Annotated in this window: 50 protein-coding genes, 1 tRNA gene and 1 other RNA gene (2 of these 52 cut by a window edge); 31 read left to right on the forward strand and 21 right to left on the reverse strand. The window is 64.2% G+C overall.

What is annotated here, in order from left to right; all coding sequences use genetic code 11:
- On the reverse strand, positions 1-240 hold the 5' end (the start) of the coding sequence (locus N5A92_RS05055) for a c-type cytochrome (protein ID WP_260900790.1). Its footprint begins 528 nt before the window's first position; the window shows 240 of its 768 coding nt (coding positions 1-240); its start codon is at positions 238-240; the stop codon falls past the left edge of the window.
- 203 nt (positions 241-443) lie between these two features.
- Here N5A92_RS05055 and N5A92_RS05060 point away from each other — a divergent pair, with 203 nt between their 5' ends.
- Entirely contained in the window at positions 444-1,190 is a 747-nt protein-coding gene (locus tag N5A92_RS05060) for a 3-deoxy-manno-octulosonate cytidylyltransferase (protein WP_260900791.1), read from the forward strand.
- 1 nt (position 1,191) lies between these two features.
- Positions 1,192-2,064 (forward strand): prephenate dehydratase, encoded by an 873-nt coding sequence (locus N5A92_RS05065; protein ID WP_260900792.1) that lies wholly within the window; start codon positions 1,192-1,194, stop codon positions 2,062-2,064.
- 162 nt (positions 2,065-2,226) lie between these two features.
- Here N5A92_RS05065 and nudC read toward each other — a convergent pair whose 3' ends face one another.
- On the reverse strand, positions 2,227-3,174 hold the full coding sequence (gene nudC, locus N5A92_RS05070) for an NAD(+) diphosphatase (RefSeq protein ID WP_260900793.1): 948 nt from the start codon (positions 3,172-3,174) through the stop codon (positions 2,227-2,229).
- 10 nt (positions 3,175-3,184) lie between these two features.
- A complete protein-coding gene (locus N5A92_RS05075) occupies positions 3,185-3,622 on the reverse strand; it encodes an HIT family protein (protein ID WP_260900794.1) in 438 nt (145 codons plus the stop codon).
- A gap of 115 nt (positions 3,623-3,737) precedes the next feature.
- Between N5A92_RS05075 and ffs the strand changes: the two genes are divergently transcribed.
- From ffs to N5A92_RS05090, 3 genes are all read left to right on the forward strand, one after another.
- Positions 3,738-3,835, forward strand: an RNA gene (ffs, locus tag N5A92_RS05080) — signal recognition particle sRNA small type.
- A gap of 112 nt (positions 3,836-3,947) precedes the next feature.
- Complete coding sequence (locus N5A92_RS05085) at positions 3,948-5,765, forward strand: DNA polymerase III subunit gamma/tau (RefSeq protein WP_260900795.1); 1,818 nt, start codon at positions 3,948-3,950, stop codon at positions 5,763-5,765.
- A gap of 18 nt (positions 5,766-5,783) precedes the next feature.
- Positions 5,784-6,107, forward strand: coding sequence for a YbaB/EbfC family nucleoid-associated protein (locus N5A92_RS05090; RefSeq protein ID WP_260900796.1), 324 nt, complete (start codon positions 5,784-5,786; stop codon positions 6,105-6,107).
- Positions 6,108-6,109: 2 nt separating this feature from the next.
- Here N5A92_RS05090 and N5A92_RS05095 read toward each other — a convergent pair whose 3' ends face one another.
- Positions 6,110-6,613: a GNAT family N-acetyltransferase gene (locus N5A92_RS05095; RefSeq protein ID WP_260900797.1), complete on the reverse strand. Its 504-nt coding sequence runs from the start codon at positions 6,611-6,613 to the stop codon at positions 6,110-6,112.
- Between the two features lie 93 nt (positions 6,614-6,706).
- Here N5A92_RS05095 and recR point away from each other — a divergent pair, with 93 nt between their 5' ends.
- The 3 genes from recR (at position 6,707) to N5A92_RS05110 (ending at position 9,030) form a co-directional block, all read left to right on the forward strand.
- Positions 6,707-7,312, forward strand: coding sequence for a recombination mediator RecR (recR, locus tag N5A92_RS05100; protein ID WP_260900798.1), 606 nt, complete (start codon positions 6,707-6,709; stop codon positions 7,310-7,312).
- 23 nt (positions 7,313-7,335) lie between these two features.
- On the forward strand, positions 7,336-8,574 hold the full coding sequence (locus N5A92_RS05105; protein WP_260900800.1) for a lytic murein transglycosylase: 1,239 nt from the start codon (positions 7,336-7,338) through the stop codon (positions 8,572-8,574).
- Between the two features lie 72 nt (positions 8,575-8,646).
- The gene (locus N5A92_RS05110; protein WP_260900801.1) at positions 8,647-9,030 is read left to right on the forward strand and encodes a Kazal-type serine protease inhibitor domain-containing protein; all 384 of its coding nucleotides are present in this window, start codon (positions 8,647-8,649) and stop codon (positions 9,028-9,030) included.
- A gap of 20 nt (positions 9,031-9,050) precedes the next feature.
- Here the strand turns inward: N5A92_RS05110 and N5A92_RS05115 are convergent, their stop codons facing one another.
- Entirely contained in the window at positions 9,051-9,473 is a 423-nt protein-coding gene (locus N5A92_RS05115) for a hypothetical protein (protein WP_260900803.1), read from the reverse strand.
- Between the two features lie 863 nt (positions 9,474-10,336).
- Here N5A92_RS05115 and N5A92_RS05120 point away from each other — a divergent pair.
- The 5 genes from N5A92_RS05120 to N5A92_RS05140 all read left to right on the forward strand — a co-directional run bounded on the left by N5A92_RS05120 (position 10,337) and on the right by N5A92_RS05140 (position 12,461).
- Positions 10,337-10,663, forward strand: a complete 327-nt coding sequence (locus N5A92_RS05120) for a helix-turn-helix domain-containing protein (RefSeq protein ID WP_260900804.1) — start codon at positions 10,337-10,339, stop codon at positions 10,661-10,663.
- A 1-nt stretch (position 10,664) separates the two neighbouring features.
- On the forward strand, positions 10,665-10,928 hold the full coding sequence (locus tag N5A92_RS05125) for a helix-turn-helix transcriptional regulator (RefSeq protein WP_260900805.1): 264 nt from the start codon (positions 10,665-10,667) through the stop codon (positions 10,926-10,928).
- Positions 10,929-11,116: 188 nt separating this feature from the next.
- Entirely contained in the window at positions 11,117-11,344 is a 228-nt protein-coding gene (locus N5A92_RS05130) for a helix-turn-helix domain-containing protein (protein ID WP_260900807.1), read from the forward strand.
- Positions 11,337-11,525 carry a helix-turn-helix domain-containing protein gene (locus N5A92_RS05135; RefSeq protein WP_260900809.1) on the forward strand — a complete coding sequence of 63 codons (189 nt, stop codon included), beginning with the start codon at positions 11,337-11,339 and terminating at the stop codon, positions 11,523-11,525. Before N5A92_RS05130 ends, N5A92_RS05135 begins: the two co-directional genes overlap by 8 nt.
- Entirely contained in the window at positions 11,526-12,461 is a 936-nt protein-coding gene (locus N5A92_RS05140; RefSeq protein WP_260900810.1) for a hypothetical protein, read from the forward strand.
- 163 nt (positions 12,462-12,624) lie between these two features.
- Here N5A92_RS05140 and lepA read toward each other — a convergent pair whose 3' ends face one another.
- Positions 12,625-14,433: a translation elongation factor 4 gene (lepA, locus tag N5A92_RS05145; RefSeq protein ID WP_260900811.1), complete on the reverse strand. Its 1,809-nt coding sequence runs from the start codon at positions 14,431-14,433 to the stop codon at positions 12,625-12,627.
- Positions 14,434-14,621: 188 nt separating this feature from the next.
- On the opposite strand from lepA, the gene N5A92_RS05150 reads away from it, so the two are divergent.
- The gene (locus N5A92_RS05150) at positions 14,622-17,057 is read left to right on the forward strand and encodes a hybrid sensor histidine kinase/response regulator (RefSeq protein ID WP_260900812.1); all 2,436 of its coding nucleotides are present in this window, start codon (positions 14,622-14,624) and stop codon (positions 17,055-17,057) included.
- 178 nt (positions 17,058-17,235) lie between these two features.
- Complete coding sequence (locus N5A92_RS05155; RefSeq protein ID WP_260900813.1) at positions 17,236-17,865, forward strand: hypothetical protein; 630 nt, start codon at positions 17,236-17,238, stop codon at positions 17,863-17,865.
- Between the two features lie 71 nt (positions 17,866-17,936).
- Here the strand turns inward: N5A92_RS05155 and N5A92_RS05160 are convergent, their stop codons facing one another.
- From N5A92_RS05160 to N5A92_RS05175, 4 genes are all read right to left on the reverse strand, one after another.
- Positions 17,937-19,361, reverse strand: coding sequence for an alanine/glycine:cation symporter family protein (locus tag N5A92_RS05160; RefSeq protein ID WP_260900814.1), 1,425 nt, complete (start codon positions 19,359-19,361; stop codon positions 17,937-17,939).
- A gap of 230 nt (positions 19,362-19,591) precedes the next feature.
- Positions 19,592-20,407 (reverse strand): C40 family peptidase, encoded by an 816-nt coding sequence (locus N5A92_RS05165; protein WP_260900816.1) that lies wholly within the window; start codon positions 20,405-20,407, stop codon positions 19,592-19,594.
- Positions 20,408-20,712: 305 nt separating this feature from the next.
- A complete protein-coding gene (gene bfr, locus N5A92_RS05170) occupies positions 20,713-21,198 on the reverse strand; it encodes a bacterioferritin (RefSeq protein ID WP_260900817.1) in 486 nt (161 codons plus the stop codon).
- Positions 21,164-21,475, reverse strand: a complete 312-nt coding sequence (locus tag N5A92_RS05175) for a (2Fe-2S)-binding protein (protein ID WP_260900818.1) — start codon at positions 21,473-21,475, stop codon at positions 21,164-21,166. Before N5A92_RS05175 ends, bfr begins: the two co-directional genes overlap by 35 nt.
- Positions 21,476-21,931: 456 nt before the next feature.
- Here N5A92_RS05175 and N5A92_RS05180 point away from each other — a divergent pair, with 456 nt between their 5' ends.
- The 6 genes from N5A92_RS05180 to N5A92_RS05205 all read left to right on the forward strand — a co-directional run bounded on the left by N5A92_RS05180 (position 21,932) and on the right by N5A92_RS05205 (position 30,217).
- Positions 21,932-23,152, forward strand: coding sequence for an ABC transporter substrate-binding protein (locus N5A92_RS05180; protein WP_260900819.1), 1,221 nt, complete (start codon positions 21,932-21,934; stop codon positions 23,150-23,152).
- 235 nt (positions 23,153-23,387) lie between these two features.
- Positions 23,388-25,064, forward strand: coding sequence for an ABC transporter permease (locus N5A92_RS05185; RefSeq protein ID WP_260900820.1), 1,677 nt, complete (start codon positions 23,388-23,390; stop codon positions 25,062-25,064).
- A gap of 8 nt (positions 25,065-25,072) precedes the next feature.
- A complete protein-coding gene (locus tag N5A92_RS05190; protein WP_260900821.1) occupies positions 25,073-25,714 on the forward strand; it encodes an ATP-binding cassette domain-containing protein in 642 nt (213 codons plus the stop codon).
- Complete coding sequence (hrpB, locus tag N5A92_RS05195) at positions 25,711-28,167, forward strand: ATP-dependent helicase HrpB (protein WP_260900822.1); 2,457 nt, start codon at positions 25,711-25,713, stop codon at positions 28,165-28,167. The genes N5A92_RS05190 and hrpB overlap by 4 nt, the downstream gene beginning before the upstream one ends.
- A gap of 110 nt (positions 28,168-28,277) precedes the next feature.
- Positions 28,278-29,591, forward strand: coding sequence for an ActS/PrrB/RegB family redox-sensitive histidine kinase (locus N5A92_RS05200; RefSeq protein WP_260900823.1), 1,314 nt, complete (start codon positions 28,278-28,280; stop codon positions 29,589-29,591).
- Positions 29,592-29,650: 59 nt separating this feature from the next.
- A complete protein-coding gene (locus tag N5A92_RS05205) occupies positions 29,651-30,217 on the forward strand; it encodes an ActR/PrrA/RegA family redox response regulator transcription factor (RefSeq protein WP_260900824.1) in 567 nt (188 codons plus the stop codon).
- Positions 30,218-30,383: 166 nt separating this feature from the next.
- On the opposite strand, the gene N5A92_RS05210 is transcribed toward N5A92_RS05205, so the two are convergent.
- The gene (locus tag N5A92_RS05210) at positions 30,384-30,884 is read right to left on the reverse strand and encodes an MmcB family DNA repair protein (protein ID WP_260900826.1); all 501 of its coding nucleotides are present in this window, start codon (positions 30,882-30,884) and stop codon (positions 30,384-30,386) included.
- 230 nt (positions 30,885-31,114) lie between these two features.
- Between N5A92_RS05210 and N5A92_RS05215 the strand changes: the two genes are divergently transcribed.
- Positions 31,115-31,735, forward strand: a complete 621-nt coding sequence (locus tag N5A92_RS05215; RefSeq protein ID WP_260901010.1) for a L,D-transpeptidase — start codon at positions 31,115-31,117, stop codon at positions 31,733-31,735.
- Between the two features lie 79 nt (positions 31,736-31,814).
- Here N5A92_RS05215 and N5A92_RS05220 read toward each other — a convergent pair whose 3' ends face one another.
- From N5A92_RS05220 to mutS, 6 genes are all read right to left on the reverse strand, one after another.
- Positions 31,815-32,390, reverse strand: coding sequence for a NifU family protein (locus N5A92_RS05220; protein WP_260900828.1), 576 nt, complete (start codon positions 32,388-32,390; stop codon positions 31,815-31,817).
- Between the two features lie 95 nt (positions 32,391-32,485).
- Positions 32,486-32,977 (reverse strand): universal stress protein, encoded by a 492-nt coding sequence (locus N5A92_RS05225; RefSeq protein WP_260900829.1) that lies wholly within the window; start codon positions 32,975-32,977, stop codon positions 32,486-32,488.
- Between the two features lie 95 nt (positions 32,978-33,072).
- Complete coding sequence (gene trpS / locus N5A92_RS05230) at positions 33,073-34,140, reverse strand: tryptophan--tRNA ligase (RefSeq protein WP_260900830.1); 1,068 nt, start codon at positions 34,138-34,140, stop codon at positions 33,073-33,075.
- Between the two features lie 68 nt (positions 34,141-34,208).
- Positions 34,209-35,771, reverse strand: a complete 1,563-nt coding sequence (gene murJ / locus N5A92_RS05235; RefSeq protein WP_260900831.1) for a murein biosynthesis integral membrane protein MurJ — start codon at positions 35,769-35,771, stop codon at positions 34,209-34,211.
- A gap of 151 nt (positions 35,772-35,922) precedes the next feature.
- Positions 35,923-38,730 (reverse strand): [protein-PII] uridylyltransferase, encoded by a 2,808-nt coding sequence (locus N5A92_RS05240; RefSeq protein ID WP_260900832.1) that lies wholly within the window; start codon positions 38,728-38,730, stop codon positions 35,923-35,925.
- Between the two features lie 135 nt (positions 38,731-38,865).
- Positions 38,866-41,568: a DNA mismatch repair protein MutS gene (gene mutS, locus N5A92_RS05245; RefSeq protein ID WP_313958387.1), complete on the reverse strand. Its 2,703-nt coding sequence runs from the start codon at positions 41,566-41,568 to the stop codon at positions 38,866-38,868.
- 143 nt (positions 41,569-41,711) lie between these two features.
- On the opposite strand from mutS, the gene N5A92_RS05250 reads away from it, so the two are divergent.
- Positions 41,712-43,997: an NADP-dependent malic enzyme gene (locus N5A92_RS05250; protein ID WP_260900833.1), complete on the forward strand. Its 2,286-nt coding sequence runs from the start codon at positions 41,712-41,714 to the stop codon at positions 43,995-43,997.
- A gap of 3 nt (positions 43,998-44,000) precedes the next feature.
- On the opposite strand, the gene N5A92_RS05255 is transcribed toward N5A92_RS05250, so the two are convergent.
- From N5A92_RS05255 to N5A92_RS05270, 4 genes are all read right to left on the reverse strand, one after another.
- Positions 44,001-44,375 (reverse strand): MmcQ/YjbR family DNA-binding protein, encoded by a 375-nt coding sequence (locus N5A92_RS05255; RefSeq protein ID WP_260900834.1) that lies wholly within the window; start codon positions 44,373-44,375, stop codon positions 44,001-44,003.
- Complete coding sequence (locus tag N5A92_RS05260) at positions 44,372-45,172, reverse strand: FAD binding domain-containing protein (RefSeq protein ID WP_260900835.1); 801 nt, start codon at positions 45,170-45,172, stop codon at positions 44,372-44,374. The genes N5A92_RS05255 and N5A92_RS05260 overlap by 4 nt, the downstream gene beginning before the upstream one ends.
- Before the next feature lie 155 nt (positions 45,173-45,327).
- Positions 45,328-47,676, reverse strand: a complete 2,349-nt coding sequence (locus N5A92_RS05265; protein WP_260900837.1) for a xanthine dehydrogenase family protein molybdopterin-binding subunit — start codon at positions 47,674-47,676, stop codon at positions 45,328-45,330.
- Between the two features lie 170 nt (positions 47,677-47,846).
- Entirely contained in the window at positions 47,847-48,332 is a 486-nt protein-coding gene (locus N5A92_RS05270; RefSeq protein ID WP_260900838.1) for a (2Fe-2S)-binding protein, read from the reverse strand.
- 210 nt (positions 48,333-48,542) lie between these two features.
- Here N5A92_RS05270 and N5A92_RS05275 point away from each other — a divergent pair.
- The 8 genes from N5A92_RS05275 to N5A92_RS05310 form a co-directional block, all read left to right on the forward strand.
- Positions 48,543-48,618: transfer RNA gene (locus N5A92_RS05275), tRNA-Thr, on the forward strand.
- Positions 48,619-49,060: 442 nt separating this feature from the next.
- Positions 49,061-50,665 (forward strand): peptide ABC transporter substrate-binding protein, encoded by a 1,605-nt coding sequence (locus N5A92_RS05280; RefSeq protein ID WP_260900839.1) that lies wholly within the window; start codon positions 49,061-49,063, stop codon positions 50,663-50,665.
- A 58-nt stretch (positions 50,666-50,723) separates the two neighbouring features.
- Positions 50,724-51,647: an oligopeptide ABC transporter permease OppB gene (oppB, locus tag N5A92_RS05285; RefSeq protein ID WP_260900840.1), complete on the forward strand. Its 924-nt coding sequence runs from the start codon at positions 50,724-50,726 to the stop codon at positions 51,645-51,647.
- Entirely contained in the window at positions 51,640-52,779 is a 1,140-nt protein-coding gene (locus tag N5A92_RS05290; RefSeq protein WP_260900841.1) for an ABC transporter permease, read from the forward strand. The genes oppB and N5A92_RS05290 overlap by 8 nt, the downstream gene beginning before the upstream one ends.
- A 1-nt stretch (position 52,780) precedes the next feature.
- The gene (locus N5A92_RS05295) at positions 52,781-54,415 is read left to right on the forward strand and encodes an ABC transporter ATP-binding protein (RefSeq protein ID WP_260900842.1); all 1,635 of its coding nucleotides are present in this window, start codon (positions 52,781-52,783) and stop codon (positions 54,413-54,415) included.
- A gap of 439 nt (positions 54,416-54,854) precedes the next feature.
- Positions 54,855-55,880, forward strand: a complete 1,026-nt coding sequence (locus tag N5A92_RS05300; protein ID WP_260900843.1) for a TRAP transporter substrate-binding protein — start codon at positions 54,855-54,857, stop codon at positions 55,878-55,880.
- A gap of 69 nt (positions 55,881-55,949) precedes the next feature.
- Positions 55,950-56,579, forward strand: a complete 630-nt coding sequence (locus N5A92_RS05305; protein ID WP_260900844.1) for a TRAP transporter small permease — start codon at positions 55,950-55,952, stop codon at positions 56,577-56,579.
- Positions 56,580-56,588: 9 nt separating this feature from the next.
- Positions 56,589-57,518: the 5' portion of a TRAP transporter large permease gene (locus N5A92_RS05310; RefSeq protein WP_260900845.1), read on the forward strand. 354 nt of this gene lie beyond the right edge of the window; 930 of the gene's 1,284 nt are visible here — the first part of the coding sequence; the start codon lies at positions 56,589-56,591; its stop codon lies beyond the right edge, outside the window.

Consider the following 57,518-nt stretch of genomic DNA (forward strand, 5'->3'; position numbering starts at 1 on the left):
CTTGAACACGGCCTCGCCGGCAGACGGATCGGCATCCGCGAGAAGCGGCAGCACCGATTCGGGCGCCTGCTCACCGTCGCCCTCGGCCGGCCCCTCGCCCTCGGGCACTACGATGGCATAGCCGGGCGTTTCCGGTGCGGGAGAGTGAAAGAAGGTCTCGGAAAGCAGGCTAACGGAGAAGATGACGAAAACAACGCCGAGAAGCGCACCGATGATCTTGTTGAGTTCGAAAGAGTCCATACGCCCTGGGGCTCCCTTTGTCCGGACGCCCGCGGCAGGCCGGCGTCGTCTACACCGCTCCCGTGTCCCCCGCGTTCGGCCGCTGCCGGTAAAATCGCGCGGAAACTAGGTCTTTTGCTTCGGCGTTGCAACACATATAAGGCTCTCGCGAGTGAGACCTTTTGCCACTTTCCTTCAAGCCCGCGAGACCGGCCCATCCTTCCATGACAGTGATCGTTCTTATCCCCGCCCGCATGGCATCGACGCGGCTGCCCGGAAAGCCGCTGGCCGATATCGCCGGAAAGCCGATGATCGCCCAGGTGGCGGCAAGGGCGCTGGAAAGCGGCGTCGGACGCGTGGTCGTGGCGACGGATACGCCGGAGATCGTTGCTGCCCTTGAGGCCGAGGGCATGGAGGCGGTGCTGACGCACGGCGATCATCAGTCGGGCTCCGACCGCATTTTCGAAGCGCTTGGTGTCATTGATCCCGGCCATGAGGCGGAGATCGTCGTGAATCTCCAAGGCGACCTGCCAACCATCCCCCCCGCCGATATCCACGCCGTCCTGCGCCCGTTGGAGAACGGCGCCGTCGACATCGCCACTTTGGGCGTGGAGATCGTCGATGAAGAGGAAAAGACGGCTCCGAGCGTGGTGAAGATCGTCGGCACGCCGCTCGATGCCGCCGCCGCCCGGCTGCGCGCCCTTTATTTCACGCGCACAACCGCTCCGTGGGGCGAGGGCCCGCTTTACCATCACGTCGGCATCTATGCTTATCGCCGCGCAGCACTCGAGCGTTTCGTGGCGCTCGGGCCATCGACGCTGGAGATGCGCGAGCGGCTGGAGCAGCTGCGCGCGCTGGAGGCTGGCATGCGCATCGATGCCGAGATCGTGCGCTCGGTACCGCTCGGTGTGGATACGCCGGCGGACCTGGAGCGCGCCAGAAAGATTTTGACAGGCAAGACGGGTATGTGAGATGGGGCCGAACAAGACCAACAAGATCGCTTTCCAGGGGGAGCCAGGGGCCAACTCCGACACGGCGTGCCGTAACATGTTCCCCGACATGGAGCCGCTGCCCTGCGCCACCTTCGAGGATGCGTTCAACGCGGTGGAGACCGGCAAGGCCGATCTCGCCATGATCCCCATAGAGAACACCATCGCCGGCCGCGTGGCCGACATCCACCACCTCCTGCCTCAATCCAAGCTCTTCATCGTCGGCGAGTATTTCCTGCCCATCCGCTTCCAGCTCATGGTGCTGCCGGGCGTGGCGCAATCGGAGATCAAAGCCGTCTACAGCCATATCCACGCGCTCGGCCAATGCCGCAAGATCATCCGCAAGCATCGCTGGAAGCCGATGGTTGCAGGCGACACCGCGGGTGCCGCGCGTTTCGTGGCGGAGGAGAAGGTGCGGGCCAACGCCGCCATCGCCCCGCGCTTGGCAGCCGAGCTCTACGGCCTCGAAATCCTCGCCGAAAATATCGACGACACGGACAGCAACGTGACCCGCTTCGTAGTTTTGTCGAAAGAGCGACAATGGGCGAAGCGCGCGACACCGGACCAGCCGATGATCACGACCTTCATCTTCCGCGTGCGCAACGTACCGGCCGCGCTCTACAAGGCCATGGGCGGCTTCGCCACCAACGGCGTCAACATGACCAAACTGGAAAGCTACCAGCTCGGCGGCAAGTTCTTCTCCACGCTGTTCTATGCCGACATCGAAGGCCACCCGGAAGACCGAGGCGTGGCGCTGGCCCTGGAAGAGCTCGGCTTCTTCTCCCGCGAGGTGCGCATCCTCGGCGTCTACGCCGCCCACCCCTTCCGCGCCACGCAGAGCGAGGATGAGGATTAGCAGGAGAGACGAAGGTGGGTGCCTTCACCCTCGTGGTTCGACAGGTTCACCATGAGGGTGAGGGCAAGGCAGCGCCGGCGTAAGCCGCAACGTTTGGGGAAGGGCGCAACACAGCCCTCATGGTGAGCCTGTCGAACCACGAGGGAGGGATGCCTTGCGCCTTTAGCCTTCTCTACTTCCCTCTACCCAGCCGGCGATCAGGTGCCGTGCGATAGCGCCTTTCGGCGGAGTCATCAGCCCCGCCTCGTGCGTGCCGGCAAGCATGCGGCGCACTTCCTCGCGGGGGAACCAGCGGCAGTCCTCCAGCTCGCTCAGGTCCGGATCCACTGTCTCACTGACGGCTTCGGCGATGCAGCCGATCATCAGCGAATAGGGGAACGGCCAGGGCTGGCTTGCCTGGTAGGTTACGGGGCCGACACGGATACCCGATTCCTCGAACGTCTCCCGCCGCACCGCGTTCTCGATGGTCTCGCCCGGCTCGATGAAGCCGGCGAGGCAGGAATACATGCCGGGCGCGAAATGCGGGCTGCGGCCGAGCAGGCACTGGTCCCCCCTTACCGCCAGCATGATGGCGACGGGGTCGGTACGCGGGAAGTGCTCGCGCTCGCATGCCGAGCAGAAACGCCGGTAACCGCCGGCGCGCATCACCGTCTCGCCGCCGCAGCGCCCGCAAAAGCGATGGTTCTCGTGCCAGGAAAGAAGGGCCGCGCCCTGCGCCAGCGCCCCAAGGTCTTCTGAGGCGAGAATGCCCTGCATGTAGATCGAGCGGAAGTCGATGGATTTGAGATCGTCGGGCAACGCCTCCTTGTCGCGGTCGTAGGGCGCCGCCAGGATCGGGCCCCGGGCCGAGCGGCCAAGCAGCACGGCCTCGCCAAGGCGCCCTTCCAAGGCGTCCGCTTCAGCCAGTGAGAAATAGGGATCGAACCCGCCGTCCCTCACCTTCAGGCATAGACGTCCCTCCCGTACCAGCATCAGCCGTGCGACGGGATCCTTCAGGGCTGTCCCTGCAGCGTCGTCGGTGCGGTATTCGGACTGCGGGTCGATGAGGTTGCCGGTGAAGGCGATTTGCGTTTCGGCCTCGGACCGCGCCTCCGGCGGAGCGAAATTCATGCATTCCTCATTATTGTTCAGTATCTCCGCCGAGCCGGCTGCGTATTTTCTCGGCAAACTGATGCAGGTCTTCCCGGCGATAGGGCACCCTCACCCCGTGCCCCCAGACGGGGCCGGGCCAACCGGCGTCACCCTCGCTGCGGGCGATCACATGCACGTGCAGTTGGCGCACGATGTTGCCGAGCGCGGCGCAATTGATCTTCGTGCAGCCCGTCAGCTCCTTCAGCGTCTTTGACACCAGATTGGTCTCGAAGCTCAGCATCGCCTGGTCGAGCGGGGTCAGGTCGTGAATCTCCTCGACATTCGGGCGCTGCGGGATGAGCAGGAGCCATGGCCAGCGCCTGTCGTCGCGGATGCGCAACTCGCAAAGGCCCAGCCACACGACTGGCAGGCTCTCCTCCTCCAGCCGCGCATCCAGCGTGAATCCTCGCTCCTTACCCGGAAGCAATGGCTTCTCCCTTTTCCTCAAAAGAAGGCTAGAATGCGCATCGTGCTGCTGCAAGCCTTTCCTTTGTCCCCGATTGCCCTTGCATTTGCCGGCGCGATTGACGATATGGGGCGCGGGAGGTTGGTGGTGGACGCGCCACTCGCCAACCGGGTCAGGTCCGGAAGGAAGCAGCCCTAACGAGCTTCGGCACGGGTCACCGTGCCAGCCTCCCACCTTTTTCCACGTTGCACCATTGACGCGGCAACGCCTCGAAGGGGACACTCGCGGCAACTGGGCGCCGGAGATTGCTTTTTGGCAACGCCGACCACGGGAGCGCGACGAGCATATGAACGACGCCGGGCAGATGGATAAGGCCAAGGCCGGCGCCTACCGCGTCCTGGCGCGCAAATACCGCCCGCGTGACTTTTCCGCCCTCATCGGCCAGGAGCCGATGGTGCGCACGCTCACCAACGCCTTCTCCGCCGGCCGCATCGCCCAAGCCTGGATGCTGACCGGTGTGCGCGGGGTGGGCAAGACGACGACCGCGCGCATCCTTGCGCGTGCGCTGAATTACAAGACCGAGACCGTCAACGAACCTTCCATCAATCTCGAGACGCCCGGCGAGCACTGCGAGGCCATCCTTGAAGGCCGCCATGTCGACGTGATCGAGATGGACGCCGCCTCCCACACGGGCATCGACGACATTCGCGATATCATAGATCAGGTGCGCTATGCCCCGGTCTCGGCGCGTTACAAGATCTACATCATCGACGAGGTCCACATGCTCTCCAACCAGGCCTTCAACGGCCTGTTGAAGACGCTTGAGGAGCCACCGCCGCACGTGAAGTTCATCTTTGCCACCACGGAGATCCGCAAGGTCCCGATCACCATCCTGTCGCGCTGTCAGCGCTTTGATCTGCGGCGCATCGATGCGGCGGTGATCAAGGAGGACCTCGCCCGCATCGGCAAGCTGGAAGGCGTGGAGGCGGAGGACGAGGCGCTGGCGATGATCGCCCGTGCCGCGGAAGGTTCGATGCGCGACGCGCAGTCGATCTTTGATCAGGCGATCGCGCATTCCTCCGGCAAGGTGACGGCCGAGACCGTGCGCGACATGCTGGGCCTTGCCGACCGCGCCCGCGTCATCGACCTGTTCGAGCATGTGATGAAGGGCGACGTCGCCGCGGCCTTGGCCGAGTTTCGCGCCCAGTACGACACCGGCGCCGACCCGGCGACGGTGCTGACGGACCTGGCCGAGTTCAACCATCTCGTCACGCGGCTGCGCTTCGTGCCGGAGGCGGCAGGCGACGCCGCGCTCTCGGAGGCGGAGCGTGAGCGCGGGCTGGCGTTCTCCAAGACGCTCTCCGTGCGCGTTCTCTCGCGTGCCTGGCAGATGCTGCTCAAGGGCATCCAGGAAGTGCAGTCGTCCAACGCGCCGGTGGCAGCCGGCGAGATGGTGATGATACGCATCGCGCACGCCGCCGACCTGCCCACCCTCGACGAAGCGCTGAAGACGGTGGAGAGTATGTCCGCCGGGACAGCGGTCACAAGTGCGCCGTCGGGCCAGGCCGCCGCAGCCCCGGCAGCCGCACCGGCAGGCAACGGCGGTGCGCAGGCGATCGCCTCCGCGCGCATGCCGGCAAGCGGCGGCGGGCAGACCATGCGGCTGGTACGCGAGGTGCCGCGGGAAGAGCAGGCGCCTGCGCCCGCAGCGGCTCCGGAAGCCGAGCCGGAGACGGTTCCGCTAACTTCGCTGGCCGACATCGCGGAGTTGGCCGAGGCCCACCGCGACATGGCCTTCAAGGTGCAGTTCAAGCGCTGCGTCCGTCTCGTGCGCATCGAGCCGGGAAGGCTCGCCGTCAACCTGACGGAGGATGCGCCGAAAACGCTTCTGAACGACCTGACGAACCGCCTGCAGAAATGGACCGGCCGCCGCTGGATTGTCTCGCTGTCGCACGAGGCGGGCGGCAAGACGCTGGCCGAGGAGGAAAGCGGCCGCAGGGAATCCGCGCTCGCCGACGCGCGCGCCGATCCGGCCGTGGCCGCCATCCTGCAGAGCTTTCCCGGCGCGCGCATCCTCGATGTGCGCATTCCCGACGCGGTGGCGGAAGACACGGCTAGCGATGTCGTGCCGCCCGAGCCGGACACCGAAGACGACGATATCTAAGCGCGATTGGAGACGAACATGCGCGACCTGATGGGCATGATGAGCAAGGCCAAGGAAATGCAGGCCAAATTCCAGGCCATGCAGGAGGAGATCGCCACGATGGAGGCCGAGGGCCAGTCCGGCGGCGGCGTCGTCAAGGTGACGCTTTCCGGCCGATTCGAGATGAAGAAGCTTCATGTCGACCCCTCGCTCTTCAAGGAAGATGACGTGGAGATCCTCGAGGATCTGATCCTCGCCGCCCACAACGACGCCAAGGTGAAGGTCGAGGCGGAGATGCAGAAGAAGACCGAGGAGATGACGGCAGGCCTGCCGATCCCGCCCGGGATGAAGCTGCCCTTTTGATGCTACGGGACGTCCCGTTCCATCTCCACCGCAGAGAGGCGGACGCCCGGAACGAACTCGATCTCGGCGATGCCGATGCGGCGGAATCCAGCCGAGGCGTAGAATTTTTCCGCCTGAAGGGTGGAGCGGCTTTTCATCGTATGGGCGCCGGCCGCGGCCGCCTCGGAGAGGCAGCGGTCGAGAAGCTGCCGCGCAATGCCCTTGCGCAGATGAGCCGGATGGGTCGCGAAATGGCGGATATGCGCGATCCCCTCGTCGATTTCGCCCGTGCCCGGCGTCTCGAACGTCCATCCGCCGCAGCCGGCAGGTTCGCCGTTCGCCTCGGCGACGAAATAGGTGCCGCTCGCAAGCAGCTTCGGGTTCGCGCGCGACATGACGGGGAGAGCCTTAGCAAGCTTCTCCGGCTCGTAGGAGCCGTCGGCGAGCATGGCGTAGGAAGCAGCGATGAGGTCCGACAGCACATGGAGGTCGTCGGGCGTGGCGACGCGGATGGCGATATCGGCCATGGCGGGCATCTCCTCCTCGAAAGTCGCCCAGCAGCATAGCTGGCTGCGATGCTGACGCTACCCAATTCCTTCGTTCCCGGTTAAACCCTCCTCATGTCCAAGCGAATCGCCGGTCCCGAGATCGAACGCCTGATACAGCTCCTGGCCAAGGTGCCGGGGCTGGGGCCACGCTCGGCCCGGCGGGCGGCGCTGCATCTCATCAAGAAGAAGGAACAGCTCTTCGAGCCGCTTTCGGCGGCGATGAACGAGGCGCTGGAGAAGGTGCGGGTGTGCTCGGTCTGCGGCAATGTCGACACCGCCGACCCCTGCTCCATCTGCACCGACCCGCGGCGCGATGCGGGGACGCTGATCGTGGTGGAGGACGTGGCGGATCTGTGGGCGCTGGAGCGTGCGGCGGCGATGAATGTGCGCTACCACGTGCTGGGCGGCACGCTGTCGCCGCTCGATGGCGTGGGGCCGGAGGATCTCAACATCGCCGGGCTTATAAACCGCGTGGCCGAGGGCGGCGTTGGCGAGATCATTATCGCCGTCAATGCCACCGTGGAGGGGCAGACGACGGCGCATTACATTACCGACCAGATGGCCGATATGGGGGTGAAGGTGACGCGGCTGGCGCATGGCGTGCCGGTGGGCGGGGAGCTCGACTATCTCGACGAGGGCACGCTTGCCGCGGCGCTGAAATCGCGTACGGTGTTTTGACGCTGAAGATGCGGGAGGAGGGAATGAGAAGTCTCACGCCAATCCTGGCTGCCATCCTGCTCATATTTTCATCCCTCATCGCCCCCTCCCCTGCCATCGCACAGAACGTCTCCAACCTCTTCGCCCAATGGCTTCAAGCTGATCTGTGGCCGGAGGCGCGGGCGCGTGGGATTTCGCCGGCCACCTTCAATGCCGCCTTTGCCGGTGTAACGCCGAACCTGAAGCTGCCGGACCTGGTGATGCCTGGCGAGAGCGCGCCGCGGGGGACCGGGCAGCACCAGGCCGAGTTTCGTGCACCCTCGGCCTATTTCGACCATATCGGCGGCGTGGTTTCGGGGGGCCGAAGGCTGGCCGCGCAGCATGCGGCGACGCTTTCCGCGATCGAGAAGCGCTACGGTGTGCCGCGCGGCATCGTGCTGGCGATCTGGGGGCGCGAGTCCGGCTTCGGTAGCGCCAAGATTCCCTACAACGCCTTCGAGGTGTTGGGGACCAAGGCTTTTCTGGCCACGCGTAAGGAGATGTTCCGCGAGGAGGTGCTGGCGGCGCTGGAGATGGTGGAGAAGCGGGGTGTGGGGCCTGAGACCATGCGCTCCTCCTGGGCGGGCGCCATGGGGCAGCCGCAGTTTCTGCCCACCTCGTACCTGAAATACGCCGACGACGGCGACGGCGACGGGCGGGCCGACATCTGGAATTCGGTGCCCGACACGCTCGCCTCCATCGCCAATTACCTGGCAAGCCACGGCTGGGTGCGCGGGCGCGACTGGGGGTTCGAGGTGACGGTGCCGGCAAATGTCTCCTGCGCCGAGGAGGGGCCGGACCGGGGGCGGCGCATCGCCGAGTGGGCGGCGATGGGGATTGCGCGGGTGGGCGGCAAGGCCTTTCCCGCGCACGAGATGCAAGGCGAGGGCTATCTGATGATGCCAGCGGGGCGGCTCGGGCCGGCCTTTATCGTCACGCCGAATTTTTACCGGCTGAAGGATTACAACGAGAGCGATCTCTATGCGCTCTTCGTCGGTCATGCGGGCGACCGCATCATGTATGGGGATATCTCCTTTGCCGCCGGGTGGAGCCGCGTCGACGGGCTCAGCCGGGCCGATATCGCGGCCATGCAGCGGGCGCTGGAGGCCCGGGGCCACGATGTCGGCGGTGCCGACGGGCTTGCCGGCTTCAAGACGCGGCGCTCCATCGGCCGGTGGCAGGAGAAGGCGGGGCGGGTGGCCACCTGCTTTCCCGATAGAGACCTGGCGCGGCAACTGAGGTAAGCTGCCGGCCGCCGGGTGGGGCGCCGCGTGCGGTTGGGGTTTTTCATGCAGTATCCAGAAGGAGGGTGTTCCGTGACTTACTTCAAACCGCTCGCAGGCCTTGGCGTCATCGCCTTTGCCGGTCTCATCCTGTCCGCCTGTACCGTCGTCGTCGAAGAGGAGCGCCCGCGCCCGCCGCGCCCGCAGATCTGCACCCAGGAATACGCCCCCGTCTGTGCCCGGCGCGGAGAGCGGCTGCGCACCTTCTCCAACGCCTGCTTCGCGGAGGCCGAGGGCTTCCGGCCGGTGCACCGGGGCGAATGCCGGCCCCAGTCGAGCCGTCCTGACCGGCCGCAGTTCTGCACAAGGGAATATGCGCCCGTCTGTGCCCGGCGCGGCAACCGCATTCGCACCTTCGGCAACGCCTGCGAGGCCGAGGCCGCCGACTACCGCATCCTGCGGCGCGGCGAATGCTGAGGTGAACCCGGCGGGGCGGGTCATCGATCCTCCCCGTCGCCCTCCTCCGGGCGGTTTTCCGCCGCGCCGCCCTTAACCGCGTGCCTGAGCTCATCGCGCAGCGGCTCGATGACCTCCGCGTCGAGCGGCACGCAGGGCGGGATCAGGGGTTTTAAGGGGAAGGTCCAGTCGTCCTCCGGGCGGCGGCCGCAGCATCTGCCGCTGCGGCGGCACTTGCCGATGCGGCAGGTGCGGTGGAAACCGTGGTGCGTGCAGAGCGCCTGGAAGAGGAGCAGATAGATGCCGAGCATTTCGCAATACTCGGCGCGGCCGCGATCGAAGATCGCCTGCTGCTCCTCGGTGCGCCAGGTGACAGGCTCCATCGGCGGCACCTTGAAGCGGGGATACCAGCTCTTGGCGTCTTCGCCCGGGTTTTTGCTGTCGGGGTTTTCGGGTTCGTCCATCGCGGGTTCCTTTCCTTGCCGGGTTTTCGGGAGATGCGGGCACGCGCTTTTCCTTCCCGCCGGTGGGCCGGCGGGTGCGCTTCAGTTCGGGGAGACGGGCGGCCTTTGTGTCGCTCGTCTAGTTTAGTCGCGACCCGCAGGCCGCCCGTCCGGCGATTTCCGTCTCCGCCCGTTCCGCTTCCAGGGAGTGGATTGTGGAAGGCATTGCCTTCCGCGACGGGGGTGGCCCTTCGACCCGCTCGGGGCTGCCACGTTGCCCGTCATTCCTCCGCTCCCCTTTAAAGTGCACCGTCCGGCACGCGCCGCCCGTAGTGGCGGCAGGGGAATCCTTGGGCGGAGCCTCCCCGGGCCGGCCGCCACGTTAGCGACCCGCCGGAGGCGCCGACCCATCCTCGCGAGATCACCGTCGCGACCTGCGTCCCCGCGGGATGGGCGGGCTTAGGATAGTGCTGGATTAGAGAGGGGGGATAAAATTGGGGCGAAAAAGTTTGGAAGTGGTGGAGGATCAACGGGTTGGGGAGAAGTGGGGGTGGATTTTATCCACGTGGTTTTCCAAGCGATCGGAGGGACAGACGGTGAAGTCTCTTGAGCAGAGGCCCACGACTCACCTTAGCTTCAGATCAGAATTACTTGTCGCGCTAAGGAGCTAGTCTCCACGCGCGAAGCAGGTTTTCAACAGAAACTAGGCAGATAAGGATTCTTATATCGCTCTCGATAAGTCTTTGAATTATATTTTTTTATTCTCCTTATATGTGCCTCCAAGGTTATCACTCTGGAGGAAAGAGGAAAGCGACAGATTCTCCGCTCTTGAAAACTGAGCGCCATAATTCCATATTTTCTGCCATGTCTGGCGGAGGGATACTATGGATAATGGCGAGGTTTATTTGCGCGCGATGATGTCACTTGTTGCAAGGCAGACGTTCACCCCTGAACGCCTTGCTGAGGTTGTGGCCCCGCAATCAAATCTGAAGTCATTAGAGGCTTTCAATTTGTGCGATGGTACTAACACACAAAAGGAGATTGCCACCAAGCTCGGCATCGATGCCGGCCAATTTAGTCGAATGATAAAACGATGGATTGAGGAAGGTATTTTGATTCGGGTTACACAAGAAGGTAATGTGAAGCCCGTGCATGTATACCCGATCCCAGATCGCCTCCTCCAAAATGCAAGGAAAAAAGGTAGCGATTAAGATGGATGAGGAGACGCTTGCACAGAAGATTGACACGCTAATCCGCATTCAAGCCCATTTAGCCGTGGCGGGGTTTGAATCGCAGAAGGACAAAATTCTGTTTCTGGGACGTGTCGGGCTGTCGTCTAAGGATATAGCGGAGATTCTCGGCACAACGCCTAACACTGTCAGTGTAGCGCTCTCTAACGCTAGGAAGACCGGGAACTTAAAGCCTTCGCTGGGAAGGACGCCCAAGAAGAAAACGGAAGGCGATGACAAAGAATGATCTAGCAAGCGCCGAGTCAGATGCAGTTAGGAGACTGCTGTTCCTTGGTCTCATCATCGATGGTCCCACCCAAGATCGAGAACGAGCCACTCTACGGATGCGCCAAACCAGCCTTAGTAGAATGTTTCCCAAGGGCCTCTTAGCGGGGATGATCCGCTTCGGAAATCGTTTGGAGGCGAGTGAGAGCGATGGAGAATAAACTTCTCAAGGAACTCGTGGACGAAACACGAGCTGTAAAAAAGCTCTTGATCCTACAGCTTCTCCGCAACGATGTTCCGCAGCGGCAGATAGCATCCATGCTGGAGATCAGCGAAGCTACTATGAGCCGGATGATTCCAAGGGGAACGATGGTGAGAAAACCTCGATCCGCGACCAGCAAGATCGTCGGTAGGGAAGAGGGACACGAACATGAATGAGGACAAAGACATACTCAAGATTGCAGCAGAGCTTGACGGCCTGAAGAAGCTAATGATCCTCCACTTGATCAGTAAAGGCTTTCGCCAAAGCCAAATTGCTGCCACTTTGGGAATCGCTGAATCGACACTTAGTGTGATGTTCCCAAAAGGTCTGTTGAAAGAAGCCAAGAAGCTAAATTAGATGCATAAGCCTGTTTCAGTTATCGACGATCACGCGAACGTAGAAGAAACACTTCAAAGTATGGCTCGCGTACTCGGAACTGATAAAGTTCGCCGAGCTGTCTTTAATGCTGTTTATGGAAGGCATCGAAAGCCTGCGCATATAGGCAGGATTATGGAAATCGCAGGCATTGATGGCAATCAGAAGCAGCAAGTCCGAAACGCGCTTAGCGTGCTTAGTTCGAATAAGGTGATAGTAAAATCCCCGCCCGACTCCAAGCGGGACAGCAAACTAAATCACTATGAAAAGTCAGAATGGGTGAACGCGCGAAAGAAGAAAATTTTGGATCTTGCAGATAACAAAGAGAAAAGAGAGACGCTTCCAACCAAGAGGAAGAGGAATTCGTCACCTGAGGCCGATATGGTAACCAAGATTACCTACGTAGGTGCTCGCATTAGGGTGTCAGAAATTACAATTGATGATATTGATTCATTCAAGAGCGTCAACCGGATCGAGCCAAGATCATCCTCCTTAAAAGGTATAAGTGAAGATGAATTTAAAAAGGGGATCCAGTCGATTATAGGGGAAGAAGCTATTTTCAAGGATTGGGGTGGAGAGAAAAGTGACCTTCTATCCACACGGGTTCGTTTGAATGGTAAGCGCATCGGAGCTGCCTTCGCATTTAAAGGCCCAGGGCAGGCCGGTGCTTTAACTCCTGCTCGGATGGGTAAGAATGGAGATCAGGCACTCAGGCTTTTTGAAGAAATAGCAAACCTGTATGTCATACAGCACTGGCGGGAAATAGCTCAGAGTGTACGCGTACTGATTCACAGTCTCGCCGTAACTCATTCAGTTATGAGAAACACAGAAATTCATTTTTGCCTTATTGACGGCCAGGATTCCCTACGCATAGTAGACGCCTACAGATCACACTTTGGATTTCCTGCTACGGCCTAGCTGGAATCTGTAGGTTTTTTCTTCATGTGGCATCTTCCGTGCGATGCGTCGGCGGACAATGCTTGTGTTCGCCAAGAGAGGTATGACGGCAACTCTTCGGACTTCGGAGCTTGCAATAGACTCACCGAACTGGTTTTCTCGACGCCTTCACGCCAAAAGCCCCTCAATCCCCCATCTTCAACGCCTGAATAAACGCCTCCTGCGGGATCTCCACCTTGCCGAACTGGCGCATGCGCTTCTTGCCTTCCTTCTGCTTCTCCAGAAGCTTGCGCTTTCGTGTCACGTCGCCGCCGTAGCACTTGGCCGTCACGTCCTTCCTCAGGGCCGAAATGGTCTCGCGGGCGATGATCCTGCCGCCGATGGCGGCCTGGATCGGGATCTTGAACATGTGCTGTGGAATGAGCTCCTTCAGCTTCTCGCACATGGTGCGGCCGCGCCGCTCCGCCTGGGAGCGGTGGACGAGCATGGATAGCGCGTCGACCGGCTCGTCATTGACGAGGATCGACATCTTGACGAGGTCGCCCTCGCGGTAGTCGGTCAGGTGATAATCGAAGGAGGCGTAGCCACGGCTGATGGATTTCAGCCTGTCGTAGAAGTCGAACACCACCTCGTTGAGCGGCAGGTCGTAGACCAGCATGGCGCGGGAGCCGGCGTAGGAGAGGTCGGCCTGGACGCCGCGGCGCTCCTGGCAGAGCTTGAGGATGGCGCCCAGGTGCTCGTCGGGGGTGAGGATGGTGGCGCGGATCCACGGTTCTTCAATGGAGGTGATCTTCATCACGTCCGGCATGTCGGCGGGGTTGTGGAGCTCGATGGTCGTGCCGTCGATGAGGTTCATGCGGTAGACGACGCTGGGCGCGGTGGCGATGAGATCCAGGTCGAACTCGCGGGACAGGCGCTCCTGGATGATTTCGAGGTGGAGGAGGCCGAGGAAGCCGCAGCGGAAGCCGAAGCCGAGGGCGGCCGAGGTTTCCATCTCGTAGGAGAAGGAGGCGTCGTTGAGGCGCAGCCTGCCGACGGCGGCGCGCAGGCCCTCGAAATCGGCGGCGTCTACGGGGAAGAGGCCGCAGAAGACGACGGGCTGTGCGGGCTTGAAGCCGGGGAGCGCCTTTTCGGTGGGGCGCTTGTCCTCGGTGATGGTGTCGCCGACGCGGGTGTCGGCCACTTCCTTGATGGAAGCGGTGATGAAGCCGATCTCGCCGGGGCCGAGACCCTCGACCATGACCATCTTGGGCGTGATGGCGCCGACGCGGTCGATCTGGTACTTGGCGCCCGTGCCCATCATGCGCACGGTCTGGCCCTTCTTCATGACGCCGTCGATGATGCGTACGAGCACGATGACGCCGAGATAGGCGTCGTACCACGAGTCGACGAGGAGGGCCTTCAAGGGGGCTGTGGCGTCGCCTTCCTTCGGCGGCGGGAGGCGGGTGACGATGGCTTCGAGCACCTCGTCGACGCCGAGGCCGGTCTTGGCGGAGATCATCAGGGCGTCGGAGGCGTCGAGGCCGATGACGTCCTCTATCTGCTCCTTGATGCGCTCGGGCTCGGCGGCGGGAAGGTCCACCTTGTTGAGGACGGGGACGATCTCGTGGTCGTTGTCGAGCGCCTGGTAGACGTTGGCCAGCGTCTGGGCCTCGACGCCCTGGGAGGCGTCGACGACGAGGAGGGAGCCTTCGCAGGCGGCGAGCGAGCGGGAGACCTCGTAGGCGAAGTCGACGTGGCCGGGGGTGTCGATGAGGTTAAGAACGTAGTGCTGGCCGTCCTTCGCGTCGTATTCGAGGCGGACGGTGTTGGCCTTGATGGTGATGCCGCGCTCGCGCTCGATGTCCATGGCGTCGAGCACCTGCTCCTTCATCTCGCGCTCTTCGAGCGAGCCGGTCATCTGGATGAGCCGGTCGGCGAGCGTCGACTTGCCATGGTCGATGTGGGCGACGATGGAGAAGTTGCGGATACGGGAAATGGGCGTGTTCGTCATGAAGGCGCGTATAGAGCATATGCGGCGGCGAAGGGAAGGTATGATTTGCACCCGCGGTGGCGGGTGAAAGGTGCAACCGCTCTCAACCCAGCATAGGCGCTTAACCGAAACTTCACGTAATGCGCACATTTTCCGGCCGGCGGCCCGTGCCAGGGGGACGGCGTCGGGTCGCGCATTGGGGGTTATCGATGCTCGATCTATTCGGCCTCAGTGCCGGCGGTGGCGTGCAGCTGAACTCGGCCGAGAGCCTCGTCTATATGGCGATGGCGGCGGGTGCGCTGGCGATATTGTGTCTGCTGGCGGTGGAGATCCGGCGCCTCAGGCGGCATGGGCCGGCGGCCGAGGACGGCGATCCCTCGCAAACGATCGACAAGGCGGTGCGCGGCCTGCGCCTGCGCTATTTCATCGTGATGGGGACGCTGATCGTCCCGGCGGTGGCCTTCATCGTGTCGGCGCACTACGTCAATGCGCGGTTTTCCAACGCCACCGCGATGGCGGTGCTGGTGGCCGAAGCTTCCGAGACGGCGGAACGGGCCTCGCGCACGGCCATCGCCATGGCCGGCGAGCGCGGCGACGACGTCGCGTGGGCGGAGAAGGCGCTCGAGGTGAGCGCCGACCAGATCGACCGCGTGATCGGCCGGATGACGGTGCTGTGGGGGGATCTCGACGGCAGGCTCAAGGCCAAGCTCATGGCGCCGACGCCATACGGCGACATGGAGCCGGTCGCGCTGCTGCGGCAATTCCACGACCAGCTTACCGCCGCCGCCTCGGGCGGGGCGGCGGAGCGCGCCTCGGCGGGCAAGCTTCTGGACGGGACGATCGGATACCTGGTGCAGCCGGCGCTGGGAGAGGTGGCTGAGAGGCTGCGCGCGTTCAACCGCCGGCTGGCCGACCAGGTGAAGGTGACCATCAATGCGATCGCGGTGGCGCTGGCGGCATTTGCCGCGGCGATCCTCGTTTTCATCTTCCTGCCGATGGACCGCTCCATCCGCCACGCACTGGCGCGGCTGAAGACGGCGATCGAGGGGGCGAAGGCGGCGGACAAGGCGAAATCGGAATTTTTGGCCAATATGAGCCATGAAATCAGGACGCCGATGAACGGCGTGCTCGGCATGGCGGAACTGATGGCGGCGACCGAGCTCGACGCGCGGCAGCGCACCTATAACGACGTGATCATGAAGTCGGGAGACCAGCTCCTGACCATCATCAACGACATCCTGGACTATTCCAAGATCGAGGCGGGCCACGCCAAGATCGAGGCAGCACCCTTCGATCTGGCCGAGGCGGTGGAGGATGTGGCCACGCTGGTGGCCGCGCGTGCCTCGGAGAAGAAGCTGGAGCTGATCGTGCGCATCGACCCCGAGCTGCCGGGCCGGGTGGTGGGGGATGTCGGACGCATCCGCCAGGTGCTGACCAATCTTGCCGGCAACGCGGTGAAGTTCACCGAGCGGGGACATGTGCTGGTCGAAGTGTCACGCGAGGGCGGGGAAGTGCTGTTTTCGGTGAGCGATACGGGGATCGGCATTCCTCAGGACAAGATCGCCAGCATGTTCGAAAAATTCAGCCAGGCCGACACCTCCTCGACCCGGCGCCACGAGGGCACGGGACTGGGGCTTGCCATCGCCGCCAGGCTGGTGGAGCTGATGGGCGGGACGATCGGCGTGGAAAGCCGGATGGGGGAGGGTTCGAGATTTCATTTCCGCGTTGCCCTTCCAGCGTATGAGGGGCCGCGCGAAGAGGTGGAGCCGGAGACGGCGGCCGCCGAGGGCGGGCGCATCCTCATCGTCGATGATAACGGGATCAACCGGCGCATACTGACCGAGCAGACGCGCAACTGGGGCTTCGATTCCTGCGCGGTGGAGAGCGGTGAGATGGCGCTTGCCTTCCTGGCCGAGGCGGAGCGGATGGGAGCGGCGGTCGACCTCGTCATCCTCGACTATCAGATGCCGGGGATGAACGGAGCGGAGATGCTGCAGCGGCTGCGGCGGACGGGAACGCGCACGGGCGTTATCCTGCTGACCTCGGTGGACGACATGCTGGCGCTGCGCGAACTGAAGGCCGCAGGTGCACAGGCGATCCTGACGAAGCCCGCGCGTTCGGCCCTGTTGCGCGAGACGATATCTGAAGTGCTTGCCAAGGCGCGGCGAACGGCGCGGGCGGAACAGCCGGTGCCGGAGGTCGAGAGTGCAGTACCGGCGGTGCAGACAGAGGCCGTGCCGAGCGGGGAGATCGATATTCTGGTGGCCGAGGACAACGAAGTGAACCAGCTCGTCCTGCGCCAGATCCTGGACGGCACGGGGCGGCGCTATGTGGTCGCGGAGGATGGGCGCGAGGCACTGGCGCTGTGGCGCAGCCGCCGTCCGGCGCTGATCCTCATGGACGTTTCCATGCCGGAGATGAACGGGCTCGAGGTGACGGAAGCGATCCGCCGGGCGGAAGCGGAACAAGGGTTGCAACGCACGCCTATCGTCGGGCTGACGGCACACGCGCTGGAGGGCGACCGGGAGCGCTGCCTGGAGGCGGGCATGGACGACTATATGACGAAGCCGGTCTCGCCGGCGCGGCTGGAGGCCAAGGTGGACGAGTGGCTGCCGGCGACGGATGTGGCCTGGCGAGCGGGATAAAGGCGCACCCTCCCCTGGGGCTTAGGGTTATTGCATACGGACGGAGTCTTCGTTTGGCTTCGCCCGCCCCCCACCCTCAACCCTCCCCTCCGGCCTTATGTAGCAAAAGCACCAAGTCTCAGTGGAGGCGCTGAGATGGTGACTCCACGAAGCATGCTGGCGCGGGCATTCTCCGGCTATGACGGTGATCAAACGCTTTTGGGACGCGCTCGCATTCGGCGGACTCTTGATAGGGCTGATCTACATCCCAGCCGATCTCTATGGTCTTCCGGATGCCTACCCCTGGCTTCGAACGGTCGCGACCATGGTTGACCGTAGCGATCTCATTCTGGCCTTCGCTATCCTAGCGGTAGCGTACATCATCTGGATGGACGCTCGGCCCTTTCTTTCTCGGTTCAAAGAAAACAGGACAAGGAAGCGCCTAAGCACGCTGGGGCAGGAGTGCATCAACCTGAGCCGCGAAATTCTCAGCGCGGATAAGCGGCAAAACAAATACGAGCACCACCGTGCGCTCTTGCAGCCGATTTTTTGGGAGCTGCACAAATCCGGCATCAGGTTCCCAACATACGATGATTCTCTAACTGATGCGGCGAACGCTAACGCAGCCGCAAAGTTCTTGGCATCGACGGGACAGTTTCTAAAGAATGGTCGCCTCGAAGAGGCGCGGGAGTTCGCGCAAGAGCGGGCTATAGCCGAAGTTCGGAAGCGCCGATTGCCGAAAGGCACTGGAGAAGAAGGGCCGCACTCTCTCTTTCGTCCCCCTCCCCTTGAGGGGAGGGTTAGGGGTGGGGGTCAACAGGCCGTATGAAAACCATGGGCGATAGCCCTGCCCTGAGTGCCGGGCAGGGGCCGCCCCTGCCCATTGCTGTCACGCCGGCCTTACTTGTCGTGCTGCCAGGCCGTGGGATCGATATCCAGATCCGGGAACTTCTCGGGCGCCAGCACCGGCCGCTCGATGCCGGCTTTCAACTGCGCGCGGAAATCGCGCAGGATGCGCAAGGCGACGGGGAAGAGCATCATGATCGCCACAAGGTTCACCAGCGCCAGGATGCCCATCAACGGGTCCGAGAAGAAGAACACCGCGGTTGCCCCCGGCGCCGTCGCCCCGAGGAATACGATTCCCATGACCGCTATACGCAGCACGTGCACCGATATCGGGCTACCGGTCATCACGGCGATGGCGTTTTCGCCCAGATAATAGTTGTACATGATCGAGCTGAAGGCGAAGAGCAGGAGCGCGAAGGTCAGGAAATACTGCGACCATTCCCCCATGTGCGAGACGAGCGACTGCTGTGTCAGCACCACACCGTCGATATCGCTAACTCCCGGCTGGTAGACGTCGCTGAGCAGGATGATGAATGCGGTGCACGAGCAGATGAGGATCGTGTCGATAAAGACCGAGAAGGACTGGGTGATGCCCTGGCTGATTGGGTGGCGCACATGCGCGGTCGCCGCCACGTTGGGTGCCGAGCCCAGCCCTGCCTCGTTCGAGAAGAGGCCGCGCCGCAGGCCCTGGGCGATCGCCGCCCCCATGCCGCCGCCGACGACCTCTTCGAACCCGAAAGCGTTGGTGATGATCGTCCACAAGACGCCGGGGATCGCGGTGATGTTGAGCACGATGATGATGAGGGCCATCGCGATGTAGCCGAGCGCCATGATCGGGACGATGACATCGGCCGCTTTAGCAATGCGCCGGATACCGCCATAGACAATAAAGCCGGTAATCGCGGTGAGTAGTATTGCGGTCCAGATCCGGTCGATCCCGAGGCTATCCTGGGCTGCGCCGGCGAAGGTGTTGCCCTGGAAAGCGTTGAAACCCAACGCGAAAGCGGCGATCAGACAGATCGCGTAAAGCACGGCAAGCCAGCGGTACTCCTTGCCCAGCCCGAACAATATGTAGCTTGCCGGGCCGCCGCGATAAGTCCCGTCCCCTACCGAACGCTTGAAAAGCTGCGCCAGCGAGGATTCGACAAGGCTGGTGGCCATGCCCACGAGGGCAATCGCCCACATCCAAAACACAGCGCCGGGCCCGCCCAAAGTAATCGCTACCGCCACGCCGGCGATATTGCCTCCGCCAACGCGTCCCCCGACCGACACAAGCAGCGCAGCGCGGGCGCTGATCGCGTTGGGATCGGCGCTCTGGTTCTTCCCCGACAGAACCCGGAACATCCGTCCGAAATATTCAAACTGGACGAAGCCGGTCATCAACGTGATGAACACGCCGAAGACCACCAGAATGGGAACAAGCGCCCAGCCCCACGTCAAACTGTCGATCAGACCGAAGAAGGCTCTGATAATGTCCATTCGTTAGTCCCTCCTATAATGCTGTAATGCTTCAATAAATTCAGTATCTCACTATTTCCCGCAGCGCACCAACGACGTTGCGGCGGTTGAGCCGGCCCCCGTCGGCGAAGCACGGGCCGCGCGCAGTGAACAGCGGTGGACGGAAAGGACAAACGCTTCCCAGGCGGCGGCCGAAGAAGGCATGGAAGGCGAACCGTGACGGTGAGAGCGTGCGTCGCGTGGTCCTCCGTTCAGCCGGCTTCCTCTCCGGCGTGAAGCCTGGCCTCGGCTTCCTTCTCGGCCCATTGCAGCGACTTGTAGTCGAAGCCGAAGACAAGCGTCGGCTTGACGATCTGGAAATAGGGCGAGAGGTCGAAATCGCGCGGCGTGAAGAGCGAATGGTGGCGGATTTGCAGGATTTCCTGCCTCGAATAGGTGGATTCGGCGGACGCCTGGCCCGGCACATGGGCGACCTTGGGCAGGATGGGATAGGCGACGGACTGGAACGCCTGGGCGATCAGCGAGGAGCAGATGGCGCGGGTGGGGTCGCCCGAGCCGAGCGCAATCAGCCGGCGGCGCCAGCGCACGGGAACCGGCGGCGTGGGCAGGAAATAGCGCATCAGATCGAGGATGTTGCGCATGTCGTATTTCAGGCCCAGCCGCTCCATCATGAAGGTGATGATGGCGTTGCGATCATCCGGTGTCAGCCCGCTGGGGCGGCAGATGCGGGTGTTGTAGGTCCGGTATTTGGACAAGGGCACGGCCACGCAGCCCTCACCCAGATTGACCTCGATGAGGCGCGGGCGCTCACCCCCGTCGGCAGGCTCCGGCAGGGCATCGCCGACGAAGAGCGCGGAATGACTCCAGGTGGACTGGGTGAGGTATTTGATTGCCGCGGAGACACGCCGGTCTCCCTCGACCAGCAGGATGTCGCCAGGCTGCAGGGTGCGGTGGAGGATTTCCGGGTCGGAGGGTGTGTAGGGCTGGTAGCCGGACGACTCCCGCTGCAGGCGCCTTGCCAGAAAATGCCCGAGACGGTCGAGGGCGCTGTTGGTGATGTCGCTCATGCGCTGGCCAGTCGCTGTGCCGTACTGCGGGAATCACGTTGCCGCCGCAGCTTTCCGCACCGTCGGCGGTCTGGCAAGCCCTGGGGGTGGATTCGATGGCTGGGGGTGGATGCGCCCCGTCGCGCCCTCCTCTGTCCTGCCGGACATCTCCCAAAAAGGGGGAGATCAGGCATCCATGTCTGCTTTCGCCAAACGGCAATACTGGAAAGTGAGGTGTCGACGTCTCTGCCAGCCAATCCCCCCCTTCGCGGGGGAGACGTCCGGCAGGACAGAGGGGCACGCGCCCAAGCGCCTGCCTCCCGACCCTAATCCTGATCTTCGGCGGAGCCGGCGTTGAGCTGGCCGTATTTGGCCTCGCCGATGGCTTCGAGAAGCTGAAGCTGGGTTTCGAGGAAATCGATGTGGCCTTCCTCATCAGCCAGAAGCTCCTCGAAGAGCTTCATGGAGATGTAGTCGCCCTGCTTGTTGCAGATCTCGCGCGACTCCTTGTAGGCCTTGCGGGCGTCGTATTCGCCGGCGAGGTCGGCCTCCAGAACTTCCTTGACGTTCTGGCCGATGCGCAGAGGCGCTATCGTCTGCAGGTTGGGGTGGCCTTCGAGGAAGATGATGCGCTCGATCAATTTATCGGCGTGGTGCATTTCCTCGATGGATTCGGCGCGCTCCTTCTGGGCAAGCTTGGTGTAGCCCCAATCCTCCAGGAGGCGGTAATGAACCCAGTATTGGTTAACGGCGCCGAGTTCGAGGAACAGGGCCTCGTTAAGCCGCTCGATGACCTTTTTGTCGCCTTTCACTGAATTTGCTCCCGAATTTCTCGCGCAAGGCGCGCACACGATCTAGATGTGTCACAATCTCCGCGTCACCACCATCGGCGTTGCGGTGATAATCCTCGGTTACCCGAATGATCGTTTCCACCACATTTGGAAAGCAGCCGCAACAGCGGCCGCGCTGCGCCATCGCGTGATAGACCTTGGCGGGAACGATGAGCTGCCACGGATCCTCATCGAGCATCGAGACGATGGTCGCCTCGATTTCCTTCTGGGTGATGAGGTTGCAGTGACAGACGAGCATGGCTTCCGCGACTGGTCCTTCAGGAGCAAGCTCCGAAGCGCACGCCTTCGACCGGCCTTGAAATCTTTTGGGGAAAAGCCCGCGGCAGGCGCCATATCAGGGCGGGAGCGGGCCCTTTTCGGCGTCCGACCGGCATGGCGTTCTCCAATGAGACGGGTTCAAGGCCCGGACATCAAAGGAACGCATCCTTCGGATGGTGCACATAAAAACGCGACTGCCGGGATGCTGTCAATATAAACCTGACAAGGAGTGTCATGCTTGAGGAGAAGGTGCGAAAATGTCGCAGGGCCGCGGGAGACTGCCTCACGGCGAAGTGAGTGGGGCGCGAGCGCGCCGGCATTGATTTGCCGGTGCGGGCGGTGCTCAATCGCGCCAACGCTTTGTTTTGTCGCAATTCCGGACGGAAAACCGGTTTCCACTTTTCCTGGAATTGCTCTAATCGGGAAAGGAACCGCTTTGCTGACGCGGATCGTTGCAGCCACGCTTTTCGCCCTCGCGGCCATTTCGGCGCACGCGGAGGATGTCCATCCCTCGGATTGGCAGGAGGTGCTTGAGGAGGCACGCGGCCAGACGGTCTATTTCAACGCCTGGGGCGGGGCGGAGAACATCAACGCCTATATCGAATGGGCGGCGGGCGAGCTTGAGAAGCGCTATGGCGTGCGGCTCGTGCATGTGAAGCTGGAGGATACGGCCAATGCCGTGGCCACCGTGGTGGCCGAGAAGGCGGCGAGCCGCGACACCGGCGGGTCGGTGGACCTTGTGTGGATCAACGGCGAAAACTTTGCCGCAATGAAGCAGCGCGAGCTTCTGTTCTCGCCCGGCTGGGCGGATGCGCTGCCCAACTGGCGCTACGTGGACCACGAGAACAAGCCGACGATCCTGACCGACTTCACCATTCCTGTGGAAGGGATGGCGAGCCCCTGGGGGATGGCGAAGCTGGTGTTTTTCCACGATTCGGCGCGTATGGACGAGAACGCGTTGCCGCGGGACGCCGATGGACTGCTTGAATGGGCAAAGGCGCATCCGGGCCGGTTTTCCTATCCCCAGCCGCCGGACTTCATCGGCTCATCGTTCCTGAAGCAGGTGCTTCTGGAGAAGGTGGAGGACCCTTCCGTGCTGCAGGAGCCGGTGGTGGAGGAGACGTTCGAAGACGTGGTGGAGCCGCTGTTCGCCTACCTTGATGCGCTGCACCCGGTGGCCTGGCGGAGCGGCCGCATCTTCCCGCAGAATTATCCTGCCATGAAGCAGCTTCTGGCCGATGGCGAACTCGATATCATCTTCGCCTTCAACCCGTCGGAGGCTTCGAGTGCGATTGCCAACGGGGAGCTGCCGGGCACCGTGCGTTCCTTCACGTTTCCCGGCGGGACGCTGGCCAACACGCATTTCGTCGCCATTCCCTACAATGCCTCGGCCAAGGCGGGGGCGCTGGTGACGGCGAACTTCCTCATCTCTCCGGAAGCGCAGGCGAAGAAGCAGGACCCGGCGGTGTGGGGAGACCCGACGGTGCTGGCGCTGAACAAGCTGGACGAGGAGGCGCGGGCGCGCTTCGAAGCGATCGAACTGGGCGTGGCGACGCTGGCTCCGGACGAGCTCGGCCCGGCGCTGCCCGAGCCGCATCCGAGCTGGATGGAGCGGCTCGAGGAGGAATGGAAACGGCGCTACACGGCGGAGAATTGAAGGAGGTGCGGGCGGCCCTCTCCCCCCCTTGCGGGAGGGCTATCGCCTATGAGCCTTTTTTGCCGGCTTTGCCGGAGCCCCCACCCCTTACCCCTCCCCTAGGAGAGGGGGATTCCGAGGCGTCGGCGCCCCCCTCCCCCTTGAGCGAAGGGGTAAGGAGTGGGGGTACAATCAAGGACTCAGAACCCATATGCGATAGCCCTCCCCGCAAGGGGGAGGGCAAGGCGCGGCACCTATGCTGACGCGACTCGGGCCGCTTGTCACAATTCTTCTGTTGACGGGCCCTATCGCCTTCGGGCTCGCGGGGACGGTTTTGCCGGCTTTCGGCTTCCTGCCGGTGCTGGGCGGGATGGAGCTTACGCTTCAGCATGTGCATGCGCTTCTCTCGCAGCCGGCTATCCTGACCTCGGCCGCGATCAGCCTGGCGGCGGGGCTGGTGACGGCGCTTTTTTCGCTCGGCGTCGTCGTTCTGTTCGTGGCCGGCTGGGCGGGGACGCAGCTTTTCGGCCGGGTGCAGCATCTCGTTTCACCGCTTCTGTCGCTGCCGCACGCGGCGGCGGCTTTTGCGCTGGCTTTCCTGATTGCGCCGTCGGGGATGGCGGCGCGGCTCATCTCACCGGCACTGACGGGATGGGAGCGGCCGCCGGACCTGCTTGTCGTGCACGACCCGATGGGGCTTTCCATGATGGCGGGGCTCATTGTGAAGGAGATCCCGTTCCTGCTTCTGATGACGCTCGCCGCCCTGCCGCAGGTGCGGCTGAAGGAGACGCGGACGCTGGCCGCTTCCATGGGCTACGGACGGGTGGCGGGTTTCCTGCTCGGTGTGTGGCCGGCGGTTTATCGGCAGATCCGGCTGCCGGTCTTCGCCGTCATCGCCTTTGCCACGTCGGTGGTCGACGTGGCGGTTATCCTGGGACCGACGCGGCCGGCACCGCTGGCCGTGCGGCTGGTGGAATGGATGAACGATCCGGACCTTTCCATGCGCTATCTCGCCTCCGCAGGGGCGCTCTTGCAGCTTACCGTGACGGCGGTCGCGCTCGGTCTGTGGATGGGGCTGGAGCGGATCGGGCGCTTCTTGTGTATCGTCGGGGTAGAGAAGGGCGTGAGGCTGCGGCGCGATGCATTGCTGCGCGGTGCTGCCCTTCTGGCCATGGGGCTTGCGGCGGGCGCTGTGTTCGCGGGGCTTGCCACGCTGGCACTTTGGTCGTTCGCCGGGCTGTGGCAGTTTCCCGACGCGCTGCCGGCGTCCTTCACGCTGAAGAGCTGGATGCGGGCGATGCCGCGCATTGCCTCACCGCTCTATACCACGCTACTGGCGGGCTTGCTTGCCACGCTCATAGCCGGGCTGCTCGCCATATTGTGCCTGATGCGGGAGGAGGAGACGGGGCGCAGGCCGCGGCGGGCCTTGATGCTGCTCTATCTGCCGCTTCTGGTGCCGCAGGTGGCCTTCGTCTTCGGGCTGCAGCTCTTCCTTATCTACGCGGACCTGCTTGCCACGCTGCCGGCGCTGGTGCTGGCGCATCTCGTCTTCGTCATGCCTTACGCCTATCTGTCGCTCAAGGACCCGTGGCACGCCTTCGACCGGCGCTATAACCAGGTGGCAGCCGGGTTCGGCAAGGGGCGGTGGCGGCGCCTGGCGCTGGTGCGTCTGCCGATGATGACACGGGCGGTGCTGACCATGGGGGCGATCGGTTTTGCGGTGTCGGTGGGGCTCTATCTGCCGACGGTGCTGGTAGGCGCGGGAAGGCTGACCACCATCACATCGGAGGCGGTGGCGCTGGCCTCGGGCGGCGACCGGCGCATCATCGGCGTCTATGCCTTCTGGCAGATGCTTTTGCCGATGCTCGGCTTTGGCGTTGCCACCCTCCTGCCGGCGCTGATATTCCGGCGCTTCCGCGGCATGCAGGTTTGAGAGGCGTATTGACGAAAGAAGGGCTTTTTCTCGACGGCGTGACGATTGCGCTTGAAGGCCGCGTGCTCGTCTCGCTCACCTGCCGCGTCGCGCCGGGGGAGGTGCTGACGGTTATGGGACCTTCGGGAGCCGGCAAATCGAGTCTGCTTGCCTATCTCGGCGGCTTTCTCGAACCGGCGTTTACGGCGCGGGGGCGTGCTCTGGTGGACGGGGTGGAGATCACTGCGCTGCCGGCGGAAGAGCGGCATGTGGGAATCCTGTTTCAGGATCCCCTGCTCTTCCCGCACATGAGTGTGGCCGGCAACCTGATGTTTGCCCTGCCCGAGAGCGTGAAGGGGCGTGCGGAGCGCATGCGGCACGCCGAGGCCGCACTTGCGGGGGTGGAGATGGCCGGCATGGGAGACCGCGACCCGGCGACGCTTTCGGGAGGGCAGAAGGCGCGGGTGGCGCTGGCGCGGGTGCTGGTCTCTGAGCCGCGCATGCTTTTGCTCGACGAGCCGTTCTCCAAGCTCGACATGGAGCTTCGGCAGCAGATGCGCATGCTGGTGTTTTCCAAGGCGCGCGAAAGCGGTCTGCCGGTGCTGCTCGTGACCCATGACGAGGCGGACGCGAAAGCGGCGGGCGGCGAGATCGTGCGGATCGGCGAATGAGTGCGCAGAGCCTGCCCGACCTGCCCGTCACCGAGGTGCTGCCGAGGTTGCGGGAGGCGCTCGAGACACAGGGCAAGGCTGTGCTGGTGGCCCCGCCGGGGGCGGGCAAGACGACGCTGGTGCCGCTGGCGCTTCTCGACGAGGCGTGGAGCAAGGGCGGACGCATCGTGCTTCTGGAGCCGAGACGGCTTGCGGCGCGGGCGGCGGCGCGGCGCATGGCATCGCTTCTCGGCGAGGAGCCGGGCGGCGCGGTGGGCTATGCCATGCGTATGGAGCGCAAGGTCTCGGCGCGGACACGTATCCTGGTCGTCACCGAGGGGGTGATGGCGCGGATGATCATTGACGATCCGGGGCTCGAAGGTGTCTCGGCGGTGATCTTCGACGAGGCTCACGAGCGCTCGCTGGATGGGGATTTCGCGCTGGCGCTGGCGCTCGACGTGAAGGGGGCGCTGCGGCCGGATTTGCGGCTTCTCGTCATGTCGGCGACGCTGGACGGGGCGCGGGTGGCCGAGCTTTTGGACGGAGCGCCGGTTCTGGAGAGCGCGGGGCGCAGCTTTCCCGTCGAAATACGCTATGCGGAGCGGGCGCCGGACAGGGCGATAGAAGACGCCGTGGCGGGCGCGGTGCGGCAGCTCGTGGCGGATGGCGCCAGCGGTGTGCTTGCCTTCCTGCCGGGCCAGCGCGAGATCGCGCGCACGCAGGAAGCGCTGGCCGGGCGCCTGCCCGTCGATGTCGATCTTGCGCCGCTGCATGGCGGCCTCGACGGCAAGGCGCAGGACGCGGCCATTCGGCCGGCGCCCGAGGGGCGGCGCAAGGTCGTGCTGGCGACGGCAATCGCCGAGACCTCTGTGACCATCGACGGTGTGACGGCGGTGGTGGATAGCGGGCTTTCGCGGCTGCCGAGATACGAGCCGGACACGGGGCTGACGCGGCTTGAGACGGTGCGCGTCTCCCGCGCTTCGGCCGACCAGCGGGCGGGCCGCGCGGGACGTACCGCGCCCGGCCTGGCGCTGCGGCTGTGGCGCAAGGAGCAGACGGCGGCGCTGCCTGCCTTCACGCCGCCCGAGATATTGGAGGCTGATCTTTCCGGGCTGGTGCTGGACTGCGCCGCCTTCGGCGTTACCGAACCGCAGAGCCTCGCCTTTCTCGATCCGCCGCCACAGGCCGCGCTTAACGAGGCGCGCGTGCTTCTGCGCACGCTGGGGGCGCTGGATGCGGCGGGAAGACTGACGGAGGACGGGGCGGCGATGCGGCGGCTCGCCCTGCCGGTGCGGCTGGCGCATATGGTGACGGTGGCTGCGCGGCAAGGTCGGGCGCTGGCGGCGGCGCGGCTGGCCGTCATCCTTTCCGAGCGCGGGCTGGGCGGCAACAGCGTCGACCTCGACGAGCGGCTCTCGCGCTTTGCGGCCGAGCGTGGCCAGCGGGCGCAGGCGGCACGGGGGCTGGCCGAGCGGCTGGCGCAGGCGGCCGGCGGCGGACGGCAGGATGCGGAGAGTGCGGCGGGCCCTCTGCTTCTTCACGCCTGGCCGGACCGGGTGGCCAAAGCGCGCGGTGAATACGGGCGTTTCGTGCTGGCCAATGGGCGCGGGGGCCAGCTCGACCCAGCCGAGCGGCTGGCGCGCGAGCCCTTCCTCGTGGTGGCCGACCTGCAGGGCCGGGCGCGCAACGCCCGCATCGCCGCGGCGGCGGCGGTGAGTGAGGAGGATATCGTCGCTGGCATCGGGCATCGCATCGAGAACCAGGTGGAGATGCTGTTCGACCGTGAGAAAGGCGTGGTGAGAGAGCGCGAGATGCGGCGGATCGGCGCCATCATACTTGGCGAACGGGCCTTGCCCGCGCCGAGGGGAGAGGCGGCGGATCGGGCCATTCTCGAAGCGGTACGGGCGCATGGGCTTGGCATCCTTCCCTGGGACAGGGAGGCGGAGGCGCTCAGGGCGCGACTTGCCTTCCTGAGTGCCACGAAGGGGCCGCCTTGGCCGGACGTGGAGGATGAGGCCCTGATGGCGCGGCTGGAGGAATGGCTTTTGCCTTTTCTGAAGGGCGAGGCTGCGCTTTCGGCCATTTCTGGAAGGGTGCCCTGTGAGGGGCTGATGGCGCTCACGCCCTACGACTTGCAGCGGCGGGTGGACGCCGAGGCGCCGAGCCACTTCACCGCGCCGACCGGGAGCCGGCTTCCCATCCGCTACGAGGGCGGAGAGGCCGTGCTGGCCGTGCGGGTGCAGGAGCTTTTCGGGCTGACCGAGCATCCAACAGCGGGCGGCGTTCCGCTGACGCTGGAGCTTCTGTCGCCGGCGCATCGGCCGATCCAGAAGACGCGGGATCTTCCAGGGTTCTGGCGCGGCTCGTGGGCGGATGTGCGGGCGGAGATGCGCGGGCGATATCCGAAGCATGTGTGGCCGGAGGACCCTGCGGCGGCAGCGCCCACGAAGCGGGCGAAGCCGCGCGGGAGGTAGGAGGAGCGTAGCGTATCCGGCTCCCCTCCCCCTCGCGAGGAGGGGAGTCGGATACGCCGCGCCCCAAATAAAACTTGGCCAACCGCGCTGCACCGCTCATAAAGACGCCGATGCTGGAAGAACTTAGAACACCCCACACCCGCTATGGCCGCAGCCTCAGGCTCGCCACGCTTATACGGCTAAGATGGCTTGCCATCGTCGGTCAGAGTGCTGCCGTGCTGGTGGTGGCCTTCTGGCTGGAGTTCCCTCTGCCGGTGGGGCCGTGCTTCGTGCTGATCGCGGCTTCGGCCTGGCTTAACCTCTATCTCACCTTCCGTTTTCCTGCTTCGCACCTTCTGCCGCCGATATCGGCGCTTGCCATCCTCACCTTCGACGCCTTGCAGCTTGTCGGGCTCCTGTTCCTCACGGGCGGGCTCACCAACCCGTTCTCGCTCCTGATGACGGTGCCGGTGGTGATCTCGGCGACTTCGCTGCCGCTCCTGTGGACCAGCTTCCTTGGGCTTCTCGTCATCGGGCTGGCGAGCCTGCTTGCCTTCTTCCACATGCCGCTGCCCTGGTACCCCGGCACCGAACTTGCCATGCCCTTCCTCTACGTTTCCGGCATGTGGATCGCCGTTACCTCGGCCATCGCTTTCACCGGCATCTACGCCTATCGCGTGGCGGAGGAGGCGCGGCTGCTGGCCAACGCGCTGGCGGCGACGGAGCTGGTACTGCAGCGCGAGCAGCATATCTCAGCGCTCGACGGGCTGGCGGCGGCCGCCGCGCACGAACTGGGAACGCCGCTCGCGACCATTGCGCTGGTGGCGCGCGAGATGGAAAAGGCGCTGGGCCGGGATCCGCGCTACCAGGAGGACGTGACGCTGCTGCGCTCGCAGAGCGAGCGCTGCCGCGAGATCCTGAGGCAGCTCACCAGCCTCTCGTCAGAGGGCGAGGCGCACATGGCGCGGTTGCCGCTGACCTCGCTGATCGAGGAAACAGCGGCGCCGCACCGCGACTTCGGCATCGGGATACGGCTGGAGCCCGGCGAGACGGAGGGGCCGGAACCCGTTGGCCGACGCAACCCCGGCGTCCTCTACGGGCTCGGCAACCTGATGGAGAATGCGGTCGACTTCGCGCGCGAGGTGGTGACCGTCAAATGGTCATGGGACGCCGAGACGGTGAGCATCTCCATTACCGATGACGGGCCGGGGTTTCCCGCCGACATCATCGACCGGATCGGCGAGCCGTACATGTCGCGGCGGCAGGCGACCAGCTCCAGCGGCGGATTGGGGTTGGGACTGTTCATTGCCAAGACGCTTCTGGAACGTTCGGGCGCGACGATCGAATTTGCCAACGCCGGCGGCAAGGGCAAGGGGGCGACGGTGGACGTGCGCTGGCCGCGCGAACGGTTCCTGACTGGCGACGGTTCTTTTTCGTGGGGCTGAAAAGCTGGAAAAAACCGGCTCGCAGGGCTACATCTAGCCTCAAAAAGAGCGAGTGAACGATGAACGAAGCAGCAACAGAACAGGCCGACACCATTTCGGGCGAAGAGCGCTCCCTACTCATCGTCGACGACGACCGCCCTTTCCTGGTGCGGTTGGCGCGGGCGATGGAGGGCCGTGGCTTTGACGTGGAGACGGCGGAGTCGGTGTCCGAGGCGCTCGCCAAAGTGAAAATCGCAGCACCCGCATTCGCCGTGGTCGACATGCGGCTGGGGGACGGCAACGGGCTCGACGTCGTCTCGGCCATCCGCGAGAAGCGTGAGGATGCGCGCGCCATCATTCTGACGGGCTACGGCAACATCGCCACCGCCGTGACAGCGGTGAAGCTGGGGGCGGTGGATTACCTTTCCAAACCGGCGGACGCGGACGACATCTATGCAGCGCTCACCCGCCAGCTGGACGAGAAGGCCGAGCCGCCTGAAAACCCGATGTCGGCCGACCGCGTGCGCTGGGAGCATATCCAGCGCGTGTACGAAATGTGCGACCGTAACGTGTCGGAGACGGCGCGGCGGCTGAACATGCATCGGCGGACGCTGCAGCGGATCCTGGCGAAAAGGGCGCCGCGCTAAGCCGGCAGCACGCGGCATTCCGCCCTCGTGGTTCGACAAACTCACCATGGGGCGCTATGTTTGCGCACATCCCGCCAACGCCGAAGCTTGCGGCGAGGGCGCCTTGCTCTCACCCTCATGGTGAGCCTGTCGAACCAAGAGGGTGAAGGCACTCGCCTTCATCCTTTCAAGCCCCCTCCCCGTCCAGCATCGGTATCGGCACGCCGGCGAGTTCGGCCGCCGTCAGGCGTGCTGCGCACGTACGGGCGAAGCGGAGCAGCAGGGCCTTGCGGGTGGCCGGCGCCAGGCGGTGCTCCGGCGCCTCGCGCAGGATTTCCGCGCCGTAGCCGTCGGACAGGATGAAGCCGCAGTCGTCGGGGAAGATCTCCGTCGGCACCGCCGGATGGGAGGCGAAGAAGAAGCGGTCGGAGTGCAGGCGATAATCCGGCCATTTGCGGTCGACCCTGAAATCCTCGATCGATGATTTGATCTCGATGACCCAGATGTCGCCCTTGGCCGTCAGCGCCACGAGATCGGCGCGGCGGCCGGTGGCGAGCGACAGTTCCGGCAGAACGACAGAGCCCATCTCGGCGAGCAGGCGCTGCACGCCGCGGCGGATGACCAGCGCGCGCTCGGACTGACGGCCATCGGCCAGCGGGTTGACGGGAACGGGTGAGACAATGGGCATGGGCGTGAGAATGCCAGTTATCAGCGGCGCGGAAAAGATCAGGCGTGGTCGGCCGTGTCGGCGATCATGCGGAGAGGTGTTGCCAAATTGCCATAACACACAGGCAAGCGCTCACGGTATTGCGGGCGGATCAAATGCCATCTTGGCAAACTGTAAACGCCCACTTTAAGAATGGCCGCGAAAAATGGGTGTTTGTTTTGACGCCCATGATGTGGGGGTTGGATTCTTTCATGAAATTGAAGCCGTTTTTCGCCGCGGCCGTTCTCGGCCTTTCGGCGGCGCTAGCAGGTTGCGCGGGTGGACCGGCACAGATATTCACGTCCAACTATGGCACGGTCACCGATGCCGGCTACCAGCTGCCGAGCGTGCCGATCACCAAGATACCGCGGCAGTATCACCGCCAGATCATCTCTTATGAGACGGACGAGAAGCCGGGCACCATCATCGTCGATACGCGGGAGAAGTTCCTCTATCTCGTGATGGAGAACGGCAAGGCTATGCGCTACGGCATCGGCGTCGGGCGCGAGGGCTTTGAATGGTCGGGGACGGCGCGCGTGGCCATGAAACGCGAATGGCCGACCTGGACGCCGCCGGCGCCGATGATCAAGCGTCAGCCAGAACTGGCCAAGTGGCGCGGCGGCATGCCGCCCGGCCTGAGCAACCCGCTTGGCGCACGCGCGCTCTACCTTTTCAACAAGGGCGGCGACACGGGCTATCGCCTGCACGGCACGCCGGAATGGCATTCCATCGGCAAAGCCATGTCCTCGGGCTGCATCCGGCTTCTGAATCAGGACATCATTGATCTTTACAACCGGACACAAATCGGTGCAAAAGTTGTCGTGAAGGGATGACGGAACCGTCTCGGCAATAGACGGGCCACACGATGGCTACCGGGAAAACCGGGTCTTCGGACCCGGTTTTTCTTTTGGGTCAGCCGATTTCCACCTGCTCGACGTGCTGCACCTCGGGGATGAAGTGATGCAGCAGGTTCTGGATGCCGTGTTTCAGCGTCGCCGTGGAGGACGGGCAGCCGGCGCAGGCGCCGCGCATGTTGAGGAAAACGGTGCCCTTCTCGTAGCCGCGGAAGGTGATGTCGCCGCCATCCTGGGCGACGGCCGGGCGCACGCGGGTTTCCAGGAGCTCCTTGATGGTGGCGACGATTTCCTCGTCGGCCGTATCGTAGAACTCGTCGCCCTCAGGCGCCGGCATCCCGGTCTCGTTGGCGGCCATAACCGGCTGGCCGGCCATGAAGTGCTCCATGATGGTGCCGAGGATGGCGGGCTTCAGATGCTGCCAGTCCGCACCATCCTTGGAGACGGTGACGAAATCGTAGCCGAAGAAGACGCCGGTCACCCCCGGTACGTCGAAAAGACGACCGGCGAGCGGCGAAGCGGAGCGTGCCGCCTCGGCATCGCGGAAATCCGCCGTGCCTTCTTCGAGTACCACCCGGCCCGGCAGGAACTTGAGCGTTGCGGGATTGGGGGTCGCTTCCGTCTGGATGAACATCGGCGGGGTCTCTCCGTGCGGCCGTTGTTTGGAATAGTTCTAAAATAGGCCGAATGCCGGCCAAATTCAAGCCACATATGGTGTGCGGCGGCCGCTCATGCCAGGCTTTCGATTTCCTCGTCCGAGAGGCTGTGGGGGACGACGGTGACGGGGATAGGAAAGGCGGCGCCCTTGCCGGCGATGGAGGAGACCAGCGGTCCCGGCCCCTCCTTGGCGTTGCTGGCGGCAAGCACCAGGATGGCGATGTCCTGGTCTTCTTCGATGAGTTTGTGGATCTCGTCGGAAGGGTTTCCTTCGCGGATGACCAGCTCCGGCTCGATGCCGATCGATTCGCGGATTTTCGTGGCGTGGGTGTCGAGCGCGGCGTTGGCGGTTGCCATGGCTTCCTCGCGCATGATCTGCTCCACGCCGAGCCAGTGCTGGAAGTCGCCCGGCTCGATGATGAAGAGAAGGACTACGGAGCCATTGGTGGAACGAGAGCGGCGGGCGGCATAGGCCACGGCGCGCTCGCACTCCGGCGTGTCGTCGACGACGGCAAGGAACTTGCGTTTGTGGCCAGCTTCCCGGCTCAGGCGTTTGGAGACCATGAATGCCCCTTTTTCAAACGGGCGGAGCCTGCCCACCCAGGGCGCAATCTGCCACTGGCGGGGGCGGGCGGCAAGCCGCGTGTGGTTTTGCTTTGCTAGTCGGCCAGGAGCCCGATGATCTCGTGCACCTGCTTCATAGTTGCCTCGGCGCGGGCGCCGGCGCGCTCTCCGCCATCGCGCAGGACACCGTCGACGTAGGCCGGATCGGCCGAAATGCGGCGCATCTCCGCGTTGATCGGCGCCAGCTTCTCGACCGCAAGGTCAGCAAGCGCCGGCTTGAAATCGGAGAACTGGCGGCCGCCGTACTCCGAAATCACCTGGTCACGCGGAACGCCGGCAAGAGCGGCGTAGATGCCGACGAGATTCTCGGCCTCGGGGCGCCCGGCGAGCCCTTCGACATCGCCCGGCAGGGGGTTGGGGTCGGTCTTGGCCTTCCTGATCTTGCGGGAGATGGCGTCGGCATCATCGGACAGGTTGATGCGCGAGAGGTCCGAGGGGTCGGACTTCGACATCTTCTTGGTGCCGTCGCGCAAGCTCATGACGCGGGTGGCCGGGCCCTCGATGAGCGGCTCGGTGAGCGGGAAGAAGCCGCTGACGCGCTCCTCGCCCACCTCCATCTCCACGCCGTACCCCAGCGCAGAGATGCGCTTGGAGAAGTCGTTGTTGAATTTTTGGGCGATGTCGCGGGTCAGCTCGAGATGCTGCTTCTGATCCTCGCCCACCGGCACATGGGTGGCGCGGTAGAGCAGGATGTCGGAAGCCATGAGGCTCGGATAGGCGAGCAGGCCTAGCGAGGCGTTCTCGCGGTCCTTGCCGGCCTTGTCCTTGAACTGGGTCATCCGGTTCATCCAGCCGATGCGGGCGACGCAGTTGAAGATCCAGGCAAGCTCGGCGTGCTGCGGCACGCGGGCCTGGTTGAAGATGATGTTCTTCTTCGGGTCGAGGCCGCTTGCAAGGTAGGCGGCGGCGATGCCGCGCGTCTGGTCGGCCAGGTCGTCGTGGACCAGAGTGGCGGTCAGGGAATGGAGGTCGACGACGCAATAGATGCATTCGTAGGTGTCCTGCAAGGCGACGAACTTCTGCAGGGCGCCGAGATAATTGCCGAGGTGGAGGTTGCCCGTGGGCTGCACTCCGGAAAAGACGAGTTGCTTGAACTCACTCATGGGGAAATTCCTGAAGATCTGAACAGCGCTTTTGCGCGTGGGGCTTATGGACGAGGCGGCGGGTGCAATCAAGCCCTGCGGCGCCTCATCACCGCCCTTAGCTCGGTGCGGTCGACGGCGCCGGTGAGGACGGCGAGGGCGAGATAGACGACCGCCGCCGCGGCAACCACCACCAGCACCGCCGCCGCGCGCAGAGGCAGGGCGGCGCCTTCGAGCGGGGCGACAAGCACCGCATCGAGGCCATAGGCGACGCCGCCCATGAGAGCGCTGGAGACGAGGATCATGACGATGCGGCGGCTGGTGACGGCCGAGGGGCGGAAATGGTTGCGCCACCACAAGGTGCCGGCGAGCAGGACGACGTTGACCCAGGACGAAAGGGAGGTGGCGAGCGCTATGGCGACGTGGCCGTAGAGCGGGAAGAGAGCGAGGCTGATAGCGATGTTGACGATGACGGTGACGAGCGAGAACCACATCGGGGTGCGCATGTCCTCGCGGGCGAAGAAGGCGGGCTGGAAGACCTTGGTCAGCACATAAGCCGGCAGGCCGGAGGCGAAGGCGGCAAGGGCCATGGCGGTCATCCGCGTGTCGAGGGCGGTGAACTCGCCGCGCTCGTAGAGGAGGCCGACGATTGGGGCCGGGATCACCATGAGGCCGACGGCGGCCGGCACGGTGAGGCCAAGGGCGAATTCCAGCGAGCGGTTCTGCAGGTGCTGGGCGTCGGCGAGGTTGCCGGCTTTCAGCGAGCGCGACAGCTCCGGCAGGAGGACGACGCCGACGGCGATGCCGATGACGCCCAGGGGGAGCTGGTTGATGCGGTCGGCAAAGTTCAGGAGCGCGATCGCCTTGTCCTGGACGGAAGCGATGATCTGACCGACGAGCAGGTTGATCTGCATGATGCCGCCGGTGATGAGCGCCGGCGCCATCAGGATGAGCAGGCGGCGCACGGCGGGGGTGAGGCGCGGCATGCGCAGGCGCATCGTAAAGCCGGCGCGGCGCACGGCGATGACGAGGATGAGAAACTGGCCGATGCCGGAGGCGAAGACGCCCCAGGCAAGCCACAGGCCGGTGGTGCGCGCCGGCAGGTCCACCGCGAGTGCGGCGGCGAGCACGGCGATGAGGATGGCGTTGAGCAGCACCGGTGCGAGGGCGGCGAGGAAGAACTTGCGCATGGCGTTCATGACGCCCGACAGCATGGCCACCAGCGACATGAAGAGAAGATAGGGGAACATGACGCGCGTCATGACGACCGTGAGGTCGAATTTTTCCGGCGTGTCGGCAAAGCCCGGCGCCACGATGGTGCCGACCAGGAAGGGCATGAAGATCATGGCGAGCGCCGAGAACGCCAGAAGGACCGTCAGCAGGACCGTCAGCACGTCCTCGCCGAACTTCCTGGCCGCCTCCATGCCGCCGCCCTCCAACTCCTTGGAGAAGAGCGGGATGAAGGCGGTGTTGAAGGCGCCCTCGGCAAAGAGCCGACGGAAGAGATTGGGGAAGCGGAATGCGGCGTAGAATGCATCGGTGACGGGACCGGCACCAAGTGCGGAGGCCACCAGTGCCTCACGGGCGAAGCCGAGGATGCGGCTTGCCATGGTGGCGCTGCCGACACTGGCGAACTTGGCGACGAGGCTCATGGGCGGGGGGCCTTGGATGGGGGGATGGGCGGGTGAGTTCCTCGGAATGGAGATGTTGGCTTCCCCTCGCGCGCCCCTCTGCCCTGCCGGGCGTCTCCGTGCATGCACGCTTCCATTTAGTCTGTTCCCACTCCCATTCGCCCAACCCGCATCAAGCGACCGCCGTCTTCGTCCGCGCCCGACCGTCACGCTTGGCGGGGCCCTTCTCCAGCACCTCCAGAAGCTCCTGGCGGATGGCGGTGAGGCGGTCGGGATTTTCGATCTTCGCGCCTGTCAGGTCGGTGACGTAGAAGGTATCGATGACCTTTTCGCCGAAGGTGGTGATGTGGGCGGAGGCGATGTCAAGCGACAGGTCGGAGATGGCGCCGGTGACTTCGGAGAGGAGACCCGGGCGATCGAGGCATTCCACCTCGACGACGGAGAAGCGGTTCGACAGCGTGTTGCGGACCTCGGCGCGCGGCTCGATACGGAAGGTCTTGGCGCCTCGCCTCGGCTTGGTTCGCTTTTCCAGAACGTTGGGCAGATATTCCTTGCCCGACAGCACATCCTCGATGAGACGGCCGACGCGCTGGGCGCGGCGACGCTCGTCGTCGTCATAGTCGAATTCGCGACTGATCAGGATAGTGTCGAGTGCGCGGCCATCGGTGGTGGTAAAGACCTGCGCGTCGACGATGTTGGCGCCGGCCGCAGCACACGCGCCGGCGATGACGGAGAGAAGGCGCGGGTGGTCGGGCGCCAGCACGGTGATCTCGGTGACCGCCTCGAAAGTATGCGGCTTGACCATGGTGGAAAGCGCCCTGCCCTGCCGGTCGGCGGTGCGGATGAACTCGGTGTGGCGCACCTGGTCCTCCTGGTCCACTGCCAAGAGATAGTTTTCATAGTGAAGGGCAATGTAGCGGCGGGCGTCCGCCTCCTCCCAACCAGCCTTGTGCAACGCCTCGGCAAGCGCGGCACGCGCCGCCTCGGCTCTGGCAGCGCGGGAGGCTTCCGAGAAGCCGCCGGTGAGAAGAAGCTCGGTCTCATAATAGAGGGTTCGCAGGAGCTGGCCCTTCCAGCCGTTCCACACACCGGGGCCGACGCCGCGGATGTCGCAGACCGTGACGACGAGCAAGAGCTTCAGCCTTTCAACCGATTGCACGATATCGGCGAAATCCTGGATGGTCTTGCGGTCGTTGAGGTCCCGCATCTGTGCTGTCATGGACATGGCGAGATGCTGCTCGATGAGCCAGGCGATCATCTCCGTCTCGGCCTTGTCGAAGCCCATATGCGGGCACAGCCGGCGGGCGAGGCGCGCGCCAGCGACGGAGTGGTCCTCCGGCCGGCCCTTGGCGATGTCGTGGAAGAGCATCGTCGTATAGAGCACCGCGCGCCAGGACTTGAGCCCCGGCATGAGCGAGTGGACGAGCGGGTGGACCTTCTCGTCCTCGCCACGCTCGATCTCGGCCAAGACGCCGATGCAGCGGATCAGATGCTCGTCGACCGTGTAGTGGTGATACATGGAGAACTGCATCATCGCCACGATCTTGTTGAAATCAGGGATGAGCTTGCCGAGCACGCCGGCTTCGTTCATCCGGCGTATGTTGAGCTCGGGGTCACGGTCGGAGGTGAGCACGTCCATGAAGAGGCGGTTCGCCTCTTCGTTGCGGCGGAGGTTGCGGTCGATCAGGTTGAGCGAGCGGGTGAGCAGCTTCAGCGCGTCGGGATGATACTCCAGCCCGTGGCGGTCGGCGAACCAGAAGAGGCGCAGCATGTTGACCCGATCGCGCTCGAAGACCCCCTCGTCTGCAATGTTGATGCGGTGGTTGTCGACGATGAAGTCGCTGGTGCCGGCGAGCTTGCGCTTGCGGCGCGAGAAGGTGAGGAAGATGCGGTTGAAGCCCGGCACGTGCTTGGCCTGCTCTTCCTCGAGCGCGGCGCAAAAGATGCGCGTGAGATCACCCACCGACTTGGCGATGAGGAAGTAGTGCTTCATGAAGCGCTCGACGGGGGAGAGGCCGGGGTGGCTCGTATAGCCGAGCCTTTCGGCTATATCGCGCTGGATATCGAAGTGCAGCCGCTCCTCCGCCTTGCCGGTGAGGAAGTGCATGTGGCAGCGCACGGCCCATAGGAAATCCTCCGCCTTGCGGAACTGGAGGTATTCGCGGCGGGTGAAGACGCCCTTTTCCACCAGCTCCTCGGCCTCGCGGACGCGATAATAGTATTTGCCGATCCAGAAGAGAGTGTGGAGGTCGCGCAGGCCGCCCTTGCCGTCCTTGACGTTGGGCTCGACCAGATAACGGCTTTCGCCGACCTTGGCATGGCGCTGATCGCGCTCGGCAAGCTTGGCCTGGATATATTCCGCGCCCGTGTCCTTGACGATCTCATGGTCGAAGCGGGCGACGAGATCGTCGTAGAGGGCCTGGTCGCCGCAGATGAAGCGCGCCTCCAGAACGGCGGTGCGGATGGTGATGTCGGTGCGGGCGTGGCGGATGCATTCGTCGATGTTGCGGGTGGCGTGCCCGACCTTCAGGCCCATGTCCCACAGCATGTAGAGAATATATTCGGCCACCTGCTCGCCCCAGGGCGTCTGCTTGTAGGGAAGCAGGATCAGGAGGTCGACATCGGAGCCCGGCGCCAGCGTACCACGGCCATAGCCGCCGACGGCGACGATGGCCATGCGCTCGGCGGCAGAGCGGTTCTCGGAGGGATAGACGTGGGTGGCGGCGAAGTCGTGAACGGCGTGGACGATCTCGTCCATCAGGTGAGAGAGGCGGATGGCGCAGGCTGTGCCGCCGCCATCCTCGGCAAGCATGGTCTCGGCGGTCTTTCGGCCCTCGGCCAAGCGGGACTTGAGGAGCTTCATGACGCGGGTGCGCGCCTCGGGAGAGCCCGGCTCGGCCTTCGCGGCGATGGCATCGAGCTCCTCGCGCAGGCAGGGGGTGTCGATGATCTGGTCGAGTTTCAGGGGGATCTTTGCCATCCGGTTCCTGTGTCACGGCTGAAGTGGTGTGCCGAGGTGGCGGCAACGCCCCTTCCCTTCCGCTTGTCGGGAGGGAAAGGCGCATTTTTCGCTCGCGTCTATAGCGTGATTGCCGTGCCAGTGAAATGGGGCGCCTTAATCACCGGAACCAAAAGCCTTCAGCCGGTACAGTGCTTCGAGCGCCTCCTTCGGCGTAATCTCGTCCGGATTGAGGGCATCGAGCGCTTGCCTGAGGCGGTCGGCCTCTTTCGGCTTGGCCGGCTCGTGGCGGACGGCGGCGGTGAAGAGGGGCAGGTCGTCGGCCAGCCGGTCGGCCTTGCCGCCAGTTTCGCCCTCCTCCAGCCTGTGCAGGACCTCCTTTGCGCGCTCCACCACCGCGGCGGGCAGACCCGCCAAACGGGCGACCTGGACGCCGTAGGAACGGTCGGCGGCGCCGCGGGCAACTTCGTGCAGGAAGATCACCTCGCCCTCGAACTCCTTCACCCGCATGGTGACGTTGGCGAGGCGGGGGAGCTTTTCGGTGAGCGCCGTCATCTCATGGAAATGAGTGGCGAAAAGGGCACGGCAGCGATTCTGCTCGTGCAGATACTCCACCGCCGCCCAGGCGATGGAGAGGCCGTCGAAGGTGGCCGTGCCGCGGCCGATCTCGTCAAGGATGACGAGCGAGCGTTCGCCGGCCTGGTTGAGGATAGCGGCGGTCTCGACCATCTCGACCATGAAGGTGGAGCGGCCTCGGGCGAGGTCGTCGGACGCGCCGACGCGGGAGAAGAGGCGGTCGACGACGCCGATGCGGGCAAGGCGGGCGGGCACGAAGGAGCCCATCTGGGCCATGACGGCGATCAGCGCGTTCTGGCGCAGGAAGGTGGACTTGCCGCCCATGTTGGGGCCGGTGAGCAGCCAGATGGCGCCCGCCTTTTCGCCATCCGACGGCGACAGATCGCAGTCGTTGGCGACGAAGGGCTCGCCAAGCTGGCGGCGGAGCGCCTGCTCCACAACCGGGTGGCGGCCGCCCTCGACGTGGAAATCGAGACTGTCGTCGACGGCCGGGCGGCGATAGGCTTCGCTCTCGGCAAGGGTGGCGAGGGCGGCGGAAACGTCGAGCACGGCGAGCGCCTGGGCGCCGGCGCGGATGGCTTCGGAGGCGGCGACGACCTCCGATACCAGACGGTCGAAGACGGAAAGCTCGATCGTCAGCGCACGGTCGGCGGCGTTGGCGATCTTGGTCTCCATCTCGGCAAGCTCGGTGGTGGTGAAGCGCATGGCGTTGGCCATGGTCTGGCGGTGGATGAAGCGGGCCTTGGCTTCGTCGGTGCCGGTCATCACCTGGCTGTTGTTGGCCGTCACCTCGATGTAGTAGCCGAGCACGTTGTTGTGGCGGATCTTGAGGGAGCGGATGCCCGTCTCCTCGACCAGATCGCGCTCCATGCCGGCGATGACACGTCGCGACTGGTCGCGCAGTGCGCGCATCTCGTCGAGTTCCGCGTCATAATCGGCACGCACAAAGCCGCCGTCGCGCTTCATGAGCGGCAACTCGTCGGCGAGCGCCTTTTCCAGGTGGGCGGCGAGATCGGCGGGGAGCGCGGTCAGCTGCGAAAGAGCGCTGATCAGCTCGGCCGGCAGCTCCTTGTCGCGCAGGAGGGCGGCGATCGCGGCGGCGGCTTCCAGCCCGTTGGCGAGCCCACCGAGGTCGCGCGGACCGCCGCGGTTGAGGGCGAGGCGGGAGAGGGCGCGGCTGATATCGGGCACGCCCTTCAGAAGCTCGCGCAGGCCGTCACGCAGGGGCGCTTCCTCAAGGAAGAAGGAGACGGAATCGAGGCGCTCGCCGATGGCCTTGGGGTCGGTGAGCGGGGACGTCAGGCGTTCGGCCAGAAGACGGCCGCCGGCGCCGGTTGCCGTGCGGTCGATGGCCTTGAGCAAGCTGCCGTCGCGCTGGCCGGAAAGGGTGCGCGTGAGCTCCAGGTTGGCGCGGGTGGAGGGATCGATGAAGAGGCTGGCGCCCTCCTCGTCGCGCTCGGGGCGGCCGAGCGGCGGGCGTTCCGCCTTCTGCGTCTTCTCCACATAGGCGACGACGCCGAAGATGGCGGAAAGCTCCGCACGCGAGAAGCGGCCGAAGCCATCAAGGGTGGCGACGCCGTAGAAGCGGGAAAGGCGGGCGGACGCGCTGGAGGAATCGAAGAAGCTCGGCGGCTGCGGATTGGCGACGCGGCCAAGCACATCGAAGACAGGGCGCAGGGCTTCATCGTGGTAGACGGGTTCGGCGACGATCAGCTCGCGCGGGTCGACGCGCAGGATGTCGGCGAGAAGCCGCTCGGGCGTGGTGGCGGCGACGCGGAAGGTGCCGGTGGAGATGTCGATCCAGGCGAGCGCAAGCTGCTCCTCGGTGCCCTTCACGCGGCCGAGCGCCATCAGGTAGTTGGCCTCGGAAGGGTCGAGGAGCTTTTCCTCGGTAATGGTGCCGGGGGTGACGAGGCGGATGACATCGCGACGCACCACGGACTTGTAGCCGCGCTTCTTTGCTTCCGCCGGGTCCTCCATCTGCTCGCAGACGGCGACGCGGTGGCCGAGCCCGATGAGCTTCTGCAGGTAATCATCGGCCGCATGCACGGGAACGCCGCACATGGGGATGTCCTCGCCTTGGTGCTTGCCACGCTTGGTAAGCGTGATGCCGAGGGCGCGGCTTGCCACCTCCGCATCCTCGAAGAACAGCTCGTAGAAATCGCCCATGCGGTAGAAGAGCAGCGAATCGGCGTTGGCCGCCTTGATCTCGATATATTGCTGCATCATCGGCGTCGCGCCGGCGGCGGGCGCGCGCACGGCGGTGGCCTCACGCTGATGGATCGGCGTTTCGTCGTTCAAGAAGCGCCCCTTCAAAAAACGCGGATTTAGCTCTGCTTGGCCATTTACCTACCGCAAATGTAGCCTTATGCACCCGTGTTCGGCAAAACTCCACAAGAAGCCGACATGGGAGGGAGCGGAGGAGCATGGCGGGAATGGACAAGACGGAGAGACAGGGCCCCTCGGTGAGCCCGCAGGAGGCGCTGGATTTCCACGCCTCGGGCCGACCGGGCAAACTGGAGATCAACCCGACCAAGCCGATGGCCACGCAGCGGGACCTCTCGCTTGCCTATTCGCCGGGCGTTGCCGTGCCCGTGAAGGCGATCGCAGAGGACCCGAGCCGGGCTTTCGACTATACGACGCGCGGCAACCTGGTGGCGGTGATTTCCAACGGGACGGCGATCCTCGGGCTCGGCAATCTCGGGGCGCTGGCGTCGAAGCCGGTGATGGAGGGCAAGGCGGTGCTGTTCAAGCGCTTCGCCGATGTCGATTCCATCGATCTGGAGGTGGAGACGGAGGATGCGGAGGAGTTCGTCAACTGCGTGAAGCTGCTCGGCCCCTCTTTTGGTGGCATCAACCTGGAAGACATCAAGGCGCCGGAGTGCTTCATCATCGAAAGCCGCCTGCGCGAACTGATGGACATCCCCGTCTTCCATGACGACCAGCATGGCACGGCCATCATCGCTATGGCCGGGCTCATCAACGCGCTCGACCTGACGGGGCGCGACCTTAAGACGACGAAGCTCGTCTGCAACGGGGCGGGTTCGGCCGGCATCGCCTGCATCGAACTGGCCAAGGCGATGGGTTTTGCGCCGGAGAACGTGCTTTTGTGCGACACGAAAGGCGTCGTCTACAAGGGCCGCCAAGAGGGCATGAACCAGTGGAAGTCGGCCCACGCGGTGGAGACCGACAAGCGCACGCTGGCAGAGGCGCTTGATGGCGCGGATGTGGTTTTCGGCCTTTCGGTCAAGGGCGCGCTGACGCCGGCCATGGTGCAGTCCATGGCGAAGAACCCGATCATCTTTGCGATGGCCAACCCGGACCCGGAGATCACACCGGAAGAGGTGGCGGAGATCCGCACCGATGCCATCATGGCGACCGGGCGCTCGGACTACCCGAACCAGGTCAACAACGTGCTGGGCTTTCCCTATATCTTCCGCGGCGCGCTGGACGTCAGGGCGACAACCATCAACGAGGAGATGAAGGTGGCGGCGGCGGAAGCCCTGGCGGCACTGGCGCGTCAGGACGTGCCGGACGACGTGGCGGCGGCCTATCAAGGCAACCGGCCGAAATATGGGCCGAACTACATCATCCCCGTGCCCTTCGATCCGCGGCTGATCTCGGCCGTGCCGGTGGCTGTCGCCAAGGCGGCGATGGATACGGGCGTAGCGCGGCGGCCGATCCTCGACATGGAGAAATACGCCAACGAGCTTTCCGCCCGGCGCGACCCCATCGCCTCGACGCTTCAGCGCATCCACGACCGCGTGCGCCGCCAGCCAAAGCGCGTGGTCTTCGCCGAGGGCGAGGAGGAGCAGGTGATGCGGGCGGCCGTCTCCTACGTGAACCAGAAGCTCGGGACGGCCATCCTTCTCGGCCGCGAGGAGCAGATGCAGGAGACGGCGCGCAACGCCGGCGTCGACCTTTCGAGGCCCGGCATTGAGCTCATCAACGCCCGGCTGTCGCGGCGCAACGGCATCTACGCCCACCATCTCTACGAGCGGATGCAGCGCAAGGGGTATCTCTTCCGTGACTGCCAGCGGCTCATCAACAACGACCGCAACCATTTCGCCGCCTGCATGCTGGCGCTAGGGGATGCCGATGCGGTTGTGACGGGCGTGACGCGCAACTATTCCACCGCGCTCGACGACATCCGCCGCATCATCGATGCGAGGCCCGGCCACCGGGTCATCGGCGTGTCGATTGCACTGTGCCGCGGGCGCACGGTGCTGGTGGCCGATACGGCGGTCCACGACATGCCGACCTCGGAGGAACTGGCGGACATCGCCGAGGAGGCAGCTGGCATGGCGCGGCGCATGGGATACGAGCCGCGCGTGGCCATGCTCGCCTATTCCACCTTCGGCCACCCGCCGGGCGAGCGCTCGGCCAAGGTGCAGGAGGCGGTGCGCATCCTCGACAAGCGGCGCGTCGACTTCGAGTATGACGGCGAGATGGCGGCGGACGTGGCGCTCAATCCGCAACTGATGCAGCAGTATCCCTTCTGCCGCCTGTCGGGACCGGCGAACGTCCTGGTGATGCCGGCGTTCCACTCGGCCTCGATCTCCACCAAGATGCTGCAGGAGCTGGGCGGCTCGACGGTGATTGGGCCACTTCTGGTGGGCCTCAACAAGCCGGTGCAGATCGTGTCGCTGAACGCCAAGGATTCCGACATCGTCAACATGGCGGCGATCGCGGCCTACAGCGCCGGGCAGTAGGGATCAGCTGCCGGAAGTGCTTTCCCGTTCGCGATCCAGGGCGGCGACGAGGCGCTTCGGCGCCTGCATGCGCCAGGCGCGCTCCAGCCGGTGGCGAAGCTCGTCGGGCGCTATGTGGTGGATGCGTATGAGGATGGCTGGCCAGCCCCTATAGTGGTCGGTCTCGTAGAAGATTTCGGGCGCTGCGGAAAGGAGCATCTCCTTTTCCTCCAGCGGACACATGAGGACGACCGTCTCGGCATCCTTCACCCGGACGAGGGATTTCTTGCGCACCTTCAACGAAGGTGTGCCGAACCACGTGCTTTCTTCTACCTCGGGCAGGCCGGCGGCTGCAGCTCGCAGCCGCTCAAAGGCCTTGCCCCAGGCGCCCTCACTCAACCGTTCGCCGCCTGCACGGCGCGCTTGGCCATGACCGCGACGAGATTGGCGCGGTATTCGGCGGAGGCGTGGATGTCCGTCATCAGGCTATCAGCCGGGATGGTGATGCCGTCGAGGGCGGAGGCATCGAAGGAGGAGGCCAGCGCCTGCTCGATCGGGTCGGCGCGGAAGACGCCGTTCTCGCCGGCACCCGTGACGGCGGCGCGCACGCCGTCCGCACGCTTGGCCACGAAGACGCCGGTCAGCGCATAGCGCGACGCGGGGTTGGGGAACTTGGCGTAGCCCGCCTTCTCCGGAAGCGTGAAGGAGACGGCGGTGATGATCTCGTCATCCTCGAGCGCGGTCTCGAACAGATCGACGAAGAAATCGTCGGCGGAAATCTCACGCTTGTTGGTGTGCACGGTGGCATTGAGTGCCAGAAGGGCGGCCGGATAGTCCGCCGCGGGATCGTTGTTGGCGATGGAGCCGCCGATGGTTCCCATGTGGCGCACATGCGGGTCACCGATATGGGTGGCAAGGTGCGAGATCGCCGGGCAGGCCTTGGCGAGTGCTTTGTCCTCGGCCACCTCCGCATGGGTGGCGGCGGCACCGATCTTCACCTTGTCGCCGGAGATTTCGATGCCCTTGAGATCGGCGATGTGACGCAGGTCAACAAGATCGGACGGGGCGGCGAGGCGCTGCTTCATGGTGGGGATGAGCGTCTGCCCGCCGGCGACATATTTGCCGTCGTCGGCATCGTTCAACAGCTTCACCGCCTCGGAAAGGGAGGAGGCGCGGTGGTAGGTGGTCTGGTGCATTGGGTTCTCCTCTTCGGGGTGAGTGAGTAGTGAGTAGTGAGGTAGTGAATAGCGGGGGCATAAGCCGAACGTCAGGTGCTTGACGGAGCGAAGGCTATTCCAGCTTTCGCGGCGATAGGCGCCGGCCCACTACTCACTATTCACTACTCACTATTTCACTGACTTGCCTTCATCGCCGCCCACACCTTCTGCGGTGTTGCGGGCATGCTCAGATCGTTGTTGCCGATCGCGTCCGTGATCGCGTTGATGATCGCCGGCGGCGAGCCGATGGCGCCGGCCTCGCCGCACCCCTTGACGCCGAGCGGGTTGCCGGGGCACGGGGTGTTGGTGGTCGACACCTGGAAGGACGGCAGGTCGCCAGCGCGCGGCATGGTGTAGTCCATGTAGGATGCGGTGACGAGCTGGCCCGAGGTCGGATCGTAATGGCAGCCTTCCAGAAGCGCCTGGCCGATACCCTGCGCCAGCCCGCCATGCACCTGCCCTTCGACGATCAGCGGGTTGATGATGTTGCCGAAATCATCGGCGGCCACGAATTGCACGATCTCGGTGTGCCCGGTCTCCGGGTCCACCTCGACTTCGGCGATGTAGCAGCCGGCGGGGAAGGTGAAGTTGGTCGGGTCGTAGAAGGCACCTTCCTTCAGGCCAGGCTCCATGCCCTCCGGCAGATTGTGTGCCGTGTAGGCGGCGAGCGCTACCTGGAACCAAGGCAGGGTGCGGTCGGTGCCGGCGACCTTTGCCTCGCCGTTTTCGATGACGATGTCGCTCTCATCAGCCTCCAGAAGGTGGGCGGCAATCTTCTTCGCCTTGGCCTCGACCTTGTCGAGCGCCTTGACGATGGCGCTGGCGCCGACTGCGCCCGAACGCGAGCCGTAGGTGCCCATGCCCATCTGCACCTTGTCCGTGTCGCCATGGACGATGGAGACCTGCTCGAGCGGCACGCCGAAGCGGGAGGCCACCACCTGGGCGAAGGTGGTCTCGTGGCCCTGGCCGTGGCTGTGCGAGCCTGTCAGCACCTCGATGGTGCCGGCGGCGTTTACCCGCACTTCGGCCGACTCCCAGAGCCCCACGCCGGCGCCGAGGCTGCCGACCGCCTGGGACGGCGCGATGCCGCAGGCTTCGATGTAGCAGCTCATGCCGATGCCGCGCAGCTTGCCCCTTTTCTTCGCCTCGTCGCGGCGGGTGGGAAAGCCGGCATAGTTTGCCTCGCGCATGGCCGCATCCAGCGAGGCCTCGTAGTCGCCCGCGTCGTAGTTCATGATGACGGGGGTCTGGTAGGGAAATTCGCGGATGAAGTTCTTGCGGCGCAGCTCGGCCGGCGACACGCCCAGCTCGCGCGCCGCCGTCTCCACGACGCGCTCAAGCACATAGGTCGCCTCCGGCCGGCCGGCGCCGCGATAGGCGTCGACGGGGGTGGTGTTGGTGTAGACGGCGCGCACATTGCAGTGGATCTTCGGGATGACGTACTGGCCCGAAAGCAGCGTCGCATAGAGGTAGGTCGGCACGGCCGATGAGAACAGCGACATGTAGCCGCCGAAATTGGCGATGGTGTCGACCTTCAGCCCGACGATGCGGTTGTCCCGGTCGAAACCGAGCGAGACCTCCGTGACATGGTCGCGGCCGTGGGCGTCGGTGAGGAAGCTCTCGGTGCGGTCGGCGACCCACTTTACCGGCACGCCCGTCCGCTTTGACGCCCAGAGGCAGATAATCTCTTCCGGGTAGACATAGATCTTCGAGCCGAAGCCGCCGCCGACATCGGGTGCGATGACACGCAGCTTGTTTTCCGGCGCCACGTTGTAGAACGCGCTCATGACGAGGCGGGCCACATGCGGGTTCTGGCTGGTGGTCCACAGGGTGAAGTGATCCTCGGCCTTGTCGTAGTGGCCGAGGGCGGCGCGCGGCTCCATGGCATTGGGCACGAGACGATTGTTGACGAGCTTCATGCGCGTCACATGAGCCGCGCCATCGAGCGCCTGGTCGACGGCAGAGGCCTCGCCGATCTCCCAGTCGTAGATGAGGTTGTTCTCAGCCTCGGGGTGGAGCTGCGGCGCACCCTTCTCCAATGCCTTGACCGCGTCAGTGACGGCTGGCATCTCCTCGTAGGCAATCTCGACCGCCTCGGCGGCATCGCGCGCCTGGCCCCTGGTTTCAGCCACCACGACGGCAACCGCCTCGCCCACGTAGCGCACGCGATCGGTCGCCAGCGCCGACCAGGCGCCCATCTTCATCGGCGTGCCGTCCTTAGAATTGATCATCCAACCGCAGATCAGGTTGCCGATGCCGTCATCCTTCAGCTGGGCGCCCGTCAAGACGCCGATGACGCCGGGCATGGCCATGGCTGCCTCGGTGTCGATCTTCTTGATCGCCGCGTGCGCATACGGGCTGCGCACGAAGATGGCGTGTTTCATGCCGGGCACCACCATGTCGTCCACATAGCGGCCGAGGCCGGTGATAAACCGCTTGTCTTCCTTGCGTACGACCCGCGCTCCGATGCCTTCGATACCCATCGCTTCCTCCTCCGTCGGAATGAGTGAGTAGGGAAGTAGTGAATGGTGAGTAGTGAACGGTCCGGAGGGAAAGCCTACGCTCTCACGAATTTTCGATATGCCGATGTGTGCCGCTGTCCCTACTCACTACTCTCTATTTCACTACTTTCTATTCGCTCCGCACACTCTCCTCACGCCGCCTTCGCTTTGCCGCTCATCGCCTCGGAGGCGGCCAGCACCGCCTTGACAATGTTATGGTAGCCGGTGCAGCGGCAGATATTGCCCTCCAGCTCCGCGCGCACGGTCTTTTCGTCGAGGCCTTGCGGATGGCGGCGGATCATGTCGGCCGCGGCCATGATCATGCCGGGCGTGCAGAAGCCGCACTGCAGGCCGTGATGCTCCTTAAAGGCGGCCTGCACGGGGTGCAATTCGCCGCCCTCGGCGAGACCCTCGATGGTCAGCACATCCGAACCCGAAGCCTGGGCGGCCAGCATGGAGCAGGACTTGACCGCCTTGCCGTCGAGGTGGACGACGCAGGCGCCGCACTGCGAGGTGTCGCAGCCGACATGGGTGCCGGTCAGGCCCTGGTTCTCACGCAGGAAATGGACCAGCAACGTGCGGTCCTCCACCGTGCCTGTCACCTTGCGGCCGTTCACCGTCATCGAAATTTCCGCCATGGGTCCCTCCTCAGGTCGGTCGTTGCCGTGATGCATCTGCCCACCCGGGATGGTGGGTCATGCCGACAGCTTAACGCAGGTTGCGGGAGAGTCCATGGCCATTCGGAGGGCCAGGGAGCCATCTTGCAAAGCGGCGCAAGATCACTTGATCTTCGCCGGCGATGCGAGTATCAGGCGTCACGCATGGGATGCCGGCGCCAGCCGGCCTTAGCCGCTTTAGCTCAGTTGGTAGAGCATCGCATTCGTAATGCGGAGGTCGTCAGTTCGAGTCTGACAAGCGGCACCATCCTGCGCCTTCGGCCTCGGGCGGCGAGCTACGCCAACGCCCGACAGCCCTCTCCTCCCCCTCGAATCTGTCGTCTCCGCCGCATGGACCTTGCGGCTTTCCAGGCGCAACTTTACTCGGCGTCATCATCGGGAACGGCAATTTTATTGCCCGCGCCGGCTCAGCGTGGTGCGCTTGTTGCTGCTTTCCGTTTACACAGGAATCTGTTTGACGTGCGCGTCATTTCGATGCCTAATCGGGCCTCCAACCAGGGTCGTTACGCGCGTTGCCTTCGGCAATATCCAGCCATGCTGTGTCGAACCGAAAGGGGGGAAGGAAGAACGTTCGATCTGTATTTTCGACTGACGGGCGTCACGCAAATTTCTCTTCCAGATGGGCTGCGCTCGCGACCGAGCCAAATCAATAAACAATCGCAAAATGCGAAAAGATGGGAGTATTGAGTATGTTGAAACTTGCAGTCATCCGGCCGCTCCTGGCCGGCGCGTTGGCGGCTGCGGGCGTGGCCGCCGGGGCAAACATGGCGCTGGCCGAGACGACCTATGTGCGCGGCAACGACGGCGATCCAGAGACGCTGGACCAGCACAAGACCTCGACCGTGGTCGAGGCGCATCTGTTGCGCGACCTCTATGAGGGGCTGGTGGTTTACGACAACAAGGCCAATGTCATTCCCGGCGTAGCCGAGAGCTGGGACGTCTCCGACGACGGCCTGACCTACACCTTCAAGCTGCGCGAAGACGCCAACTGGTCGAACGGCGAGCCGGTGACGGCGGAGGACTTCATCTTCTCCCTGCAGCGCATCATGACCCCGGAGACAGCCGCCAAATACGCCAACATTCTCTATCCCATCAAGAACGCGGAGAAGATCAACAAGGGCGAAGCCGAGCCTGAGACGCTGGGCGCGCGAGCCGTTGACGACAAGACGCTGGAGATCACGCTCGAGCAACAGACGCCCTATTTCATCGAACTGCTCACCCACCAGACCGGGCTGCCGGTCAACAAGGCGGCCGTCGAGGAACACGGCACCGATTTCGTAAAGCCCGAGAACATCGTCACGAACGGCGCCTACACGCTCGTCTCGTTTACGCCTGGCGATAAGATCGTCATGGAGAAGAATGCGGAGTTCCACGATGCGGAGAACGTCTCCATCGACCGCATTGAATGGCTGCCCATCGAGGACCGCGCGTCCTGCGTGCGCCGCTTCGAGGCCGGCGAGGTGCATAGCTGCTCGGACCTGCCCACCGAGCAGCTCGCCTCGCTCAAGGAGCGGCTCGGAGAGCAGGTGCGGATCGCGCCCTATCTCGGCACCTACTATTTCGCCTTCAACACGGAGAAAGAGCCGCTCGACGACGTGCGCGTGCGCCAGGCGCTTTCCATGGTGGTCGATCGCGAGTTCCTGGCCGACGAGATCTGGGCCGGCGCCATGCTGCCCGCCTATTCTCTTGTACCGCCCGGCATCGGCAACTACGAGGGCGGCGGCGCAACGGTGGATTGGGCGGACATGTCGCCGCTCGACCGTGAGGACCGTGCCATCGAGCTGATGAAGGAGGCCGGCGTCGGTCCCGACAACCCGATCACGCTGGAGATTTCCTACAACAGCTCGGAAAACCACAAGAACACCTCGACGGCCATCGCCGACATGTGGAAGCCGCTTGGTGTCAACGTCACTTACCGGGTGCAGGACCTGTCGGCGCACTACGCGATGCTGCGCGACACCAGCGACTACCAAGTGGCGCGCGCCGGCTGGATCGGCGACTTTTCCGATCCGCAGAACTTCCTGTTCCTGGTCGAGAGCGACAACACCGGGTTCAACTACGCCAAATACAAGAACCCCGAATATGATGCGCTGATGGAGCAGGCGGCGGCCGAGGGCGACCTTGAGAAGCGCGCCGAGATCCTGCGCCAGGCGGAGGCGATGTTCCTGGAGGATCAGCCCTTCATGCCGCTGCTCTTCTATTCGTCTCTCTCTCTGGTCTCGCCCAAGCTCGAAGGCTGGGAAGACAATATCCAGAACGTGCACGGCACGCGCTGGATGAGCCTTTCCGAGTAACAGTGTGCGTCCGGGGCCGCATCCCGGCCCCGGACGTCCAGCCAGAGAGTGACGAGCCATGCTTGGCTATGTCGTGCGCCGCCTTCTGGGGGCGATCCCGACCTTATTCATCATCATCACGCTTGCCTTCTTCCTCATGCGGATCGCCCCCGGCGGGCCTTTCGACCAGGAACGCGCGCTCGAGGCGAAGGTGCTGGAGAACCTGAACCGGGTCTTCCACCTCGACCGACCTGTGTGGGAACAGTATCTCTACTATCTCGGCAACCTGGCGCGCGGCGATCTGGGCCCGAGCTTCATCTACCGCGATTTTTCCGTGCAGCAACTGCTTGCCAACGGGCTGCCGGTGTCGATCCAGCTCGGCGGCATGGCGCTGCTCGTGGCTCTGCTGGCGGGATCCGTGCTCGGCACGATCGCCGCACTCAGGCAGAACTCGTGGATAGACTACAGCGTAACGGCCGTGGCGACATTCGGCATCACGGTGCCCAACTTCGTGGTGGCGCCGCTCTTGTCGCTGATCTTCGGCGTTTGGCTCAGCATGCTGCCGGCCGGCGGCTGGGGTGGCGGCAGCCCGCAGAACATGGTGCTGCCCGTGATCACCCTGGCGCTGCCGCAAGTGGCGATCGTCGCCCGCCTCATCCGCGGCTCGATGATCGAGGCGCTGCGCTCCGACCACGTGCGCACGGCGCGCGCCTATGGCCTCCCGGCGCGCATGATCGTCGGCGTGCACGCGCTGCGCGCTGCCTGCCTGCCCGCGGTCTCCTATCTGGGGCCGGCGGCGGCGGCACTTCTGACCGGCTCCGTGGTGGTGGAGACGATCTTCGGCCTTCCGGGTATCGGCCGCTACTTCGTGCAAGGGGCGCTCAACCGCGACTACACGCTTGTGATGGGCACCGTCATCATCATCGCCGTCTTCGTGGTGATCTTCAATCTGATCGTCGACCTGCTTTACGCGGCGCTCGACCCAAGGGTGCGCTATGACTGATGTTGCCACCAACACACCCGAGGCCGTTGTCGGCGAAGGCGTCAAAGGCCGCTCGCTCTGGGCCACCGCCTTCATGCGGCTGCGCCGCAACAAGGCGGCGATGGCGAGCCTCCTGATCCTCATCGTCTTCATCTTCGCCGGCCTGTTCGGGCCGATGCTGGCGCCGCATCACTACGCCAACGTCTATCCGAACTTCGTCAAGGTGCCGGCGAGCCTGGAGGCCTATCCGCGCGAGGACGAGATCCTGCCGGCGGCCGAAAGCGTGGTGGCGCGTATGCGGCTCGATATCGATGCGCTGGAAATCGCCGGCGGGACGCTGCGCGTGGAGGCATCCTCAAGCCGTGAGATTGACCCGCGCGTGACGCGCTATCTCGACCGCTCGGACCTGTTCTCCAACGCCCGCGTCGTCGAGCAGAGTGCGGACGGGCGGCACATGATCATGGAAGCTGACGTGCACCGGCTGCGCTTCATTTTCGGCACGGACGCCAACGGGCGCGATCTCTTCGCGCGCGTGCTCATCTCGATCCGCATCTCGCTGATGATCGGTGCGCTGGCGACGGGCGTGGCGCTCGTCATCGGCGTCGCCTGGGGGGCAACGGCAGGCTTCCTCGGTGGGCGCATAGACAACATGATGATGCGGGTGGTCGACATCCTCTACGCGCTGCCCTTCACCTTCTTCGCCATCCTGCTGGTGGTCTTCTTCGGCCGCAATATCGTGCTGATGTTCATCGCCGTGGGCGCGGTGGAATGGCTCGACATGGCGCGTATCGTGCGTGGGCAGACAATATCGCTCAGACGGCGCGAGTTCGTGCAGGCGGCCGAGGCGCTGGGGGTGAGTTCCGGCGGCATCCTGCGCCGCCACATCATCCCCAATACGCTGGGGCCGGTGATCATCTACATGACGCTGCTCGTGCCCAAGGTGATCCTTCTGGAAAGCTTCCTTTCCTTCCTCGGGCTCGGCGTGCAGGAACCGCTGACGAGCCTGGGCGTGCTGATCGCCGAAGGCGCGCGGAACATGCGCGGTGCGGCCTACATGCTGCTTTATCCCTCGCTGGCGCTGACGCTGCTTCTCTTCGCTCTCAACTTCCTGGGCGACGGGCTGCGCGACGCGCTCGACCCGAAGGACCGCTGAGATGGAAAAGATGGCGGAAACGATCTTCGATATACGCGGCATACGCGTCACCTTCGACACGCCGGACGGTGCGGTCGAGGCGGTGCGCGGGGTCGATATGCACGTGAAGGCCGGTGAGACGGTGGCCGTGGTGGGCGAATCGGGCTCGGGAAAGAGCCAGATCATGATGGCGGCGATGGGGCTTCTGGCCTCCAACGGCCGGGCTGAAGGCTCTGTCACCTATCGCGGGCAGGAACTGGTGGGCCTGCCGCGGGAGAAGCTCAACCGCATCCGCGGCGCCAAGATCACCATGATCTTTCAGGAGCCGATGACCTCGCTCGACCCGCTCTACACCATCGAACGGCAGATATCGGAACCTCTGCGCGTACACGGCGGACTGTCGGCCGCCGCAGCGCGAAAGCGGGCGCTGGAGCTTTTGAAGCTCGTCCACATTCCCGACCCGGAGCGGCGGCTAAAATCCTATCCGCACGAATTGTCGGGAGGGCAGCGTCAGCGCGTGATGATCGCCATGGCGCTCGCCAACGATCCGGACCTGCTGATCGCCGACGAGCCGACGACAGCGCTCGATGTGACGATCCAGGCCGAAATCCTGGGGCTCCTGGCCGAATTGCAGCGCAAGCTCGGCATGGCGATCCTCTTCATCACCCATGACCTGACCATCGTCGAGGCATTCGCCGATAGGGTTTATGTGATGCAGCACGGCAAGGTGGTGGAGGAAGGGGCGACGGAGCAGATCTTCAACCGCCCGGCCCAAGACTACACGAAAATGCTCCTGGCGGCGGAGCCGGAGGGACACAAGCCGCCGGTGCCAAAGAGCGCGCCCATCCTGCTCGATGCCCACAAGGTATCGGTCACCTTCTCCGCCAGGGGCGGACTGTTCTCCGCCGGCTTTGCGCTGAAGGCAGTGCAGGACGTTACGCTGAGCCTCAGGGCCGGCCAGACGGTGGGGATCGTCGGCGAGTCGGGTTCGGGAAAATCGACGCTAGGCCGGGCGCTGCTGCAACTCCTGCCGTCGGAGGGCCGTGTCGTCTATCAGGGCGTGCCCATCCAGGGCTTCAGCCGCGCGGCCATGCGGCCGTACCGGCGGAATCTACAGATGGTGTTCCAGGACCCCTACGGATCTTTGAGCCCGCGCATGACAGTGGGCGAGATCATCACGGAAGGGCTTCTGGTGCACGAACCCGGGCTTTCGGCGGGCCAGCGCGTGGAGCAGGCGATGGAGGCACTCAAGGAGGTGGGGCTGGACCCGGCCATGCGCAACCGCTTCCCGCATGAGTTCTCCGGCGGACAGCGCCAGCGCATCGCGATCGCCCGCGCCGTGGTGCTGAAACCGACGGTGATCGTTCTGGACGAACCGACCTCTGCGCTCGACCGGTCGGTACAGAAGCAGATCATCACGCTCCTGCGGCGCATCCAGCAAAGCCACAACCTGTCCTTCATCTTCATCAGCCACGACCTTGCTGTCGTGAAGGCGCTGGCCGACTACACCATCGTCATGAAGTCCGGGCAGGTGGTGGAAGAGGGCCTGACAGACGAGGTCTTCGAGCGTCCCCGGAGCGATTACACGCGTGATCTCATGGAAGCGGCCTTTGACCTGAAGAGCGTTCTGAACCGGCAGGCGGAGGCGCGTGTCTAGGCGATGTGCCGCCCACTAAAAGCCGGCTAATCGATCAGAAAAGCTTCTATCGCAAAATTAACGGTTTGACTCAAAGTCATGTCCGTTTAACGTTTAGGCAGAAGTTTGGGGGAACAAGGAGGGGCGCTTGGTGGCACCCCAGAGCCATTACCGCAGCCATCTGTCCGCGACCACAGCGCGCGACGGGGCCTTTTCGCTGGCCCGGCTTGCGGCGGCTTCTCCGCTTCTTCCGCTTCGTCCCTGTCGATCGGTCGACAACTCCCCCCAGTGCAATGCCGGGCGGGAAAGGGCACGGATGACGGTCCGCACGCCAGGTTTTGCGACTGTGCCGGGCTGGCTGCCCGCCAGCTGAAACTCTGCCGGCGATTGCGGAAGACGGCGGCGCAATGCCGCCCGCTTCCAATTTGAACAAACAATAGGAACCACAGAGGAGAACGTCATGACCTCATTCAAGAACCGTTTCCTGACCGGCATTGCGGCCGCGGCGATGCTGGCCGCCGGCGCCGGTAGCGCCGCCGCAGAGACCTGGCGCTACGCCTTCGAAGAGGCAATGACCGACGTGCAGGGTGTCTATGCCCAGAAATTCAAGGAGGAGGTCGAGGCCAACACGGATCATGAGATCCAGCTCTTCCCCTTCGGCACGCTCGGCGAATCCGCCGACATCATGGAGCAGGCACAGGCGGGCATCCTGCAGTTCGTCGATCAGTCGCCGGGCTTCACTGGCGCGCTGATCCCGGAAGCGCAGGTGTTCTTCGTGCCCTACCTCCTGCCGCAGGACCATGAGACTCTTGTGGACTTCTTCCGCACCTCGGTGGCCATCAACGAGATGTTCCCCGAGCTATATGCGCAGCAGGGGCTCGAGCTTCTGAAGATGTTCCCGGAGGGCGAAGTCTGCATGACGACGCAGGAGCCCGTGCACAGCCCGGCCGACCTCAATGAGGTGAAGGTCCGTGTCATGACCAACCCGCTTCTGGTCGAAAGCTACCGCGCCTTCGGCGCCACGCCGACGCCGCTTCCCTGGGGCGAGGTCTATGGCGCTCTGCAGACGGGCATCATCCAGGGTCAGGAGAATCCGACCTTCTGGATCGAATCGACCAAGATGTACGAGGTCAGCCCCGTCATCACCTGCATCGGCCACAACAACTTCACCACCGCGACGATGGCCAACAAGGACTTCTTCGACGGTCTTTCGGAGGAGGATCAGCAGGCGATCCAGAATGCGGCCGACGCGGCGTTCGACCATATTGTTGAATACCAGAAGGGTCTGCACGAGGAATCGCTCGAGAAAATCCGTGAAGCCGGCGGTGAAGACGTGCAGATCAACATTCTGTCCGAGGAGGAGCGCCAACCCTTCATGGAGGCAGCCACGGATGTCGAGGAAGAGTTCATCGGCATGACCGGCGAGAGCGGCCAGCAGATCCTGGACCAGATGAAGGAAGATCTGGCTCAGGCCCAAGGCGGCTAGCCACCGATATTGCCGACCGGGCGCGGGGGCGCCCGGCCGGCACTTCGGCAGAAGAGCGGGGACCAGAAAGTGTCGCAACATCATGACGAGTCGCAGCTGCAGTCGCAGACGGATACGACGGCGGTCGACGACATTACCACCGGCACGTACAAGTCCGACCTGCCGGGCTTTCTCGGTACGATCGACACGGCCATCAGCCGCGTAGAATCAGTACTCCTGGCAGCCGGCGTACTGCTTCTGGCGGCCAACACCATCGCCAATGTCGTCGGCCGCTTCGTCTTTCAGCAAAGCATCTTCTTCTCCGAAGAACTCAATCGCATCCTCATCATCCTGATTACCTTTGCCGGAATCAGTTATGCCGCCCGTCACGGCCGGCACATCCGCATGTCCGCCCTTTATGACGCGCTGCCGTCGGCGCTGCGCAAACCGCTGATGATCGTCATCGCGCTCATCACTGCGGTCTTCATGCTGGGCCTCGCCTGGTATTCGGCGCAATACATCATGACGCTGTACGGCCGCGGGCGCGTGCTGCCTTCGCTGCAGATCCCTGTCTGGATCATCTATCTCTGGGCCCCGGTCGGCTTCTTCATGACCGGGCTCCAGTACATTCTGACGGCGATCAAGAACATGTTGGAAAAGGACATCTACCTCTCGACCAACGTGCTCGAGGGCTACGATGATGAAGAGATCGAGATCTGAGGGCGGGTCATGGCTATCACCATTTTCTCCATCATGATCGTCCTCCTGCTGCTGGGATTCCCGATGATGATCCCGCTCATCATCGGCGCCTTCGTCGGCTTCTATTCGCTGTTCGGCGGAATGGGGCAGTTGGAGACGATGGTGCAGCAGATGATGGCCGGCATCCGCCCGGCCTCGCTGATTGCCGTGCCCATGTTCATATTCGCAGCCGACATCATGACGCGCGGCCAGTCAGCCGGGCGCCTGATCAATCTGGTCATGTCCTTTGTTGGCCACATGCGCGGCGGCCTGGCCGTGTCCACCGCAGCCGCCTGCACCATGTTCGGCGCCGTCTCCGGCTCGACGCAGGCAACTGTCGTCGCGATCGGTTCGCCGCTGCGCCCGCGCATGCTCAAGGCCGGCTACAATGACAGCTTCATCCTCGCCCTGATCGTCAACGCCTCCGACATTGCCTTTCTGATCCCGCCGTCCATCGGCATGATTATCTATGGCGTGATATCGAACACCTCGATCGCCGAGCTTTTCATCGCCGGCGTCGGGCCGGGCATTCTGATCCTCATCCTGTTCTCGATCTATTCCTGGATCTATGCGGTGCGCAATCGCGTGCCGACGGAGGAGAAGGCAAGCTGGGGCGAGCGTCTGTCGGCAATGCAGAAGGCGCTGTGGCCTCTGGGCTTTCCGGTCATCATCATCGGCGGCATCTATGGCGGCGTCTTCAGCCCGACCGAGGCGGCCGCCGCCTGTGTTCTCTATGCGATCTTCCTCGAGATGGTCGTGTTCCGTGAGCTCGACATGAAGGGGCTTTACGACACGGCCAAATCCACGGGCCTCATCACGGCGGTAGTCTTCATCCTCGTCGCTGCCGGGGCGGCCTTCTCCTGGGTCATCTCCTTCGCCCAGATCCCGCAGCAGATCCTCGCCGGCATCGGCATCGACCAG

This window comes from Chelativorans salis (genome assembly GCF_025336525.1).
Lineage (GTDB): Bacteria > Pseudomonadota > Alphaproteobacteria > Rhizobiales > Rhizobiaceae > Chelativorans > Chelativorans salis.

Excerpts from the sequence above, each read along its gene's own strand:
- N5A92_RS05165 (WP_260900816.1), bottom strand. The coding sequence starts at position 20,407 with ATGAGCGACATCACCAACAGCGCCCTCGACCGTCTCGGGCATTTTCTG.
- N5A92_RS05095 (WP_260900797.1), bottom strand. The coding sequence starts at position 6,613 with ATGGCCGATATCGCCATCCGCGTCGCCACGCCCGACGACCTCCATGTG.
- N5A92_RS05155 (WP_260900813.1), top strand. The coding sequence starts at position 17,236 with ATGACGGTGATCAAACGCTTTTGGGACGCGCTCGCATTCGGCGGACTC.
- N5A92_RS05250 (WP_260900833.1), top strand. The coding sequence starts at position 41,712 with ATGGCGGGAATGGACAAGACGGAGAGACAGGGCCCCTCGGTGAGCCCG.
- N5A92_RS05135 (WP_260900809.1), top strand. The coding sequence starts at position 11,337 with ATGAATGAGGACAAAGACATACTCAAGATTGCAGCAGAGCTTGACGGC.
- N5A92_RS05205 (WP_260900824.1), top strand. The coding sequence starts at position 29,651 with ATGAACGAAGCAGCAACAGAACAGGCCGACACCATTTCGGGCGAAGAG.
- nudC (WP_260900793.1), bottom strand. The coding sequence starts at position 3,174 with ATGAATTTCGCTCCGCCGGAGGCGCGGTCCGAGGCCGAAACGCAAATC.
- N5A92_RS05225 (WP_260900829.1), bottom strand. The coding sequence starts at position 32,977 with ATGGTCTCCAAACGCCTGAGCCGGGAAGCTGGCCACAAACGCAAGTTC.
- oppB (WP_260900840.1), top strand. The coding sequence starts at position 50,724 with ATGCTTGGCTATGTCGTGCGCCGCCTTCTGGGGGCGATCCCGACCTTA.
- N5A92_RS05090 (WP_260900796.1), top strand. The coding sequence starts at position 5,784 with ATGCGCGACCTGATGGGCATGATGAGCAAGGCCAAGGAAATGCAGGCC.
- hrpB (WP_260900822.1), top strand. The coding sequence starts at position 25,711 with ATGAGTGCGCAGAGCCTGCCCGACCTGCCCGTCACCGAGGTGCTGCCG.
- N5A92_RS05295 (WP_260900842.1), top strand. The coding sequence starts at position 52,781 with ATGGAAAAGATGGCGGAAACGATCTTCGATATACGCGGCATACGCGTC.
- N5A92_RS05130 (WP_260900807.1), top strand. The coding sequence starts at position 11,117 with ATGGAGAATAAACTTCTCAAGGAACTCGTGGACGAAACACGAGCTGTA.
- N5A92_RS05185 (WP_260900820.1), top strand. The coding sequence starts at position 23,388 with ATGCTGACGCGACTCGGGCCGCTTGTCACAATTCTTCTGTTGACGGGC.
- N5A92_RS05215 (WP_260901010.1), top strand. The coding sequence starts at position 31,115 with ATGAAATTGAAGCCGTTTTTCGCCGCGGCCGTTCTCGGCCTTTCGGCG.
- N5A92_RS05200 (WP_260900823.1), top strand. The coding sequence starts at position 28,278 with ATGCTGGAAGAACTTAGAACACCCCACACCCGCTATGGCCGCAGCCTC.
- N5A92_RS05260 (WP_260900835.1), bottom strand. The coding sequence starts at position 45,172 with ATGCACCAGACCACCTACCACCGCGCCTCCTCCCTTTCCGAGGCGGTG.
- N5A92_RS05115 (WP_260900803.1), bottom strand. The coding sequence starts at position 9,473 with ATGGACGAACCCGAAAACCCCGACAGCAAAAACCCGGGCGAAGACGCC.
- N5A92_RS05280 (WP_260900839.1), top strand. The coding sequence starts at position 49,061 with ATGTTGAAACTTGCAGTCATCCGGCCGCTCCTGGCCGGCGCGTTGGCG.
- N5A92_RS05210 (WP_260900826.1), bottom strand. The coding sequence starts at position 30,884 with ATGCCCATTGTCTCACCCGTTCCCGTCAACCCGCTGGCCGATGGCCGT.
- N5A92_RS05060 (WP_260900791.1), top strand. The coding sequence starts at position 444 with ATGACAGTGATCGTTCTTATCCCCGCCCGCATGGCATCGACGCGGCTG.
- N5A92_RS05270 (WP_260900838.1), bottom strand. The coding sequence starts at position 48,332 with ATGGCGGAAATTTCGATGACGGTGAACGGCCGCAAGGTGACAGGCACG.
- murJ (WP_260900831.1), bottom strand. The coding sequence starts at position 35,771 with ATGAGCCTCGTCGCCAAGTTCGCCAGTGTCGGCAGCGCCACCATGGCA.
- N5A92_RS05140 (WP_260900810.1), top strand. The coding sequence starts at position 11,526 with ATGCATAAGCCTGTTTCAGTTATCGACGATCACGCGAACGTAGAAGAA.
- N5A92_RS05265 (WP_260900837.1), bottom strand. The coding sequence starts at position 47,676 with ATGGGTATCGAAGGCATCGGAGCGCGGGTCGTACGCAAGGAAGACAAG.
- recR (WP_260900798.1), top strand. The coding sequence starts at position 6,707 with ATGTCCAAGCGAATCGCCGGTCCCGAGATCGAACGCCTGATACAGCTC.
- N5A92_RS05085 (WP_260900795.1), top strand. The coding sequence starts at position 3,948 with ATGAACGACGCCGGGCAGATGGATAAGGCCAAGGCCGGCGCCTACCGC.
- N5A92_RS05240 (WP_260900832.1), bottom strand. The coding sequence starts at position 38,730 with ATGGCAAAGATCCCCCTGAAACTCGACCAGATCATCGACACCCCCTGC.
- N5A92_RS05290 (WP_260900841.1), top strand. The coding sequence starts at position 51,640 with ATGACTGATGTTGCCACCAACACACCCGAGGCCGTTGTCGGCGAAGGC.
- trpS (WP_260900830.1), bottom strand. The coding sequence starts at position 34,140 with ATGAGTGAGTTCAAGCAACTCGTCTTTTCCGGAGTGCAGCCCACGGGC.
- N5A92_RS05105 (WP_260900800.1), top strand. The coding sequence starts at position 7,336 with ATGAGAAGTCTCACGCCAATCCTGGCTGCCATCCTGCTCATATTTTCA.
- N5A92_RS05120 (WP_260900804.1), top strand. The coding sequence starts at position 10,337 with ATGGATAATGGCGAGGTTTATTTGCGCGCGATGATGTCACTTGTTGCA.
- N5A92_RS05300 (WP_260900843.1), top strand. The coding sequence starts at position 54,855 with ATGACCTCATTCAAGAACCGTTTCCTGACCGGCATTGCGGCCGCGGCG.
- N5A92_RS05065 (WP_260900792.1), top strand. The coding sequence starts at position 1,192 with ATGGGGCCGAACAAGACCAACAAGATCGCTTTCCAGGGGGAGCCAGGG.
- lepA (WP_260900811.1), bottom strand. The coding sequence starts at position 14,433 with ATGACGAACACGCCCATTTCCCGTATCCGCAACTTCTCCATCGTCGCC.
- N5A92_RS05150 (WP_260900812.1), top strand. The coding sequence starts at position 14,622 with ATGCTCGATCTATTCGGCCTCAGTGCCGGCGGTGGCGTGCAGCTGAAC.
- N5A92_RS05175 (WP_260900818.1), bottom strand. The coding sequence starts at position 21,475 with ATGCTCGTCTGTCACTGCAACCTCATCACCCAGAAGGAAATCGAGGCG.
- N5A92_RS05160 (WP_260900814.1), bottom strand. The coding sequence starts at position 19,361 with ATGGACATTATCAGAGCCTTCTTCGGTCTGATCGACAGTTTGACGTGG.
- N5A92_RS05220 (WP_260900828.1), bottom strand. The coding sequence starts at position 32,390 with ATGTTCATCCAGACGGAAGCGACCCCCAATCCCGCAACGCTCAAGTTC.
- N5A92_RS05125 (WP_260900805.1), top strand. The coding sequence starts at position 10,665 with ATGGATGAGGAGACGCTTGCACAGAAGATTGACACGCTAATCCGCATT.